This window comes from Paenibacillus mellifer (genome assembly GCF_023195895.1).
GTDB classification, from domain to species: Bacteria; Bacillota; Bacilli; order Paenibacillales; family Paenibacillaceae; genus Fontibacillus; species Fontibacillus mellifer.
This window is the reverse complement of sequence record NZ_JALPRK010000019.1, coordinates 1-57,671: the sequence shown is the minus strand read 5'-3', so window position 1 is coordinate 57,671 and position 57,671 is coordinate 1. Positions and strand designations below refer to the sequence as shown.

The window sequence follows — 57,671 nt, the reverse complement described above, 5'->3', positions numbered from 1 at the left end:
TTAAGCTATGAACTGAGGCAGTTCATAGCTTTTTTAGTACTAGGAGGTTCAAAATATGATTAATCATTCGGATAATGAAATTGTTGTAAACACAGGTGTTTTTTTTACTTTTAAGAGGGGGATTCCAGGATTTGAGGAGTACACTAAATTTTCAATACAACAACATGATGAACATTTCTCGTTTCTGCAATCAATTGAAAATGAGAATTTGGCGTTTATTATTGTAAATCCTTTTTTGTTTTTTAAAGAATATGAGTTTGAATTGAGCGCGATTGATCTTGAGGAACTAAAAATCACAGACCAGACAGAGGTGGCAATTCGGAGCATTGTTACGTGGGGAAAGGAATTGTCACAAGTAACAGCAAACCTTTTAGCGCCACTAGTATTTAATGTAAAGGAACATATTGGGAAACAAATAGTTTTGAATAAAACGGAATATACTTCTAAACACTCACTATTGCCAAACAATAAAACCACAGGCGGTGGGGCGTCATGCTAGTACTTAGCCGTAAAAAAGGGGAATCAATCATAATTTCAGATACGATAGAGGTTGTTATCCTGGAGACGGAAGGCGATACTGTTAAAATTGGAATTCAGGCCCCCTGTGATGTTGAGATTCATCGTAAGGAGATATTTGACGCTATTTTGAATAGCAATAGGGAAGCCTCTAGTGATCGCAAAGCGCTCATACAGAAATTAAACAATTGGAAAAACAGCTAACGAAGGGGTAAAAATATGAAAATTGCTTATTTTATCATGGCACATCAGAAACCTAATATGCTTTTAAGATTACTTAATGCAATTTATTCGGCGGAAAATATATACCTAATTCATATTGATTCTGGAGCAAATGATGAATTGCTTGAATTAGCCGAAAATCTAACTCGCAGTAATGACAATATAAGAACACTCCCTTCAAGGTTTTTATCATGGGGAGGTTGGTCCTTGGTTCAGGCCGAACTTGATGCAATAAATTATTTGTTGAATTGGGATCAAGAATGGGAATATTACATTAATTTAAGCGGACAAGACTTCCCATTAGTAAAGCAAGAACAAGTAAGAGATTTCTTGGCCGGCAAGGACTTGAATTATATAGATGCTAGATTAATGAGCGAAATCCCGAATCAAAAACAAGTGACACAGGGACATTATCATATTGAGGATGGCGGAAAATTATTAAACTTAGGAGAAAGAAAACCTTTTGAGAGTTATTTTCAACCTCAAGTTAAACCTTACTATGGTTCCCAATGGAAGATGATTACTCGAGCTTTTGCAGAATATGCGGCGACTTCCTATTTATCCTTTGAAATGCAGGATTATTTTCGATATACATTGATCCCAGACGAAGCATTTTTTCAAACTTTGCTCTTGAATAGTCAATTTAAGGCTACGCATATAAACAAGTGCTATAGGTATTTTGATATGGAACTCCACCATAGTGCGATTCAACGACCAGCAACATTAACGGTTGCTTATTTAACATATTTATTCAGTAGTGATGCTTTATTTGCCAGAAAGTTCGATGAAGATGTTGATTCAGTCGCGTTGCAAATTATCGAGAAGGCGCTAGATTTATAGAAAAATTATTAAAATTATTATTTTGCTCTAAATAATTTCAAATGGACTACCGATAAACAATTTAGAACGGTTAAATGGGCGGCCGACCTTATAACCGATCACCACATGGATGTGGGATAAACCAATTTCAGGGAGGAAAAATAAAATGATTATCAACCACAATATTAATGCTTTGAACACACACCGCAACATGGGCTTGAACAACGTAAATGCTGGTAAGAGCATGGAAAAATTGTCTTCCGGTCTGCGTATTAACCGTGCAGCTGACGATGCAGCGGGATTATCGATTTCCGAAAAAATGCGTGGTCAAATCCGTGGCTTGGAACAAGCGCAACGTAATACACAAGACGGTATTTCTTTCGTACAAACGGCTGAGGGTGCTTTGAACGAAGTAAGTGCTATGCTCGTTCGTATGAAAGAATTGAACGTTCAAAAATCTAACGGTACTTATCAAGCTGCTGACAAAACAAATATTGACTCCGAGTTGAACGATCTTAAGGCACAAATTACTTCCATCGTTGACAATACGAAGTTCAACGGCAACTTGATTAAGAGTGGTGTTAATATCACTACCGACGACAATGGCGGATCGATCTCTATTGCTGCATTGACATTTACTGGCTTGGCTGATACAGCACAGGCTACTGTAAGCACGGCAATTCAAACTGTTGCAACAGATCGTGGTACTCTGGGTGCGAAACAAAACCGTCTTGAGTACACTTCCAACAACTTGGGAACTACTATTGAAAACTTGACAGCTTCCGAATCCCGTATTCGCGATACGGATATGGCTAAGGAAATGGTTGCTCTTACTAAGAACAACATCCTTCTTCAAGCTTCTCAAGCAATGTTGTCTCAAGCGAACTCCCAGCCACAAGGTGTATTGTCCTTGCTTCGTTAATCCTTTATATTTCTTCAAGGAGCTGCCACTTAGCGGCTCTTTTTTTGTTTTTTCTATAACATTCGATTTGAACTTTTCCGATATAAACATTATTATCACTAATTATTTTGATCGGGAGGTTGTATTGATGAATGTATCGGGATCTGCTGGGAATTCGACGGTATCGATTCTTAAAAACACTAACTCCGTTGAGCAAGCCCCAACAGCAGCTGTTCATGCATTGAATACATCCGAGATGAGCAGAAAAGAAGTGCAAACGGTTATGAATCAGGGCGGAAAGGTGTCAATCGGCGAGGAACAATTGATACGTGCAATTGATAGGGCACTTAAAGCTATGGAAGGGCCTTTCACAACATTAGAAGTTTCAGTGCATGAGAAGACACATGCAATTATGGTAAAAGTCCTAAATAAAGAAACAGGGGAAGTAATCCGGGAAGTACCCCAAGAGAAGGCATTGGATATTGCTGCAAAAATGATGGAGATTGCTGGATTGCTTATTGACGAAAGAGTGTAGGAGGGATAACTTTGAGAATTAGTGGTTTCGCTTCAGGGATGGACATTGACAGCATGGTCAAAGAACTCATGCAGGCCAAAAGAGAACCGTTAAATAAGCTGAATCAACAGAAACAATTGCTGGATTGGAAACGTGAAAACTATAGAGAAATGAGCACCAAGATTGTTAGTTTTCGTAATGATAAATTATTAGGTTATAATAACACTTTCTCGATGCAGGCAAAACGGGCAGAACTAGGCGGATCAAATCCTAATGCTGTAAGTGTAACTGCATCCAATAGTTCAACAAGTTTGCCCGTTTCTATTGACGTAACCAATGTAGCTAAAGCTTCTCAAGTTAAAATTGATTTGTCTGTAACAGGATCATCTACGCTGACTACAAGAGAAACTACGCTAGATAAGGTAATAACAGGAGACCTCTCTAACATCAAAATAAATGGAAAGCAAATTGAAGGATTAACATCTACGGATACGGTATCCACTCTTATTAATAAAATTAATTCTGCTGATGCAGGGGTAACGGCTGCATTTGACACGGCTACTCAGACATTGTTCATAACTGCCAGAGAGACAGGAGAGGCGGCAATTACAACTGAAGGCTCATTGTTTTCAGATACGAGTAAAGTAACTAGCTTTGATGGAGAAGACGCAGTTTTCAGTATTAATGGAGTAGCTCAGACTCCTCAAAAGTCCAACATTGTTGACTATGATGGGCTGAAAATTACTTTGAAAGAAACAGGGTCTGCAACGATTCAAACAAAAGCAGATACAGATAAGTTAGTAGAAGCTGTTAAATCATTTGTTAGTGACTATAATAATTTAATTGATTCTCTGAATAGCAAAATTAGTGAAGAGAGATATAGGAAGTATGCTCCTTTAACTGAAGATCAGAAAAAGGAAATGAAGGAAGATGAAATAAAACTTTGGCAGGATAAGGCTAAGAGTGGCCTGCTAAGGAATGATGAAATTATCGAAAGAGCTTTGAGTGAGATGAGGTCAGCGGTTACTGGATATGTTGAAACGGGAACCGGCTCTATAAATATCAACTCAATAGGTCTGGCAACAGGAAAGTGGAATGAAGGCGGGAAGTTAGTTATTGAAGATGAGGCCAAACTGGTTCAAGCCCTGGAACAAAATCCGGATCAGGTGTTAGAATTTTTTAAAGCCACTGGGAATACAACGGATACAACTGAGACAGGGATCTTTAATCGTGTATCAAAGATTCTTAACACTAGCCTGAATGATCTTGCAGAAAAAGCAGGTACTTCCAGAGTAAGCAGTGATTTAAAGAGCTCCTTTTTACCAAATAGTTTGATGGGTGAAGAAGCAAGAAACCTAGATATTCGGATTACTAATATGCTGAGCAAATTGACAACTATGGAAACAAACTACTACAAACAGTTTACTGCAATGGAAACAGCGATCAATAAATATAACGCTCAATCCGGCAGTTTGTCGAGCTTCCTAAACTAGAGGAGTGAGTTAATTGTTAACATCCCCCTATGACAAATATAGAGAGACCCAGACTCAAACAGCCAATTCATCCAAACTGTTACTGATGCTGTATGAAGGAGCAATCCGTTTTGTAAAACTGGGTATTGAGGGTATTGATCATAGAGATATGGAAAAGGCTAATAATAACTTGATTAAAGCGCAGGCTATTATTAATGAATTAATCGCTTCGCTTAATTTTGATTATGCGATAGCCAAGGATTTAATAAAAGTTTATGACTATTTACTTCATAAACTGATTCAGGCTAACCTTTCAAAGGATAAAGGATACGCTGAAGAGGTCTTAGGTTATTTAGTGGACTTGAAAGAAACATGGGTAGAGGCAAGTCGTTTGGCAAACATGTAATTGAAGGGAATTCCCAAATGATAGATGAGTGTTTAAAGGAGCTTGTAGAAATTACCGAGAATTTTGTATCACATTTAGCAGAAGTTAATCAAGAGGAAGTAGAGCTACTCATAGAGAGACGTCAACATATATGTGACAAGCTTTTTTCAGAGAGTAATCACATTGAAGGATTAAATGATATCCAAAAAAGTTTGTTGTCCAACATTTTGTCTGCTGACAAATTAATTTTGCCTAAAATGTATGAACTGCGAAATGATGCTAGTGAGTGGCTTGAACGAAATAATCAGATAAAACGACAAAAAGCAGCATACCTCTCATCCTATGCAGTTGACAGCTTTTTTATAGATAAAAAAAACTGATTATAAGAATGCCGGGAAACACTCTGTGGAGATGTTTCCTAGGCTTTTTTATTATATTCCATCTATTGGTTATCAATGATCAAATGAAACTAACCGATATAATAAATAGAGTCAAAGGAAAACGAACGGAGATACTAAATGGATTACTTAAACTCAAACTTGAAATTACTTAGTGAAAAATACGGCCATATTTATCATTTATTACAAAGCCAGGTTGATATGAGATTAGAGAAAAGATTGGTTATGGACAATGGGCTTGGGAATGTTGTTCTTTTTCCTGGAACATCTGAGGAATATTATTTATATGAAAAGGAGGATACACTTCTCAATTTCGCCTCATGGATTCAGTCCTTGGAGCCGCAGTTGCTTCAACATGACCATGTATTGTTATTTGGTCTTGGCTTAGGATATCATTTAAGACTACTCCTTGAACACTATCCTAATAAGTGGATTTATGTTTATGAGCCAAATATCAATATGTTTAAAACATCTTTAAAGTCAGAGAATTTCATAGGATTACTAGATCACCCTAACGTAAAGGCTCTTGCAGTAGGTTCATCATTAGAGCAAAAACGTCAATTGATTTACCCGATTTGTTCATTAGCTCAAGGTAGTTGCGCTTTTACTGGGATACCTTCGTATACAAAGCATCAAGCAAGGGAAATTCAATACTTTAAAGATGACATTCCTTCACTAGTTGAGGAATATAGGGTGAATCAGAATACGTTGATACAGTTTAAAGACGTATGGATGCGAAACAGACTGAATCATTTGGCAACTAATCTAATTACTCCTTCACTTTCAAAAATGAAAGGATTATTTTCTGGATTTTCAGCAGTAATTGTTGGTTCTGGCCCATCTCTACAATTGGATATAGATTCAATAGCTAAATTAAAAGATAAATGTCTAATCATTGCTGCTGGTTCTAGTGTTCAAGCTCTCCTACATCAAGGAATAAGCCCACATATAGTTGTCACTGTAGATGGAGGAGATGTTATGGAGAATATCTTTCTTACTCCCGAATCTTTGAGTATCCCTATGATATATACTCCGACAACGAATTATAAAGTAACAGATAAAGTCGATGCACTGAAAGTTCATGCATTTACGGACACAGATCCAATAACTAATTATTTCATGGTAGAAGAGGATGATACACCTGTATTTCGGTCACTTGCATCTGTAACTGGTGTTGCTATACAAGCAGCCATTTACTTGGGATGTGAGCTTATCATTTTTGCCGGTCAAGACTTTTCTTTCCCTCAAGAGAAACATTATTCAGAAGGTGTAGAGCACATTGAATCGCAACATACTCAAGCTACAGTAGCTAGTGCAAGTTTGTTGGTTGAAAACGTGAGTGAAGGTTGGAATCGAACGACTCTTCCTTATAAAGTTCTGCAAAAAAAGGTGGAAGAAGTAATATCATGGTATCCGAATACTCGTTTTATTAATACTTCGAAGATAGGAGCCAAAATTGTTGGTACTGAATGGGCGACAGTTGAACAACTGGATATGATTTTGGTCCCTAGCTTGAAGACTTCCTCCGAATTCATACTAAACAAGCTGAACAACGTGAGTTTTCCAAATAACTCATTACGAACCAAGCAAGTAACTGCAAGAATATCAAATATGTCCGAGGATTTGCGATCGATCTCAAAGGGGCTTAAAGACATAAAGAATCAGTTAAGGAAGCTTCCTGAATTAAGTCGAAGGAATCCTATAAGGTGTTCGAATAGCATGGCAACAATTGAAGAGATGTGGTCTTCTATTGTAAATGGTAAATCGTTTAATACACTAATCGAGCCATTGATCCCGGCTGAACTGCAGTTTTTTGACAACCACTTATCGCTTATTGTTGAGGAACAAAATATGATTCAGAAGTCAAAGTATTTTGAAATGTATCTGGGGAAGTTAGTAGAAGAAATCATTGCTGCAATTCAAAAACTTGAAATCCTTCTTATTGATGCGATTCATCGGCTTAATAGAGTTTTGACTGCTGCTGAGGTGTAACATTAATATATGTTGAAGAGATAAGGTGATTAGTGTGAGCTTTTACAAAGATAAGAAAATTCTTATTACTGGTGGAACCGGTACCATCGGCTTTCACCTGACAAAACGTTTGCTGGCGGACAACCCCAAAGTTATCCGAATCTTCAGTCGAGATGAATTTAAACAGTTTGAAATGGCTCAAGAATTTCAAGAATATGCGACCCAATTGCGGTTTTTAATAGGTGACGTGAGGGACCAAGGACGTTTGATTCGTGCCATGGAAGGCATTGATTATGTATTCCATTGTGCTGCAATGAAACATGTGCCGGCTTGTGAGTACAACCCGTTTGAGGCGGTTCAAACCAATGTAGTAGGAACGCAGAACGTTATTCAGGCGGCCATTACAAATGGTGTTAAGAAAGTGCTTTTTACAAGCACGGATAAGGCAATATCGCCAACAAACACGTATGGTGCAACTAAGCTTACTGCTGAACGGCTTATCTCTGCTGCAGAATATCAGAAAGGGCCTAAATCCACGACATTTTCTTCCGTAAGATTTGGAAATGTGATGGGATCACGGGGATCTGTGATTCCGCTTTTTAAGAAGCAGATCTTGGAGAAGGGTATGATCACGATAACTGATCCAGATATGTTAAGGTATATGATGACACCTAAACAGGCTATAGAACTTATCTTGAAAGCTAATGAACTGGCCCAAGGTGGGGAAGTATTCGTTCTTAAAATGCCGGTAGTCCGTCTAGGAGACTTGGCTAATGTAATAATTGAGCTGGTTGCTCAAGAAGATAGGCCAAAAGTACAGGTGGTAAGTATAGGTGTTCGACCCGGTGAAAAGAGGTTTGAGGAATTGATGACAATAGAAGAAACCTTAGTTGCCATAGAGACAGATAGTATGTTTGTTATTCCTTCAGCTTTTAAGAGCAATAATCAACTGTATGTAAGTCAAACTAGAAACAAAGATACAGTTCACCATAAACAGCCTATAGATATATCAACTTTATGCCAATGGATAGTTGAAGAAAAAATAATATTATAGAGTAGTAGTTACTTTAATACAAAGATGGGGGATTATAATGGATTTCACAGGAGAAAGGCATATCCCAGACATGTCTGACAAACTTACTGAGTTCGAACATCTATCCAGATATCAGGCTGTTAAGGATATGGTAAACGGAAAGAAAGTATTGGATGCTGCATGTGGAGAAGGTTATGGGTCTTTTTTACTTTCAACAAGTGCAACTGAAGTTATAGGTATTGATATTAGTAAAGAGTCGATTGACCATGCTAAGAAAAAGTACCGTGCTGATAATTTGTTGTTTCTTCAGGCTTCAGTAGATGATATGCCAATTGCTAATGAATCTCTAGATATCGTTGTTTCATTTGAAACCATTGAGCATGTCGAGGAGGAAATACAAAGGAAGTTTTTACAAGAGGTTGTACGTATTTTAAATAGAACGGGAAGATTTGTTATTTCTACACCTGATAAGTCCTTCTATTCAGATGAAAGAAATTATCAAAATCCATTTCATAAGAAGGAATTCTATAAGGAGGAGTTTATAGGGTTATTGAAGGAGTATTTTGGAGTTGTTGAGTTATTTTATCAGAGACAAGAGGTGTCAATGGTAATAGCAAACGAATCAAAAGAGGTTGTAAATCATATATATTCTGATAATTTTAAACAGAATGAAATGGGTATGTATCTGATAGCAGTGTGTAGTGAAGTTTCTAGCTCTGATGATAATATTTCCCTTATTTCAACTGGTAATCCTAATAGCCAACTTTTAAACTACTTTGGTATGTTGGATGAAATTAATTTGTACAAAAAAGAGCTAGGGAAATTACTATCCCTTAGTCGCTCAATACAGATCGATTATTTGTTACAGTTTCTTAAGTATATAAGTGAGGATAAAGGAATTTATATATGGGGAACAGGAAGTTCATCCAATAACACTTATTATTCTCTTGAAGAAGAAGGATATAAAATACATGGTTTCATTGATAGCAATCAAAAGACATGGGGGACATTGTTTTTTGATCGCAAGGTTTACTCGCCTGACAGCATAAAAAAATTAGACAAAAAGTGTTTTATTATTATTGGCACCTCTTATTACCAAGATGTTGAATTGTATTTAAAATCAATTGGATATATTAAGGGAGAAGATTACATCTTAGGATTGGTTATGTAGTTTGGAGGCGAGTGAATGTTTAAAGTTTTCATTTTTGGTACAGGTCAGGGAGCGGAAAAGGTTCTAGATACTATTAATTTTGATCATGTTGAAGTAATTGGTTACCTGGATAATAACGAAACTAAGGTAGGATTAAAGCATAACGGCGCAATGGTTCTATCGCCGTTTGAAGGAATCAAAAAAGAATATGACTATATTATAATTGGTAGCCAGTATATCACAGAAATTTACACTCAACTAAGAGAAATAGGTGTGAAGGAAGATAGGATTATTGGCTTTTTTAACCTTTATTCAGATGGTAATTTAGATGATATTTTAGGAAAAGGCATATTTATTAATGAAAAATTAATGGAATTGGATCAGACGAGAATGTTAGACCTTTCCTTTTTAGATATATCTGTCGACAACTTGATAAACGGTGAAGAAAAAATTATTTATGTAACACACGATATGAATTTTAATGGAGCTCAACTTCTTTCACTAAATATAATAACTGTACTTAGGGAACATTTTAGAATGAATGTGGAAATCATCAGTCAATCAGGTGGAATTTTACACGATCAATTCAAGAAACTTGGGAATATTTACAATGTTGAAGACTTTAAAGGTAACATTGCAAGTTTAAATCAACATATAGTTGCTCTTAAAAATGCGGGTTATGAAAAGGCAATTTGTAACACTGTAATAAGTGGGAACCTTTCCAAATATCTTAAATCATCCGGAATTGAGGTCATTACGTTAATCCATGAATTACCAGGTGTTATTAAAAAATATAAAGCAGAATCAAGACTGGCTGATGCGGTTCAATATTCGGATAAGATTGTATTTCCCTCGAGGTACGTCTATGACAAATTGAAATCTTTAGTTAACCTAAATGAGCAAAAAGTTATCATTAGACCTCAGGGTTTATATAAACTTAATAAATATAAAGGAAATAAATTAGAAGCGAGAAAAGAACTTAGAGGTCGGCTTGGCTTAGCCCCGGATTCAGAAATTGTTTTAGGAGTAGGTTATGGAGACGAAAGAAAGGGAGTTGACCTTTTTTCTCAAGTAGCAACTTATGTTAAGCAAAAACGTGATAATATTCATTTTATTTGGGTTGGTGGATTAGACGAACAGTTTATATCCGAGATACCTGACACTTTGCTGGGAAATGTGATGTTTATAGGTCAGACGGACCCGAATATTTTTTATGCCGGAGCAGATACATATTTATTAACCTCGCGTGAGGATCCGTTCCCTTCGGTAGTAATTGAATCGATGAATGTGGGGTTACCGGTAATTTCTTTTGAAGGTACAGGTGGATTTGAAGATATTTTGAATGAAAAAACAGGAATTATCGTTAGGTCCTTCGATATTAAAGAGATGGGTGAAAAAACTATCGAGCTACTCAAAAACCCATGTGAGTTATTATCTAAATCTAATGCATCGATGACTTTAATTGAAAGAGACTTTATGTTCCTAGACTATATATATGATTTGTTGGGTTTACTAAGTTTAAATTATAAAAAAGTTAGCGTAGTCGTGCCGAATTATAATTATGCTCACTATCTTGAAGCTAGAATCAATTCGATTCTGAAACAGACCTATCCAATATATGAATTGATATGTCTTGATGATTGTTCTGTAGATGACAGCGTTGGTGTGTTAAATAGATTATTAATGCAAAACAATTCTAGATATCTTAATATGAAAATGATTCAAAGTGAGGAAAACTCTGGTTCCGTTTTCAAACAATGGTTGAAAGGTTTGGAGGCTGTCCGAGGTGATTTTGTCTGGATCGCGGAAGCAGATGATCTAAGTAAAGAAATTTTCTTGGAAAAGGTCCTTCAAGGGTTTGAGAGAGATGATGAGGTAGTCTTAGCGTATTCACAATCTTATCAAATTGACGAAAATAGTTACATTTTGGCGGATGATTATTGTGAATATACATTGGATATAAGCCAGGACAAGTGGAGAAAAGACTATATTAGAGTTGGAGTGGAAGAGATTAAAGATACTCTTGTTGTTAAAAATACAATTCCTAATGTTTCAGCGGTTGTTTTTAAAAATTCGACAGATATAGTAAGCATTTCGAATAACTTGATTCAATACAAGATTGCCGGAGATTGGTATTTCTATATTAATCTATTAATGCGTGGGAAAATATATTATTGCTCCGAATCTTTAAATTACCATCGTAGACACACTGATAGTGTTACAAGAAGAGAAAACAGCTTGATTCATTTTGATGAAATTATCCACATTCAACAATATATTCTAAGTCTTTATGATGTTAATAAGGATATTTTAAAAAAAGTGTTTGCATATAGGGAGTATGTCAGATCTTATTTGAAAATATAAAGAATTGGGGCCGTTTCGATGAAGACCATTGCATTTTATCTTCCGCAGTATCATCCAATTCAACAGAATAATGAGTGGTGGGGTAAAGGATTTACAGAGTGGACTAATGTCTCTAAAGCAAGACCATTATATAGTGGACATTATCAACCCCACATTCCAGCGGATTTGGGGTTTTACGACCTGAGATTACCTGAAACGAGAACTGCTCAAGCGGAACTTGCTAAGACATATGGAATAGATGCTTTTTGTTATTACCATTATTGGTTTAATGGTAGAATGCTTCTAGAACGTCCATTTAATGAGGTATTATCGAGTGGGGAACCAGATCTCCCATTCTGCCTTTGTTGGGCCAATGAAAATTGGACTAGGCGTTGGGATGGCAGAGAATTAAATGTGTTAATGGAACAAGATTATCAGAGTTATGATCCTAAAGAGCATATAAAATGGCTGGCCCAAGCCTTTCTGGATGATCGATATTTAAAGATCGACGGGAAACCACTTTTCTTAATTTATAAAGCCAGTGAGATTCCAAACCTCAAAGATCTTATTTGTACATGGAGGCGGGAAATTAGAGAGTTCGGTTTGGAAGATATACATTTATGTTGTGCCGATAACTCGCAACATATGACACGGAAGGAGTATTTTAATCTTGGCTTTGATTCGGTATATGAATTTACACCTAACTTTAGTGATTTACCTAAGGGGGTAGCAAATTCAAGTGTACCAGGATTAAATGTTTATGATTACAAAAAAATAGTTCAAAGGGAACTAGAAAAAGAAATAAACGAAAACGAACTTGTTTTTCCCTGTGTATTCCCAAGCTGGGATAACACTGCCCGTCGCAAAAACAATGCAACAGTTATTCAGAATGAAGATCCTAATGTCTATGGTAATTGGCTAAAACACTGTATTAACCGGGTCTCTAAGTACAAACCTTCTGAGCAGATTGTCTTTATAAACGCTTGGAATGAATGGGGAGAGGGATGTCATTTAGAACCTGATTTAGAAAACGGACATGTGTTTTTAGAAGTGACAAGGCAAGTACTACAAAATGAGTTTGATGAAACTCAGCTAATAGAAAACGACAAACTAAAACTCATAGAATCAGACTTGCTATGGGATGATGAACCTCCTTTAATTTATTTTAATATTCAACGTCCTGTATATTTATGGGGTGCTGGAAGCTATGGGATAAAAATTTTACAGATGTTAAGTGGGAGTAGCATAAAAATAAAGGGATTTGTTGATAGTCAGGCAAAGAATCACACGAAATTAGTTGAGTCATTACCCGTCATATCTCCTAATGAATTAATAAATAGAAGGCAACTTGGCGAAAATCCTTTTATTTTAATTACATCTAGTTATTACGAACAGATTGCTCCCATTTTAAATGATTTCGGTTTTACATTTAATGAGGACTATTCCTTAGCATTACCCAATATGATAATAAATTATGATTATATTGGAGGCAGCGCTAATGTTGTATTGGAACAAGGGCTTCGTCAAGTTTGCAATGTTTGCGGATATGATCAATTTATACCCGAAGGAGATAATAAAGTATCGTATACTTGTGCGAACTGTAATTCAACCTCCAATGAACGGATGATTGTCGAGTTATTGGCGGAAGAGATAGGTATAAGTAGCAAACCGCTTGCCGAATGGGTTCCAAGAAAAAATCAAAAGATAACATGTTTGTATCCTGTTAGTCCTAGGTTAAAAACTATCCTCGAACTGAATTTCCAAATGCAGTACATTACAGAGGAGAATATTTCGAATTATTTAGATTTTTCGATGAGGAGCCATTTTATCATACATTCAGTTAAGTCACCGATTCATCATAAGTTTGTTGAAGAGATATACAGGCACATGCGTAATAAGGGGAAATTGCTATTATTGTTGGACCAGTTAGTTGACCAGATAGAATTAAAAAAAGAAACAAAGCAACTGTTAGAAAGTCATAAATTTAAAGTATATACAGTTCAACGTGATTATAAAAGGTATAAGACGGGAGAACAACTAGTTCTAATCGGCGAGAAATTGATTGATATTTTCTAATTAGGAGAAGTCTACTTATGGAGAATATGAAGCCTCGGAATTATGGGTATTGTGTTATTTGCGAAAAAGATACCGAATTTATTGAAGAAAATCCTTGGTTAAGAGATCATTATTTATGTACTTCTTGTAAATCCATACCTAGGCAAAGAGCCCTTATAAATACCTTGAACGAGTTTTATCCAGAGTGGAAAACCATGGATATTTATGAGTCGTCTCCATGCGGACCAGCTTCAAAGTTTCTGAAAACTAAAAATGACCAATACGTATCTTCGCATTTATTTTCTGAAGACTTACCTTCTGGCAGTTATGTTAAAGGGATACGAAATGAGAATTTGGAAAGAATGTCGTTTGGTGATGTGTCTTTTGATCTTGTCATCACTCAAGATGTATTTGAGCACGTAATGGAACCGGACAAAGCATTTAATGAAATCTCAAGAATATTGAGACCTGGAGGGGCTCACGTTTTCACTATGCCTTGGTATTCTGATTTGGAGAAAACGAGAAGAAGAGCGAAGAAAATGAATGGGGAAATTATTTATTTAGAAGAACCCCAATATCACGGTAATCCTGTCGATGCAAAAGGCTCTCTAGTAACTTTTGATTGGGGGAGAGATTTTACAGATTTTATATTTGAACATTCTAATATGCAGACATTGATTTACCTTGTGAAGGATAAATACCTTGGTCTGGATGCTGAATTTTTGCATGTTTTTGTCAGTCGAAAAAAAGAGACTTAGACCAATAACCTTTAATGTGAGGAGTATATTAATGGCAGACATAAGACAAAATCTTGAATGGTGGAAAGGTTATGATTGGACGTCTCAAGGAGAAAGTTGGAGTGCTGCTTGGGGGGGATCCGATGCACAGTTTTTCGCGTCGATATTACCTCGGATAAGAATGTATATTCCTTCAAAGAATATTTTAGAAATTGCTCCTGGTTTCGGAAGGTGGACTCAATACTTAATTAATTTCTCTGATGAATATACAGGGATAGATTTAAATGAAGAGTGTGTAACCCATTGTAAAAATAGGTTTTCAAATTCTGGATCTGATGTTAATTTTTATGCGAATGATGGAAAGAGCCTAGCTAATATTAAGGATGACTCTGTAGATTTTGTTTTTTCATTCGATTCACTAGTCCATGCCAATGCTGAGGTATTAGAGGCGTATTTGGAACAGTTAAAGAATAAGTTCACGACAGAAGGGGTTGGATTTTTTCATCACTCTAATTTAGGCTCCTTTCCTGAAAGAGGTGACTCCACATCTAATCATTATAGGGATGAAGTTGTAACCTCAGATCTATTTAAAACGATTTGTGAGAGACATGGTCTTGTGTGCATTTCACAAGAAGTTATTAATTGGGGTGGAGACAAACTGATTGATTGCTTATCTGTATTCACAATGCCAAGTTCTTCTTATAAAAAAGATTATGCGTATATAGAAAACAACAAGTTTATGGAGGAAGCAAGTTATATTAGGGAACTCTCATCAATTTATAGGAGATAATAATTGAAAAGGGGAAGCGGGCCGAGGCTCCCCTTATTTGGTTTAATGGAACTAATCTATAATGATCTTACTTTTTTTGACGCAAAAACTATAGAATTGTAACGATAATAATAAATTGCCTCAGTTTTCAAGTATTCTTCATATGATTCATCAACATTAGTTATTTCGCTTGGTGAATAAAAGTTATGAACCATGAATTTCTCTGTTTCCATTCCATATTGGTCAATAAACTTGCAGATGTCGTTTCCCCAATCAGTACAAACAAGGGCACCATCTTGCCTTAATGGATCCCCATGAAAGACTTTAGGCAAATTACTTCTTGATATTGTTGGCTTTTGTTCATGGATAGGGACAGTAAAAATGTGATAACCACCCATCATCAAAACGCGATTGATTTCAGAGAACGCTTTTGTTGGATTGTTTACGTGTTCTAAAACATCCTGTGAAATAACAAGATCGAAGCTATTGCTTTTATATGTTAAGTTTTCCAAATCGTTACTCATTACTCCATATTCGTTTGAATATCCAGGTGCTACACTGTCTATATATTCGAAACAGCTATATCCCGGTAATTCACATAGAACTCTGTTTATAGGTCCTAAAGATTGTGCCTCTAGTATATTAACACTATTGAGTGTGCCCAGTGATTCGGATAAAGAACATGACTTGCCAGTAATTTTATTAACAATAATTTTCGCTGTATCAGAATTTCTAATAGATGCACCACATTTACTGCAAGTAGCTTCTCTTAGGAGGGTTGCACCCTCTGGAATGCTAAAGTTAGAATGGTTGCCACAAATGTAGCAATTTTCTTGTAGAATAATCATTTCAAGCCCTTCCTCCATGTAAAAGTCTTCTTTATAGTTATTTTAATAGTATAACTAAATTTGAAGTGGACTTATATTAAAAAAATAATAATTATCCAGAAAAACTATTTTGATAAAATGTTTTAAGTTGTTAAGGGGATAACTCAATGAAAATAAGCACAATAACACCAGTTTACAATAATGAGTCCTTTTTGGATGAATGTATACTAAGTTTATTGAACCAAACATATTTGGACAGTGAGTTTATTTTTATAGATGATGGAAGCAGTGATCGTTCATCAGAAATATTAAGGAAATATGAACACAATTCAAACATAAAAGTGATTTATAAACAAGAAAATAAAGGGATTGCGGCCGCATATCAGGATGCTATTAGAATTGCATCGGGGGATGTACTCGCATTATTAGATGCAGATGATGTATCAATGCCCGATAGACTAGCTTTAACTGTAGAAGAGTTTATTAGGGATGAAGATTTAGGTATTGTTTATTCTAAAATGGATTTAATTGATGGTAAAGGAAAGTCATTCGATTTATCTCTTTGCCTCCCTAGGTATTTAAATAATAAAAACCTGTTCATGCAACTATTTCGTAGAGGTTTTTTTACTGGGTCGGGTATGTCCATTCGGAATGTTCCTGCTCTAAAAACAAATCTAGATATAATATGTTGTGATTACTATTTTTCATTGCAATTAGCCGACCAAGGGTTTCATTTTTCTTATATTGATAAGTCTCTCACTAAATATAGAATTCATAAAGGCAATACCTCTAGTCAATCCACGCGCTTACTTAGTGATCTGGTAAAAGCACAAAGCCCATATTCATATTCTTACTTGTTTGATAAGTGGCAAACGTTGGGCCATTCTTTAATTGAAATTTATACTACTTTCGGAATCAACTCATACTATTTTCATAAGGATTTGGAGTTGGCGGAGCAATACTTTGATAGGGTTATTGGCCTTGGAGGGAATTTAGAGTCGTATTTTTACTTAGGGAATATCTCTTTTTCACTAGGGAAGGTAGAAAAGGCATATAAATATTTTAAATTTGCTTACGAAATAGCTCCCGAGCATTTTCAAACAGTTCATAATTTTGGAATATTAAAGGAGGTTTATGATAGAAAAAATAATGAAGCTACAGATTTACTTCAAAAGGCAAAAAAGATGCAGCCTTACTATAATTTGATTTCTAAAAATATTCACTACCTCAATTCCGGTGAAATAAGTGCTCTCAAATTAATACATTTTCTTTCTGACGAGGATGCTGTTATAAATAGTTATTGTCGGATGATTGTAAATTAAAGGTAGGTACATCTGAGTGAGGAGGATTGGGATGAATTATTCCGTCGCGGTAGTGGTACCTGTCTATAATGCAGAGGAATTCATTATTGATACATTAGAAAGTTTATCAAATCAAACACACGGTTTTAAAGAAATTATCGTTGTAGATGATCATAGCACGGATTCTACCCTTCAATTAATTAAAGACTATGTAAAGCAGAGTAAAAGGTCTGATATTTTTTTGATCGAAAACAAACAAAATAGAGGGGTTTCATATTCCAGAAATAAAGGAACTGAAATGATTACATCTGATTGGATTATGTTTTTTGATGCAGATGATATAGCTGAGCCCGATTTGGTTCGAACCATGATTCAACAGTATGTAGACTACACATGTTCTCGCTCGGAGAAATATGTGTTGATTCATAGTGCATATAGACAAATGAATGATAAAGGTATAGTGTCTGAACTTGTAACAAGATTTAAGCAAGTTGATCCCAGCGAAATATTAGGTTATGAGTTGGTTAGAAACTATGTTTATTTGTCTGGAACTATGGTCAAACGAGAGGCGTTTTTGGAATGTGGCGGCTTTAATGAAAAAATGAGATACTGCGAGGATTGGGACTTGTGGATAAAATTAGCGGCATTTGGCGGCTTTGTATATATCGATGAGCCATTGGTTCGAATACGGCGCCATAGCAAAAATGTGTCAAAAAATATTGAAGTAATATTAAAAAGTGAAAAAGAAGTTATTTCAAAGTATTCATTAGGTTACATTGAAAAGGCGATTAATAATAGAAAACTTCCATCCGAAAGAAACGTTATGGATTATGTAAATATGTTATATAGATTTGATTATTGGGATGAAGGTCTTAAGAAAATTTTAAAATTCACAGAACAAAACAGAACTTACTCACCGGCTTTCTTTCTGAAAGGACTCTATTATATTCATCACCATCTAATTGATGAGGCTCTAGAGTGTTTTAAAGAAGCTATTCGATTAAATTCGGCTGATGCAGCTAGTTATAATAACCTGGGAGTCTGCCTGTGCTTAAAAGGACATCATTCAGAAGCGATGGAGTATTTTCGATGTGCTTTAAACCTTGTAGAAGGGTATATGGATTGTGCACATAATCTAAGATTATTGGATAAGTTTGCTGAGAGTGAGCTATTATTAGGTGATTTCAAAATTACCTGGAGAGAATTGAGGCCTGTATTGTTGAGGTACGAAAATTGAAATAGGGGTTTTCTATTATGTTGAAGTTTATTAGGATGCAGGAGAAGCATCTAGAATTAATTCTTAAGTGGAGGACACAACCTGAGATAACAAAATATATGTTTTCAGATATTGAGTATAATTACTATAGACAGTTGGAGTGGTATAAAACAATAAAGAATGATGCTAATGAAAGATATTGGCTTATTGAGATGGATAGTCGATTGATTGGTTTAGTATCTTTGAATAGCATAAACTGGAAGGACCGTAGGTGTTATTGGGGCTTCTATATAGGTGAAGAGAGCGCAAGAATTTATGGTGGGTTAATCGTGCCTTATATTTTCAGATTTGTCTTTGAGGAATTAAGATTCAAAAAAATTATGGGTGAAATAATGGAGGGGAATGAAAAGGTTAAGCAGATGCAATTGATTCAGGGATGTAGACAGGTTGGAGTGTTGAAAGAACATGTATATAAATATAATAAGTTTCATGATGTATATTTGTTAGAGATGCTGGATTCTGATTGGATAAATTTAAAGAATAGATACGGCAATTGTATAGCAGAGTTTGAATAGATAATGAAAACTGTTATTTACAAGTTGAAATAATAGCAATTAATTCGAAGCTATAAGGTATGACTTTGGAAAACTAATTTTAGGAGGTCTTCTGATGACAAACGCAAACGACAAACTCAAATTATTACTAACCGACATTTTCATGATGGAAGAAGAACTGTATCTTGATGAGAACGGACCGGAGCAAATTGAAGGCTGGGATAGCTTGGCTACCGTCTCGATGGCGGTTGCGCTGCAGCAAGAGTTTGGGCACCACATGACAATTGAAGAGGTTTCCGAGATCCATACGATCGGTGATATTAAAGAGTATCTTCGTTCTAAAGGTGTTGAACTGTAATGTTAATTATAGATGAACTGGAACGGCGTGCCTCAGATTCGCCAGAACGCCCATTTATCTTCACCGATGAGCGGGAATGGAAGTACGCCGATTTTGTTCATGAGGTACGCTGCTACGCCTCCTATTTGAAAAGTAAATATGATATGCACGCTGGCGATCGGGTGATCCTTTGTTTTCCAAATGAGGTCGAATACTTGATTGCCTATTTTGCTTGCTGGTATCTGGGAGCAGCTGTACTGCCCGTAGATTTTGACGTCCGGGAACAAAGCTTGGAGTCGATCAGTAAGGATGCAAGCCCTAAGTTAATTGTCTATAGCCGGAAAAGAGCTTCAGTAATCAGCATTCATGGTGTAGCGAGTGAAGTTTTCCCTACATGCGACAAGTATCAGGATCAATCACCGTTAAATCGTGAGAAAGTTCCAGGGGACGCTGTTGCTCTTATTATGTACACGAGTGGTACTACGGGGAGCCCAAAAGGGGTTATATTAAATCATTCAACGGTTTCGTATACGGCTAGAATGATTGTCGGGTGGGCGGAGATGAAGTCGGACAATTGCGAGGCTACGGTACTCCGTTTGACGCACTCTTTCGGCTTGGGGCATGTTCATTGCGCTATCCTGCTTGGTTCGAGCTTATATCTTCTGGATTCGCTTCGCGAACCGCAGAAATTAATAAAAACGATTGAGGAATACAGCATCACTAGTATACCAGCGACCCCGGCGATGATTCATTTATTGCTTACTTATCATAAACAACAATTTCAACATGCAGCTCGTAAACTGCAATTTATCATTATTAATACGAATCCGATCTCAAGTGATCTCGTCCAAGAGTTGCTGAATTTACTCCCTGAGACGCGGATTTATATGTATTATGGTCTTACGGAAGCCAGCCGCACAACCTATATTGCTTATCGAGAATGTCCGGATAAGCTGGAGAGTGTAGGTAAACCGCCGGTTGGCGTGGAAATCAGGCTTGCTTCGCATTCTAATGAAGTTCAAATCAAAGGTAAAAATGTGATGAGCGGTTATTTGGGTGATCCGAATAGTTTTACTAAAGACGGTTGGTTTGCTACTGGAGATATCGGAAACTTAGATGAAGATGGATTTCTCTACATCACAGGTCGTATTAAAGAACAAATCAATATGGATGGGCTGAAAATTAATGCTATTGAAGTAGAGCGTGTTATAAACAGACATCCTCAAGTAAAAGAGTGCATTGTTTTTGGCGTATCGGACCCCGTTACATTTGAGAAAGTGGTCGCGGCAATTATCGTGGAGAAGGTTCCAGATCAACCGCGCGCCTTGTATTCAGATATCAAGAGATGGTGCAAACAACATCTTGAACTGCATCAAATTCCACGGGACTTTCAAATATGGAGTGAACTTCCGAAAACGGATAGCGGTAAGCCAAAACGGCTGGAGGCTAGAAGACGTTGGGAGAACGGAGGTGGAGCATGAACGAATTAGTGTGGCCAACCATTATAGAGGGCACTGGGATTCTGAAGGATGCAATAAATAGATACTCTGATGCCGTATGGTGTGTTTCTCCATCGCTGATGGAGTACTTTAAGGAAAGTGACATTTCTTCTGACCAGATCGTTACGGCTAAAGAAGCAGACCTTGTGAGATTAAATGAGTTACATGAGTTGATATCGAAGTCTGCACCGTCTACTATTGTAGCCTTGGGTGGCGGTAAAGCGATAGACCTGGCAAAACTGGCGGCAAGATACGAAAAAGTGGAAGACCCTTCACTTTGGGGGAATAAGGTTGGTTTGCTTCAATATCAGCGTACTCGCTCTGTGACACTTATTGCTATTCCCTCCACGGCAGGATCAGGAAGCGAAACCAGCGAGACAGCAGTGATAACCGTAAATGGCCGTAAAACCCCGATTCACTCCGATAATTTGAGGCCTGATCTTGTATTGCTGGATCCTAACCTCATTTATCATGCTCCTCCCCGTGTGCTTTGGAACGGCCTATGGGACACTTTCGTACATGCGCTGGAGAGTTCGTTGTCTCCGATTTCTAGTGCCGATACTTTAGCGCATTCATTGGAGGTTTTTCGCAGTTCAAAGGAAATGATCGATCACTCGATGCGGAAAAGCTCAATCAAGGAGCAATTTCCCGCTTCTGCAGCTCAATGGAATAGTCTTCGTGCAGGTAAAGCACAGAGTAAGGCTTCGGTTGGTTTGGCTCATGCCTTGGCCCATCAATCGGAGCATTCCAATCAATGGCATGGGGAGGCTTGTGCCCGCGTTCTAGCGAATGTATTGGCCAAAAACGCGGAGAAGGCAGAAGCCAAAATAACCAAGTTGGCCGCAACAGCCGGGTTTGCGTCCGTTGAACAGCTAATGGATTGGACTGGAAGCGCAGTCGATCAAAGCGTGGGTGCGTTTATACCTAATCGTTTCTCAGAGGATGAGATGGGGCAGGTTCTTTCGCGGATTATGAAGGATCCTTGCTTCAGAACCAACCCCGTCTTTTGGACAAAGTCGGAGCTTTCGATTTGGTTAGAGGAGTGGTTTTATGAGTAAACAGGCGCCGAGCCCTTTTACAAATCATCATGATGCCTATTCTATGGGACAAGAAGGAAAGGAAGTATGGCTTTTGAATGGAATGCGGCAACTTACCGAATGGCATCGGGAGAGATGTATGGAATATGACCGTTTTTTGCTTAGTAGCGGAGCGGATAATAACCATATTCAGCGGTTGGACCAATTGCCTTACTTGCCGACTTCGATCTTCAAAAAATTCGATTTACTAAGTGTCGACCCGGAGCAACATCCAAAGCTAAAAACAGTTCAGTCGAGCAGTACTTCTTCAGGAGTACCTTCCCGGATCTTTCAGGATGAAGCGACTTCTTACCGTCAAAAGAAATCGGTCCAGTCCATTTTCGACAGTTTTCTTGGAACGGAACGGCGGCCGTATATCATTTTTGATGCTATGGAAACAGCTAGAGGGAAGAACAGCATGTCCGCTCGCGGAGCGGCAATTATGTCCCTTATGGGGTATGCCAGCCGATTTTACTTCGTTATGGATCTCTGTGATGGACAACTAGTTCTTAATGAGGAACGATTAATTGAAGCTGTAGAGGCTGCAAAAGAATCTGGGGATTTCATCGCTTACGGATTTACTTATATTTTGTATCAGGCTCATGAAATGCTGCAACGTCAAGGACATTCCTTTGAGGGATTTGGGAATCAAACTTTCCTAATTCATAGCGGGGGATGGAAAACACTTCAAAATATTGCAGTGGATAAGGGCTCTTTTAATGATGCCGTATCTTCTGTATGGAATATATCTCCCGAACAAGTTATTGATTTTTACGGTTTGGTTGAACAGACAGGCGTCATTTATCCGGATTGTCCTTATGGGAACAAACATGTTCCTTATTATGCGGATGTCATTATTCGTGACCCGCATACCTTACAAGCCTTGCCGACCGGCGAGGTTGGTCTGATTCAACTGATGAACCTGTTGCCTTTAGCTAGCCCGAATCATTCCGTCATCACGGATGATATGGGGAAGATCGTGGGTGTGGATGATTGCCCTTGCGGCCGAAAAGGAAAGGCATTTCAATTTGCGGGACGCGCGCCTAAAGCGGAGGTTCGTGGCTGTGGTGATGTTTATGCGGAGGAACAAGGGAAATGAAGATTCGTTCTTACGCATCCGGAGATTTGATAGGAATCGAAAGATTGTTTGCGGATAGAGAATTGCCGTTTGATAAAGAACTATTTTTGTGGAAAAAGAAGGCTCCTAACGTGTTCTCTTGGGTTGGAGAACAAGACGGTACGCTGGCAGCTCATTATAGCATTATCGAAATGCCAATGTTTCCGGGGTTTCGAACAGGCTTTGCAGTGGACGGCATTTTTGCAAAGGAGACCTCTCAGGTTCCTAATATTGCTAAGATGCTAAATCATGCATTGCAAGAGACTCGAGGGGCTGGAATTGATATAGTCATTGGAGTTCCCAATAAAAGAATGGGACCCGTAAAGAGATTGTTGGGTTGGTCTACGGCGCCGACTTACAGATGGGAGATTTCGTGCGGAGCGCAACTCGTCACTAAGGCAGCGTCACGATTTCAAGATTCACTTTCCGGTTATGATGATTGGCGTTTGACGAAAGGGCCAAGGAAATACGGAATGGATCCGGAAGGAAATCTAATCGTGTCTGAAGAGATGCGGTATGAAGGAGCTCCTTATCTTATAAGATATAATCTATCGAAATGGCCGGTAATAGGAGAGCGATATTCCTTCTCCTATCTTCGTAAACAACCAGGTAATAGTTCCCCTGATATAGAACCGTTGTATGTTCTTCAGAACAAGGCATCCAGCGACACGTCATTGGAATGGCCTGATATATGGCCCCTGGAAACGTTGGAAGGAGTGGTACTGGGATGGTAATCCGCTATCACAGTTGTACTAGTAGTGTCGTGCAAGAGCTTTCACTCGAACAGTTCACCGCGAAACTAACTGATATTGCAGAACAAGCGAGGCCTATCCGGAATCTGTCTATGGATGAAATGATTCAAGCGTTATACGGCGTATATCAAGCATGGGCTATGCCCTCGCATCCTATGTACCATAAATATAAGAATGCCGGTTTAGCTTATCTATTGGCGTTTCTTCATCCCGAATCCATAAAAAAGCTGTTATCTAGGGGCCTTCGTAGCGAATTTGTATTGGATCGGACTTCGGAAGCAGGGGGATTTAAAGGGATTGCTGTTCCGAAGGGCATTGTTGGTCATTGGGTTGCGGGTAATGTTCCGCTATTAAGTTTGATTTCGGTTCTACAAGCGCTATTAACGAAAAATGTTTCTATCGTGAAGTTAAGTTCGAAGCAGGAGGACTGGATTTCTCCGTTTCTGCATTCACTTGCGGGCACGGGGGAAGCAGGACGCGTAATGGCGGAAGCCGTCTCTGTATTTTCCTTTCCGGGAGAATGGGATGAACCGAATGCCGCTATGGGCGCGCATTGCGATGTCCGAATTGCTTGGGGAGGGCAAGAAGCAGTGCGGTCCGTAGCGGGTTTGAAAGGGAAGGATGAATCAAACACGCTCATTTTTGGACCTAAATATAGTTGCTCTGTCATTGATCCGCTACTGATGTCAGAACAGGATTGGATCAGTTTAGCTAGAGACACCGTGTTGTTTCAGCAACTGGCGTGTTCATCGCCGCATGCCGTTATAGTAAAGGGCAGAGCAAATGAGATAAGGGAAATAGCATCGCAGCTGGAGAATGCTTTCAACAAAATTACGCACCTTCCGTATTATGAGCCTTTAGAAGCGGGAGAATCCGTAAAATTGCTTGAATATAGAGCAGCTGCTTTGATGAACGGAGAGAAAATAAAGTCATCCGGGGGCACCGAATGGACGATTCATTCGCATGAACGGCTTCAGCCGTTAAGCGGGCAGGGAATGCGTATCATACATGTTTACCCTTGTGATCATTGGAATGAACTGGTGAAGTATTTACCTTCATCGATTCAGACGATTTCGCATCGTTTGGATGCTGACTCTTTGGAGGCGTTGGTCCATGCCTCGAAGTATAGTGGAGTATCCAGGTTTGTTTCTGTGGGGAATGCGCACACTTATGACATTCCTTGGGACGGTATGCTTGTCCTTGATCAGTTGGTTCGCTGGATAAGAGTATATGGATAGCATTTTGAAAGGGGAGAGTACATTGAACATCATAGTCATCATTCAGGCAAGAATGGGTTCCACCCGTTTGCCGGGAAAAGTATTGATGCCGCTTGGCGACAGTTGCGTGCTGGATTATGTTGTTGAACGATGTAAATTAATTCATCCGATCGCGCAAGTGATCGTCGCTACTTCAACTCGTCGTGAGGATGATCCCATTGCTTCCTGGTGTTCCTCCCATGACATTAACTGTTTTCGGGGGGAAGAGGACAACGTACTCTCTCGTTACTATGAATGTGCCAAGTTATATCAACCCGAATATATCATTCGAGTAACCGCCGACTGTCCGTTTGTGGACTATCATTTCGCTAATCTGACTGTTGAAGCCATGAGAAATCATCCCTCGGATATTGTAATTAATCGGCAGCAAAGCGAACTTACGCGCGGCCTGTCGGTTGAACTAATTTCATTTTCGGCGCTAGAGCGGATTTACCAGGCTTCAACTGAAGAGCGCCATCGTGAGCATGTTACATATTATGCTTACGAGTATCCTGATCAATTCGAACAAACCGTGATTGATGTTCCGGATTCCATTTTGCATCCTGATTTGAGAATGACGATAGATACGGAAGAGGATTACCGATTATGTAGTCTGCTGGCCGAGAGTTGGAAAGGACGCAAGGATATGAAATCCGATGAATTAATCACTTATTTACTGGATCATCCTGAGATTGCCCAAATCAATGCTCATATCATACAAAAACCGGTGATGTGAATGGATAACTATGTCCTTATTCGTGCGGATGCCTCAAACAAAATCGGTACAGGCCATATTATGCGTTGCCTGGCTTTGGCAGATGATCTAAAACATTATCAAATCGATGCGGTATTCATTTGCAGGACTCTTCGGGGGGATATGTCGGATTATATCAAACAGAGGGGTTATCGAGTTTATCTCAGAGACTCGCAAGTTGATCTTTCTGAAGCTGAAGTTGAAAGCGATGCTCTATTTACAGTGAACATTGTCAAAAAACTGGGAAGTATGCCGATGTGGATCATTGTTGATCACTACAGCCTGGATGAAATATGGGAATCCCAAGTGCGTTCATATACACAAAAACTACTTGTTATTGATGACTTGGCTAACCGTAAACACCAGGCAGATATCCTGCTTGACCAAAACCTCGCTGAAAATGCTGCTTTGAGATATAAAAATCTGGTTCCCGAGCATTGCGGATTATTATTAGGACCGTCTTATCTTTTATTAAGACCGGCGTTTCGGTTGGAGCGGCACCGATTGAGACAAAGGACGGGAACCCTGCATCGTCTGCTTGTTTTTTTTGGCGGCAGCGATCCTACAAATGAGACTGAAAAAGCGGTTGATGCTTTAATGAAACTGAATTCAGATAATTTGGAAACGGATGTTATTGTTGGAAATTCATATGAGCATAAAGCAATTATTCAAAAAAAATGCGATCTTCTCAGCCATACGAACTTTCATGTCCAGGTTGAGGATATGGCCAACTACATTGCAACGGCTGACTTTGCCTTAGGTGCTGGAGGAGTTGCTATGTGGGAACGCTGTTACTTAGGTTTACCTTCATCCGTTACCATTGTGGCCGAGAACCAGGAAAATTCGGTTTCTTTAGCAGAGCGTTTAGGTGCAGTGTGGAATTTAGGGAATCATAATGAAATAAATTCGGCCCATTATGCCGATATGATAAATAGAGCGATGAATTCGCCTGAAGAACTTAAAGAAATTAGTACTTGTTCACTAGAATTAATGAACAGTGATAGTAAATCAATTATTGGGCGGGTAGCAGAGGTTTTACTAGGGAATTTATAATTGCACTTCTGAACTAACCAATACAGGAGAGTAAAATGGAACAAGACTTGAAAATACTGAATGAAATAAAACGGTTATATTCTAATCATGGGAATATCATTGAGTACTTTAAAAAAAACAGTTCGAGCCAAGCAAACTCAACCTCCCAAATTATGATCAGCTACGATTTTCAGGCGGGCAGCTATATTCAGCATTATAGGGATAACAAGGAATTGCGGGACTCGTTTTCCGCTAAGCTTGCTGACGTTTTGAATGATCTGGGAAGCTTTGATTCCCTCCTTGAGGCAGGTGTGGGAGAGGCGGTAACGTTAGGCAACACCGTTTCTCGTCTGAACTTCAGACCGCAAAATATTTATGGATTTGACTTGTCCTGGTCCCGAATCAAATATGCTCAACAATTCCTTAGAGAATTTGGTATTTCAAATGCAAGCCTGTTTACTGGGGATCTGTTTTGCAGTCCGCTCCGGGACAACTCCGTTGATGTAGTATACACTGTACATTCGATTGAACCGAATGGGGGAAGAGAACGGGAAGGATTGACCGAGCTATATAGAGTTGCCCGAAAATATCTGGTTTTGGTGGAGCCTGCCTATGAGTTTGCGGACGAACCTTCAAAACAACGCATGCTTGCTCATGGATATATTACAAATTTATATGAAACAGCCTTACAACTGGGTTACGAAATCATTGAACACCGGCAGTTTGAAGTATCCTTAAACCCGCTGAACCCAACAGGCCTGATCATTATTAGAAAAGAAGCAAGTGAGGAATCGGATCCAAAAACGGACGAGAAAAGTCCTATATGCTGTCCCATCACCAAAGCATCGATTCAACGGATAAAAGCAGCTTTTTATTCGCCTGAAAGCATGTTGGCGTATCCGATTCTTGACGGTATTCCCTGCTTGCTACCCCAAAATGCAATAGTCGCGACACACTTTATGGACTTTGAACAAGAAGAAGGAGAGTAACATGATGGAATTCGCTATCGGCGGCCGTTTGATCGGGAAAAAGCATAAACCTTTTGTTATCGCGGAGATGTCCGGAAATCATAATCATTCGCTTGAACGTGCGTTAGCAATTGTTGAAGCTGCTGCCAAGGCGGGAGCGGATGCCGTCAAGCTGCAGACGTATACGGCCGATACAATGACATTGGATATTGATGAAGGGGATTTTTTTATTGAAGATCCAAATAGTCTATGGAAAGGAACCTCCCTGTACAAGCTTTACCAAGAAGCATATACTCCTTGGGAATGGCATGAATCGATTTTTAGAAAGTGCGCGGAGCTTGGACTGCTCGCCTTTAGTACCCCGTTTGATGAAACGGCCGTAGATTTCCTGGAATCGTTGGATGTACCGGCCTATAAAATAGCCTCGTTTGAAAATACAGATATTCAACTGATACGTAAAGTAGCGTCCACCGGAAAACCATTGATTATTTCAACCGGCATGGCTTCGATTGCCGAACTTGACGAGACGGTCAGAGCCGCTCGGGAAGCGGGAGCGGAGCATATTGTACTGTTAAAATGCACAAGTACCTATCCGGCGACGCCAGCCAACACCAACCTGTTGACGCTTCCTCATATGGAGCATTTGTTCAATTGTCAGGTCGGAATATCCGATCATACGATAGGCATTGGCGTATCCGTGGCCAGCATTGCGCTTGGAGCGACAGTCATCGAAAAACACTTTACATTGAGCCGGGCCGACGGGGGAGTCGATTCTGCCTTTTCCATGGAACCATCAGAGCTTGCAGCACTAGTAAACGAGTCGGAACGGGCGTGGCAAGCCATGGGGGCTATTACCTATGGGGCTACAGAAAGAGAGAAGGAATCGCTCAAGCACCGCCGATCATTATACATTTCTAAAGACATGAGAGCCGGCGAAGTATTTACAAAAGAAAATGTGAAGTCTATCCGCCCTGGATTGGGGCTTCCTACTAAATATTTGGATGATCTGTTGGGGAAAAGAATCGGCAAGGACACCCCGAAAGGTACTCCTGTGACCTGGGATTTGCTGTGAAGAGATACAACCAACTCTATTTGGAGGAAATGCAAGGATGAACATTCTACTTACAGGCGGGGCTGGCTTTATTGGTCGATGGGTCGCCAAAAGATTGCTTAATGACGGCCATCAATTGTGGATTTTGGATGACTTGTCGAATGGTCGGGAAGATAACTTGAAGGAATTCCGAGATCACCCGGGCTTCATGTCCTTCATTAAAGGGTCGATATTGGATGAGACCCTGCTTAAGACTTTGTTCTATGATCATAAATTCGAACTTTGCTACCACCTCGGAGCCTCCATCAACGTACAAGATTCGATCGATGATCCTAGAACCACGTTCTATAATGATACGATAGGAACCTTTTACATCCTCGAGCAGTGCCGGGAACACAATACAAAGGTGGTTTTCATGAGCACCTGCATGGTGTATGACCGTTGCTTGGATGAAACGGGGATCTCCGAGATTCATCCGACAAAGCCGGCTTCTCCGTATGCGGGAGCAAAGATTGCAGCCGAAAACATGGTGCTTTCTTATTACCATGCCTATGGATTGCCGACCGCGGTGATTCGCCCCTTTAATACGTACGGCCCTTTTCAGAAGACCGGAGGAGAAGGCGGCGTCGTGGCGATATTTATCAATAACCACCTGAGCGGAAAAGAACTGAACATTTACGGTGAAGGCACGCAAACCAGGGATCTTCTTTATGTGGAAGACTGTGCCCGATTTGTTGTAGCTGCAGGTTTCTCCGATGAGATAAACGGCGAAATAGTAAATGCCGGGCTTGGCCAAGATATTTCCATCAATGACCTGGCTGTTCTGATTACTGGTGATGAAGCAAGAATAAAACATGTGGAACATATCCACCCGCAAAGCGAGATCCAGAAGTTACTGTGTAATTCCGCTAAAGCAAAATCGCTTTTGCAATGGGAACCTGAAGTCAGTTTAGAAGAGGGAATTTCGAGAACAGCCGAGTGGATTCGAAATGGCGGTTTGAATTGATTGTTCCGAAAGAGGGGAGAACTCTAGATATGGAGAAGAATCCTGAACAAACTATACGTACATCCATGCTTCCCTACGGACAGCAATGGCTTGATGAACAAGATATCGAAGCTGTAGTCAAGGTATTGCGAGGAGATTTTATTACCCAAGGCCCGGCTATAGAGGCATTTGAAACCAAGGTCGCCTCTTATGTGGGGGCCAAATACGCCTTGGCATTTGCTAACGGAACGGCTGCGCTTCATGCGGCTTGCTTTGCGGCAGGTATTGGGGAAGGGGATCAAGTAATCACGACTCCCATTACTTTTCTGGCTAGTAGCAATTGCGTTCTCTATCAAGGGGGGACCCCTGTATTTGCGGATATTGACATGGAAACGTACAATATCGACCCCGCCCAAATTGAATTGAAAATTACGAATAAAACAAAAGCGATTATAGCGGTTGATTTTACGGGACAGCCGGTGGAAATTGACCGTATTTCTATGTTGGCCCGGGATCGCGGCCTGGTGCTTATCCAAGATGCAGCCCATTCGCTCGGGGCTAGTTATGCCGGGAGAAAGATCGGTTCACGGGCCGACATGACGATGTTCAGCTTTCATCCGGTAAAGCATGTTACGACGGGCGAAGGTGGCATGATAGTGACGGATAACGAAGATTATTATCGAAAACTGTTGCTGTTCCGGAACCACGGTATGACGAGAAATCCGGAAGAACTATTAAAGAATGACGGTCCATGGTATTACGAAATGCAAGAGCTTGGGTACAATTATCGGATGACAGATATGCAGGCGGCCTTGGGCATAAGCCAGATGGACAAACTGGACTCTTTTGTGTCCCGAAGGAGAGATATTGCAGCCCGATATAACGAAGCCTTTTCTAAATTAGAAGGGTTAGTAATACCGAAGCAGCTTCCTTTAGCGGAATCGTCATGGCATTTATATGTTCTAAGGTGGGATCTTCAACATTTCGAAGTAGATAGAAAAACAATATTCAATGAACTTCGCTCCATGAATATAGGCGTTCATGTTCATTACATTCCGGTTTACCTCCAGCCATATTATCAAAACTTGGGATATCGGGGCGGGTTATGTCCGAATGCAGAGACTTATTACCAAACTTCTATAACCCTCCCTATGTTTCCTAAAATGACTGATCAGGATGTTGAACAAGTGATTGATTCAATTGAAAGAGTACACGGTCGGCATTGTAATGCCTAATGATAAACTTATTTTCATAAAATTATCAACCATATAAGGAGAAAATATGACTGCAAAAGTTGCCTTAATTCCAGAGTATATGCAAAACTTTCAATGTATCGGTCCTACATGTGAGGATAGCTGTTGTATCGGCTGGGGAGTTACTGTAAAAAAAGATGAGCATAAAAAGTTGGTAAATATTTCCTGGACATCCCTTCGAAATAAATTGAAGTCTAGCATGAGGTTAGAGGAGGATAAAAAGAAGTCTAATTCTTCCTATGCTTATATGAACATGGATCAAAAAAGTGGGCATTGTTTTATGTTAAACGATCAAAAATTATGTACCATTCATGCACAACTTGGAGAATCATATCTACCGTCAGTGTGCGCAACTTATCCCAAAATAGTACATCTAGTTGATGGTGAGCAAGAGTGTTCGGCGGTTCTTTCTTGCCCTGAAGCCGCCAGACAGGCTTTATTGAATCCGGACGGTATACAGTTCTATCAAATGGATGCTATAAACAATAGAAACTTGATGACCAAATCAAATCTATCTACTGGGGTTGGCCAAACTCACCCACTGTATAAGTTTTTTTGGGATATACGGATAACATCAATTGAGATCTTGCAGGATCGAAGTATTTCCTTTACACATCGCCTCATTATCCTAGGGCTTTTTTGCGATGAATTACAGCAAATGATTAATGCAGGTAGTGGAGAGAGCATTCCAGAATTCATTAGTAAGTTTAAGGAATCGCTTATTACTAATGAAGAATTGAGGGATTACGAAGCATTCCCGACGAATCCAGAGTTTCAGCTAGGGACTTTAAGTACTATATTGGTGGGTAATTTAAAGTTATCGGGGTCTCATCAAAGATTTAGTGACGTATTATCTGATTATTTAGAGGGTATTGGCCTGAATCAACCTAATGAGGATATTTTAACTAATTTTATTAGTGCCTATAATAATTTTTTTGCTCCATATGCAAAAGAACGGGAATATATATTTGAAAATTATGCCGTTAATTATGTATATTCACAATTATTCCCTTGTGATAAAGGCATGAAGATATTCGATTCTTATATGTTGCTTGTTATTAATTTTGTGTTAATAAAAATGCTATTAATTGGAGTTTCGTCAAAATATAAAGGATTAACAGATGAGATGACAATTAAGGTAATACAATCATATGTGAAAATTCATCAGCATTCCGGAACCTTCGCAAATAATACTTTTGAATTACTTAAAAAAGAGAATTATGATACACTTGGCCATATGTCTCTATTAATAAAAAATTAAATTTTTATATGATAGAGTTTCATTTGTTCCTTCCTTGGTTAATTATTAATGGGATCCTAATCTGCCTCTTGCTTACTAACTCCCCGCCAGTTTCATTCGACAAGAATTTACAATATTTTTACAGTAAAACCTTTTCCTTGGTAATTGACACTGGATAAGTTCGGGTGGTATAGTCAGACATGTGAGGCTTGGTTACAAGGATCACACTCTTATTTGATAACGAAGGGAATGTTAGTGCATGCAAGGTAAAGTAAAATGGTTCAACGCAGAAAAAGGCTACGGTTTCATCGAAACTGAAGAAGGCGGCGACGTATTCGTACACTTCTCCGCGATCCAAACTGAAGGCTTCAAAACGCTGGAAGAAGGCCAATCCGTCGAGTTCGAAATCGTTGAAGGCGCTCGTGGTCCACAAGCCGCTAACGTAATCAAACTGTAATCATCCGGCACAGCCGACCTACATATGAACGGTACGATGGTTAACAATTGAAGATTCGCTAGCAAACACCCCGGGGGAACCCGGGGTTTTATTTTTATATAAAATCCGGTAACAATTATTCATTTTCGACCGATATACATAGTATTCTGCAGGCGAGAGGGATAAACACATGAATCGCTTTGATGATAATGAGAACAATGAATTGAAATTGCTGATTAGTGAAATGATCAACAATCCCAATAATTATGACTTGTTAAATGATTGTGTTCGAGTTGCCTTAGCAATAGAGATATCGGCAGAGGCATTTTCCGAAACCATTAGCTTGATGGCGGGTGGTTTTATGACTGAAGAAATACTGAATAACTTAGGAATTACCTTTTGGCAACAAAATCAGTTTGATTATGTGATTCCGTTATTACAAAAATCGTTAGACATAAACCCTTCATATACGGATGCTTTGTTTAATTTGGGTTACGTTTTGAATCAAGTGGGAGAAAATCAACTTGCTATGGATTATTTACAGAAAATAAATCCTCCTACGCCGGAGGCAGTGGAGCTTATCGGTAAAATCAGACAATTAACTCAACCTTCATTTTTTGCCGAGTATGAAGTTGAGGTAACTCAAGCGCCAGGTATTCAATTTCCGTTATATGTTAGAATGAACACTTCCGATCCAGCCGTATTTAGACAAATCTTCGAAAGAAAGGATTATGCCTTTGGGTTGCCAATTACGCCGAAACTCATTATTGATGGCGGGGCAAACGTGGGCTATGGTAGCGTTTTTTTCGCAAATATGTATCCCGCAGCGCAAGTCATTGCGATTGAACCGGAGAAGTCGAACTTTGAAGTTCTGTCTTACAATGTGGCTCCGTATAAACAAATAAAAACCGTACAGTCGGGCTTATGGCACACGGATACCTATTTGAAAGTAATGGATGTGGGTCTAGATAAATGGGGGGCAATGGTGGAAGAAGTGGAAACAGCCGGCCCAGAGACTATTCAGGCCGTTACGATAGGCTCGTTGCTGAAGAATTCGGATTTTGATGAGATCGACATATTAAAGCTGGATATCGAAGGAGCGGAGAGAGAAGTTTTCTCTCTAGGGTATGAAGAATGGCTCGATAAAGTAAACGTGCTGATCATCGAGTTACATGATGTTATGAAGAGAGGTTGTAGTAAAGCATTCTTCAAAGCCGTAAGTCAATATGACTTCGCGACATTTGCCAGAGGGGAAAACCTTGTTTTGGTAAAGGAGACTCTCTTGTACAAATAATTACAATCAACAACATGGTTGATGGAGAGCCCCCTGGATTGCTTCCGGGGGGTTATTTTCTTCTTTATGAAGAGGAATGGGTTATAATTCTAGAAGACTAACAAACAAACGAGGTGACCCCCATGCACAACCTACGACCCTGGCTGCGCTGGCTGCCGGCGATCGCGATGATGGCGATTCTGTTCGCGTTCTCTTCGCAGTCCTATCAGGAGCAGTCCCTAGTGCCCGATATCGAAAAGAACACCTCTGACCAATCGATCGCCGACTGGTTCGGCGGGATCCGGTTTAGCTACGGCGGGCATGAGATCAGCGTGGAGAGCGTGGGCGGGGCGAGCTTCATCGAGTTCTTTATCCGTAAAGCCGCACACTTTGGCAGTTATGCTCTGCTGGCGGCTTTACTCGTGTACGCCCTGAGCGGGAACACATGGGCCAACGGCGGGCGGCGCTATTTCTACGCGGTTCTGATCGCATTTCTCTACGCCTGTACGGATGAGCTGCACCAGAGCTTTACTCCGGGGCGGACGGCGATGGTGCAGGATGTGGTGCTGGATACGATCGGGGCGGCGTGCGGCGCCTCGTTCACGATTTTGTTGAATCGCTGGCGGGGAGCCGGGAGGCGCCGCCGTGCCTGACAGCGCGGGACAATTGCTGGACTACAAGCATTTTTTATCGTAGCGGGGGTGCTTTACGACCGCTTAACACTTTTTACTTTGCTTTTACGCCATGGTATAATGAAGGTGCAAAGCAAAGGAGGAGTGCCCTATGAATTTTAGTATTCGAGGACAGCAGATTGAAGTGACTGAGGCCTTGCGTGACTACGTAGACAAGAAGCTCAGCCGGCTTGACAAGTACTTTGATGCACCCCCCACCTCAGACGGTACTGTCACATTAAGTGTGGTACGAGGTTTGCACGCGGTCGAGGTTACGATTCCTCTGATCGGCGTTGTGCTTCGCGCGGAGGACCGCAGCGACGATATGTACGCATCCATGGATGCCGTTGTGGACAAGCTTGAACGTCAAATCCGCAAGCACAAAACCAAAATCAACCGTAAGCTGCGCCAGAAAGGCGCCAAGGACAGCCTTTTTGTAGAGGGCGCGACCGCAGGCTCTATGGCGCTGGATGAAAGCGACGATGAGCTGGAAGTGGTCCGTACGAAACGCTTCACATTGAAGCCGATGGACGTCGAGGAAGCGATTTTGCAAATGAATATGGTAGGACACAACTTCTTCGTCTTCTCGAACATCGACACCAAGGAAGTTAACGTCGTCTACAAACGGAATGACGGCAAATACGGGTTGATTGAGCAGGATTAACTCCTAACGGATCGTACAGTTATGACGATTGGTTGAACCAGGTGGTAATTCCTGTGATCCTAACACAAAGGAAACGAGCCTTATCCGCCCGCGGATAGGGCTCTTTATTCGTATACAAAGGCGCTTTACCGCAGTGCAGACGTGACGGGGCGTGTTGCGGCGTGCCTTACAAACTGTTACAATTTAGGCAAATCATCTGTTTATGCGTGAAAGGGGTAAATCATGCTGGGAATAGTAAAGAAGATTTTTGGCGACACGAACGAACGTGATGTCAAACGTCTGATGAAGACGGTAGATTATATTAATTCATTGGAGCCGCAATTTGAGGCACTTTCGGACGAGCAGTTGCAGGCGAAAACCGCCGAGTTCCGGGAACGGATCGAGAAAGGCGAAACGCTGGATGATCTGCTGCCGGAAGCTTTTGCCACGGTACGGGAAGCTTCCAAGCGTACGCTGGGCATGCGTCACTTCGACGTGCAGTTGGTCGGGGGGATGGCGCTTCATGAAGGCCGAATTGCTGAGATGAAAACCGGTGAAGGGAAAACGCTGGTCGGAACCCTGCCGGTTTATTTGAATGCGCTCCTGGGGAAAGGCGTGCATGTCGTTACCGTCAACGACTATTTGGCACAACGCGACAGCCAGCAGATGGGGCAGATTTACAACTTCCTCGGCATGACGGTTGGGGTGAACCTGAACGGCATGGAGCATGAGCAGAAGCAAGAAGCTTATGCTTGCGACATCACGTACGGGACGAACAACGAATTTGGGTTCGACTATCTGCGTGATAACATGGTGCTTTACAAAGAACAGATGGTACAGCGGCCGCTCTATTTTTGTATCATTGACGAAGTGGACTCCATTCTCATCGATGAAGCGCGGACACCGCTCATTATTTCCGGCCAAGCTCAGAAATCGACCGAGCTGTATTATGCAGCGGACCGGTTCGTGAAGACCCTAACGCCGGAAGAAGACTATACCGTAGACATTAAAGTCAAGGCCGTTTCGCTGACCGAAAAAGGGGTCGCCAAAGCGGAGCGCGTCTTCGGCATTGATAACCTGTATGACCATAAACACGTTACGCTGAACCACCACGTGGTGCAGGCGCTCAAAGCGAATGTCATCATGCGCCGCGACGTCGATTACGTTGTGACGGAAGACGAAGTGCTGATCGTCGACGAATTTACGGGCCGGATCATGCAAGGCCGCCGATACAGCGACGGTTTGCACCAGGCCATCGAAGCCAAAGAAGGCATCGAGGTTCAGAACGAAAGCATGACACTGGCAACGATCACATTCCAGAACTACTTCCGGATGTACCGCAAGCTGGCCGGGATGACCGGTACGGCGAAGACGGAGGAAGAGGAGTTTAAGAAAATTTACGGCCTCGAAGTGCTGCAAGTGCCGACCAACCGGCCGAACCAGCGCCAGGATATGCCGGACGTCGTCTATAAGAGCGTCGACGGTAAGTTCAAGGCGGTCGTAGAAGAAATCGTAGAACGCTATAAGAAAAATCAACCGGTGCTCGTCGGTACGATCTCCATCGAGAACTCCGAACGCGTATCGGAGATGCTGAAACGCAAAGGCGTTCAACATAAAGTGCTGAACGCGAAATATCACGCGGAAGAGGCCGAAATCATCTCCCGCGCCGGGGAACCAGGCTCCGTGACCATCGCCACCAACATGGCGGGCCGCGGTACCGACATTTTGCTGGGGGACGGCGTCGCCGATTTGGGTGGCCTGCATATCATAGGTACCGAACGCCACGAATCGCGCCGGATCGATAACCAGCTGCGCGGCCGTGCCGGACGTCAGGGCGACCCAGGTTCCACGCAGTTCTACTTGTCGCTGGGCGATGAATTGATGAAGCGGTTTGGTGCGGATAACGTGCTGAACATGATGGACCGACTTGGCTTTGAGGAAGACCAACCGATCGAGAGCAAGATGATCACCCGTGCGATCGAATCCGCGCAAAAACGTGTTGAAGGCAACAACTTCGACGTACGTAAAGTCGTCTTGCAATATGACGACGTGATGAACCAACAGCGCGAGATCATCTACAAACAGCGCCGCGAGCTGCTGGAATCGGATAACATCAAGCAGATCATTCTCGATATGATCAAGCCGGTTATCGAGCGAGTCGTTGAAGCGCATACCGCTGACGAGCTGCCGGAGAACTGGGAGCTGCAAGAGGTTGCAGATTACGTGAACAGCAAGCTGCTGGACGAAGGCGCGGTAACCAAAGACGATCTGTGGGGTAAAGAACCTAACGAGATGGTCGAGTTTGTTTTTGAACGTGTCCTGGCCAAATACGATACCCGTGAAGAAGCCATCGGTCCCGAAATGGTACGTGAATTCGAGAAGGTGATCGCCCTTCGTTCCGTGGACAGCAAGTGGATGGACCATATCGACGCGATGGATCAACTGCGTCAAGGGATTCATCTTCGGGCTTACGGCGGTACGGATCCGCTGCGCGAATATCAATTTGAAGGCTACGAAATGTTTAACGCGATGATCGCCAGCATCCAGGAAGAGGTTGCGACCTACATCATGAAAGCACAGGTCGAATCGAACCAGGAGCGTCAAGCGGTTGTGGACGAGGATAAGATCTCCACAAGCGGCGAACCGGCTGAGAAACGTCCGGTCAAACGCGGCGACACTATCGGACGTAACGACCTTTGTCCTTGCGGAAGCGGGAAGAAGTATAAACACTGCCACGGCCAAAACGCTTAAAAGTCATGTCATCTTTTGATCACGAAGTAAATTGCAAGGCCTGAAGTCAGCAGATACAGCGGGTGGCCTGGGAATCCCCGGGTCGCCCGTTTTTGCCCGTTTGGGCTGTGAATTCGAAGAACGAAAGGGGATCCAACGTATGATCGATCCGAACGTGAAACAGGACATGCGCGAAATCGCGAAGAAATTAACCAACCTTAGGGGGTCTCTTTGACTTAGATCTGAAGCAAGAGATGATCGCCAACTATGAGGAGAAAATGGCGGCGCCCGACTTCTGGGACGATAACGATAAAGCCCAGGGCATTATCGCCGAGATGAATGCGGTGAAGTCCTCCGTGGACCAGTACACGGCGCTGCAGAACGAATACGACGAGCTGGAAATGATGGCCGAGCTCGCCGACGAGGAAGGCGACGAATCGTTGGCTGCGGAGATCGGCAGCTCCGTCACCTCGCTTGTGAAGAAGCTGGAGGAGTTTGAGCTCCAGCTGCTGCTCAACCAGCCTTACGACAAAATGAACGCGATTCTTGAGCTGCATCCCGGCGCAGGCGGCACCGAGTCCCAGGACTGGGGCCAAATGCTGCTGCGGATGTACACCCGCTGGGCGGAGAAACGCGGCTTCAAAGTCGAAACGCTGGACTATCTGCCGGGCGACGAAGCCGGGATCAAGAGCGTTACGCTCTTGATCAAGGGCTATAACGCCTACGGCTACCTGAAGGCGGAGAAAGGCGTGCACCGGTTGGTGCGGATCTCGCCGTTCGACGCTTCCGGACGCCGGCATACGTCCTTCGTCTCCTGCGACGTTGTGCCGGAGATTAGCGATGACGTGGAGATTGACATCCGTACCGAGGATTTGAAGATCGACACGTACCGTGCCAGTGGCGCGGGCGGCCAGCACATCAACACGACCGACTCGGCGGTGCGCATCACCCATATCCCGACAGGGATCGTGGTGACGTGCCAGAACGAACGCTCGCAGATCAAGAACCGCGAACGGGCGATGACGATGCTCCGCTCCAAGTTGTACGAACGCAAGATCGAGGAGCAGCAGCGCGAGCTGGACGAGATCCGCGGCGAGCAATCGGATATCGCCTGGGGAAGCCAGATCCGCTCGTACGTGTTCCACCCGTATAGCATGGTCAAGGATCACCGGACTTCCGTGGAGACGGGCAACGTCGGCGCGGTGATGGACGGGGATCTGGACGCTTTTATCGACGGCTATCTGCGCAGCCAAATTAAGACAGAGAGCTAATCGGCGGGAGCGCCTAATGCAAGTAAGGAGGGGCAGGAATGCCGCCGAAAGTTCGTAAACGCCGATTACAAGAATACATCCCGGTCACCGGTCCGATTCGCCACACGCTGGACACGGTGATGATTATCGTAGGTTCGTTAATTACTGCCTTGGCATTCAATCTGTTTCTGGTGCCCAGCAATATCGCCTCGGGCGGGGTATCGGGGATTTCGATCATCGTTCAGTCGCTGTTAAGCATCGAGCCGGCTTACACCCAGTGGGCGCTGAACATCCCGCTCTTTATCGCAGGTTACCTGCTGCTTGGGCGCGATTATTCCATCCGTTCCTTGCTCGGCACCGTGGTGTTGCCTTTCTTCGTCTTTTTGACTCGAGATATGCCCGTGCCGACGACAGACCCGCTGCTGGCTTCCTTATATGGAGGCATCGGCGTAGGGCTTGGGCTGGGGATCGTGTTCCGGGGCCGGGGATCCACCGGCGGGTTGTCCACCTTGGCGCAAATTATCCAAAGATACAGCGGCCTCAGCCTCTCCGTCTGCGTCGTGATGATGGACGGAATCGTGATCGCGTTGGCAGGGTTTCTGCTGTCCCCGGAAAAAGCGCTGTACGCCCTGATTGGCCTGTACATCACGGGCAAAATCATCGATGCCATTGAGATGGGCTTTAATTATACGAAGGTCGCTTACATCATTGCGGAGCGGACGGAGGAGATTTCGCAGGCGGTGCTGACCCACCTGGACCGGGGGCTCACCAAACTGGACGGTCGCGGCGGTTACACCGGCGATGCGCGGACCGTGCTGATGGTTGTCGTAGGGCAAAGCGAGGTGACCCGGCTGAAGACGTTGGTGCAGACGCTGGATCCGACCGCTTTTGTGATCATAACGAATGCTCACGAGGTGCTAGGAGAAGGGTTCAAAAAAGTGCAGGGCGAGTGACATCACCCCGCCTGGGTGAGTCTCTTTATCGCTCCTTTGCACCATTATCCCTTTTGTTAAGGGGAACTGGACGGACTGCACTTAGTCTAAACAAGCCGAGTTTGTCGGTTGCACTGAGATCTGAGCGAAAGGGATAATCATGCAAAGCTCCCGCACAGTAGGCCTTTTATTTCTCAGAAAATGGAAAAAACCGTCCGAAGAAGTTCGGACGGTTTTTTGTTATAGCAAGCCGTCGTAGATGGAGGTCTCGTTCCCTTGCGGATACCGCAGGCCTCGTTCCCAGACCAACTCAAACGACTCGAATTGGTGGCCGGGCGGCAACTCCGGACCCAAAACGCCGAAAACGCGTTCAACGCTCCAGATTTGCGATTCATGGGCGGCCAGCGCTTGGCGTTTGGCTTCCCAACGATCGCCGGCTTCCACGCGCAACACGCTGGAATGATCCGAAGTATACGAGCCAAATTGGTTATAGTACAGCTTCTGTACGGAAGGCGTTTGGCCGCCAAACACCACCTCATTCACGGCATGATGGATCACGATATGATCCGAATGTCCGGATAGGCCATCCTCCGGGAACGTGACCACCACCTCGGCCTGATGCCGCTGCAGAAAGTCGGCGATCTTCGCTTGCAGCATAGCCGGGTCTGCCTCCTTCAGCTTACCGTCAGGCAGTCCCAACTGCTCAACGACGGAGATGCCCAGGATCGCGGCGGCTTTGTCCAATTCCTTATCCCTTCGGGCAGCCAGCTGCTCGCGTGTCATCTCCCCCAAATGTCCGGTTTTGCCAGCGTCTCCCCGGGTCGCCGTCAGCAGGACGGCGGTGCCCCCCTCATCGGCGATTTGCCGGATCAGATATGAACAACCAAATGTCTCATCATCGGGATGAGCGTATACGAATGCGATAGTTCTACCGGTCGTCATGTTGCCTCTCCTCCTTCATCTGCGGTCGAAATGGACTCCTTCTTACTATACTTGATTCGGGACCTGCAATAAAAGTCAGCTGAGGGAAGCCTGACATGGAAGGGGAAATTTTTTGCGAGAGTTGTTGTATTTATATAAGTTCGGCCGTATAATAATACATATTTACTTCGGAATAATGCATATTGTTGATTTCATAGGCTTATACATCGGGAGAGGAAGCGAGGTTAACGTCGTGAATGGGGAAAAAGTAAAAGTAGCCATCGTCGGTTCCACGGGGTATGGGGGCGTGGAGCTGATTCGTTTTTTATGGGGACATCCGCATGCTGAGATCGTATCGGTCATATCCGTCTCCAGCGCCGGAGAGCCATTGACAGACGGCTTCCCGCATTTGTCGGAAATTATTGTTCAACCACTGGACGGTTTGAATCCGGAGGAGCTCGCGGCCAAGGTCGATGTGGTATTTACCGCAACGCCGTCCGGAGTCAGTGCCAAGCTGGTGCCGCAGTTGCTTGAAGCGGGGCTGAAGGTGATCGACTTGTCTGGCGATTTTCGGCTCAAGGACGGTAGTGAATACGAGGCTTGGTATAAGCATGAGGCTCCGGCGGCAGGATTCCTTGAGGAGGCCGTGTACGGCCTAGCCGAAATTTATGGTGACGAGGTGAAAGGCAAGGAGCTGGTCTCCAACCCGGGCTGTTATCCAACCGCAACGCTGCTTGGCCTGATCCCGGCGCTGAGCGCGGGCTGGATTGATCCGGCGAGCATCATCATCGATGCCAAGTCAGGCGTGTCCGGTGCGGGCCGGGGCATGAACTTGACGAACCACTACGCGGAAATCAATGAAAATATGAAAGTGTATAAAGTGAACAAACACCAGCATATCCCCGAGATCGAGCAAACCTTGGGCCATATCGCCGGTGAGCCGGTGACGGTGACGTTTACGACGCATTTGGTGCCGATGACGCGGGGGATTATGTGCACGATGTACGCCCAGCTTAAGGGCGCATATACTGAGGAAGATTTAATCCAGCTGTACCGCCAGTATTATGAAGGGCGTCCGTTCGTCCGGATCCGGGACAACGGGAAATGGCCGGCGACGAAGGAAGTGTTCGGCTCGAATTATTGCGACATCGGTTTTGCGGCAGATGAGCGTACCGGCCGGCTGACGATCGTATCCGTCATTGACAACTTGGTCAAAGGCGCGGCCGGGCAAGCGATTCAGAATCTGAATCTGATGATGGGCTGGGAGGAGACGACCGGTTTGAAGCTGACGCCGGTTTACCCATAGGTTTTTATCTACTTACTTAGGTTGTGAAAGGAGTACGTCATGGGAGTGGTTAGTTTATTCAGTGTAGCGCCGGAGGGGAGCATAACCTCGCCGAAGGGATTTCGGGCCGGCGGGCTGCATTGCGGTCTGAAGAAGACGACGCGCAACGATCTCGGCGCGATCCTCTGCGAGGTGCCGGCGGTGGCCGCGGCCGTATATACGACGAACGTATTCCAGGCCGCGCCTTTGAAAGTGACGCGCGAGAGCGTCGCGTCGGGGGGGCGGCGGCTGCGGGCCGTCGTCGTGAACAGCGGCAACGCCAACGCGTGCACGGGCGCGCAAGGCGAAGCCGATGCGTATGCGATGCGTGCCGCGGCGGCGGAAGCTTTTGGGCTCGGCGAAGACGAAGTCGCCGTAGCCTCCACCGGCGTCATCGGCGAGTTGTTGCCGATGGAACGCGTTCACGCCGGCATTGTTGGACTGCCGGCGGCTTTGGCGGCGAACGGCGAGGGGGCCGAGCTGTTCTGCCAGGCGATTCTGACCACGGACCTCGTGAAGAAAGAGGTGTGCGTGAAGCTTGACGTGGACGGCCGCGAGGTGACGATCGCCGGGGCCGCCAAAGGTTCGGGGATGATTCACCCGAACATGGCTACGATGCTGGCGTTCGTCACGACTGACGCCGCCATTGAGCCGCAGGCGCTGCAAAGCCTGCTCGGGCAGACGACCGACGTGACATTTAACATGATCACGGTCGACGGCGATACGAGCACAAACGACATGCTGCTGGCGATGGCCAGCGGACTGGCCGGCAACCGGGAGTTGTCGACCGGGCATGCCGACTGGGACGCGTTTGCTGCCGCATTCCGCCACGTGTGCGAGACGCTGGCGAAGGCGATCGCCCGCGACGGCGAAGGCGCAACGCGCCTTGTGGAAGTGACGGTCCGCGGCGCTGTGACCGACAACTCCGCTCGCGCGATCGCCAAGACTATCGTCGGCTCCAGCCTGGTGAAGTCGGCGGTGTTTGGCGCCGACGCCAACTGGGGCCGCATCATTGCCGCGGTCGGCCGTGCCGGCGAGCCGGTCAACCCGGAAACGGTGGACATCCAGCTGGGCGACATCGTCGTACTGGAGGGCTCACGCCCGATTCCTTTCAATGAGGAAGAGGCGCTCGCCTATCTGAAAGGCGACACCGTGGCTATCTCCGTTGATTTGCATAACGGTAAAGGTGAAGCCACCGCCTGGGGCTGCGACTTGACCTATGACTACGTCCGCATCAACGCGGCGTATCGAACCTAGTTAAACTCCGGAAAGGAGCCAACCAACAATGTTTGTGATGAAATGTGGCGGCAGCACGCTCGCGGAGCTGCCGGATTCTTTTTTTGCCGACCTGGTGCAACTGCAGAAGGACGGAGTAAAGCCAGTGATTGTGCACGGCGGTGGGCCTGCGATTTCGGAGAACCTCGGCAAGTTGGGGATCGAAAGCAAGTTTGTTGGCGGGCTGCGATATACGACAGAAGAAGTGCTGGATGTCGTGGAAATGGTTCTGGGGGGCAGCATTAACAAAATGATCGTGCGCCGCATTACCCAGAATGGCGGGAAAGCGATCGGCTTGTCTGGCGCGGACGGCAGTCTGCTGCAGGCAAAACACGTCGCGAACCACAAAGAGGTTGGGCTCGTCGGCGACGTAACTGACGTTAATGCCGAATTGATCGGCGGTGTGCTTGACCTCGGCTACATCCCGGTCATTGCCCCCGTCGGCATCGATGCCAACGGCGCGCAGCGCTATAATATTAACGCGGATACGGCCGCGGGCGCCGTTGCCTCCGCACTTGGCGTTTCGCGGATGATCGTTGTGACGGATGTGCCGGGGATTTTGAAGATGACAGGCAACGAAAAGAAAGTGCTGGAGACGATCACGGTCCAGCAAATTGAGGATATGATCTCCACCGGAGAAATTTACGGCGGTATGATCCCGAAGGTGCGCGCCGCAGTGGCTTGCATCAGCGGCAGTGTGAAGGAAGCCGTCATCGTGGGCGGCAGCGAGCCTGGCGTGCTCGGTAAAGTGCTGTCCGGCGAACGCATCGGGACCCGAATCGTACGCATGGCGTAGCGAATTGGTGGGTACAGGTTATGTTATATTAATTATTAATCATGAAGAAGATGGGAGTGGAAGATACGATGGCGCAAAGTGATCTGAAGGAAGCCGCAACGGCTTCGGCAGCCGCAGCGGAAGAGAGTAAACCCAGCGCGTTGTTCCCAAGTTACGCTCGGTACCCGATTCATTTGGTGAAAGGGAAAGGCAGCTGGCTGTGGGACGATAAGGGCAACCGCTACCTCGATTTCATGAGCGGCCTTGCGGTCGCCAACCTGGGCCATGCGCCGGATAAGGTGGCGGCTAAAGTGAAGGTGCAACTGGATGAGCTGTGGCATGTGAGCAACCTGTTTCATATTCCGCAGCAAGAGACTGCAGCGCGGAAGCTAACGGAGATCAGCTGTGCGGACGTCGTCTTCTTCTGCAACAGCGGTGCCGAAGCCAACGAAGCGGCGATCAAGCTGGCGCGGCGCTACCATCAGAAGGTTAAAGGGACGAACCGCTACGAGATGATTACGTTCGAGCAATCCTTCCATGGCCGGACGCTGGCTACGCTGACCGCCACCGGCCAGCAGAAGGTGAAGGACGGCTTCCTGCCGCTTCCGGAGGGCTTCAAGACCGTGCCCCTGCATGATATCCCCGCGCTCAAAGCGGCGATTGGTCCGCAAACGGCGGCGGTCATGCTGGAGATGGTGCAGGCTGAAGGCGGCGTGTATCCGGTCGAGCCGGCGTTCGTGCAGGAGCTGGCCGAGCTGTGTAAGGCACAAGGCCTGCTGCTGATCATCGACGAGGTGCAAACCGGCATGGGACGTACGGGAGCTTGGTTTGCGCATCAGCATTACGGCATCAAGCCGGATATTTTCACATCGGCCAAAGGGATTGCCAGCGGCTTACCGGCCGGGGCGATGTTGGCTAAAGAATACTTACGCGAAGCTTTTCCTCCAGGCAGCCACGCTTCTACGTTTGGCGGGAACCCCGTCGTAACGTCGGCGATCATCGCGACACTGGAGACGATGCAGGAGGAGCGCATTCCGGAGCATGCCGCGGAGATGGGCGACTACTTGGTGGGTCTCCTGAAGGAGACGTTTAAGGATCAGCCATTCATCAAAGAGGTACGCGGTAAAGGTTTGCTGATCGGCATCGGGTGCGCAGGCCCGGTTGGCGATATTGTTCTGCTCGGGCAGAAACACGGGTTACTGTTCGTCACCGCCGGCCCTGACGTGATTCGTTTGCTGCCAAACCTTAAGGTGTCGAAGGAAGAGATCGACCAGGCCGTGGCGATTTTGGCCGAGGTTGTTGCCGCCTATTTAGCCAAGGAGGGAAACTAAACCCATGACATTGCTGGAACCATCGAAACGCAGCAGCATGAATCTTAGCGGCCGCGATTTTATAGAACTCACCGATTACACAACCGAAGAGATCCACTATTTGATCGATTTGGCTATCGAGCTGAAGCGAAAGCAGAAGAATGGCGAGGAGTACCAGCCGTTGAAAGGGAAAACCGTCGGATTGATTTTTGAAAAATCGTCGACGCGGACGCGAGTGTCTTTTGAAGTGGGGACGTATCAGTTGGGAGGCCACGCTCTTTTTCTCAGCAAAAACGATATCCAGCTCGGACGCGGCGAGACGATCGCCGATACGGCGGGAGTGATGTCGCGTTACCTGGACGGCATCATGATCCGAACCTTCGGTCATGAAAAAGTGGTTGATCTGGCCCGCTACGCAACTGTGCCGGTGATCAATGGTCTTAGCGACTTGGCGCATCCGTGCCAGGTGCTGGCTGACTATCAGACGCTATACGAGTATAAAGGTACGCTGCAAGGACTGAAGCTGGCCTACATCGGGGACGGCAATAACATGGCCCACTCGCTGATGATCGGCGGAGCGAAGCTTGGCGTACATGTATCGGTTGCCAGCCCGGAAGGGTATGAACCGGATCCGCAAATCGTGGCGGACGCGCAGGAAATTGCCAAAGCAACGGGGGCAGTTATTGAAGTGGTCCGCGATCCGAAAGCGGCGCTTCAAGACGCTGACGCCATTTACACGGATGTTTGGGCGAGCATGGGCTTCGAGGAGGAACAGAAGGCACGCGAAGTTGCCTTCCGGGATTACCAGGTCGACGAACAGCTGGCGCGGTACGCGAAGCCGGATTATGTCTTTATGCACTGTCTGCCAGCCCACCGGGGCGAGGAAGTGAGTGAAGGCGTGATTGACGGCGAGCATTCGATTATTTTTGACCAGGCAGAGAACCGGCTGCACGCGCAAAAAGCGCTGATGGCCGCTTTGATAGGATAATTATTCGGGGAGGACTAGGAATCATGGCAAAGGAAAAAATCGTACTGGCGTACTCCGGAGGCTTGGATACGTCGGTGATCCTGAAGTGGTTAAAAGAGACTTATGATGCGGAAATTATCGCGTTTACGGCGGACATTGGTCAGAAGGAGGAACTTGATGGACTCGAAGCGAAGGCGCTCGCGACCGGGGCTTCCAAAGTCTATATCGACGACCTGCGCGACGAATTCGCTAAGGACTTCATCTATCCGATGTTCCAATCGGGCGCTTTGTATGAAGGTCAATACCTGCTCGGCACCAGTATCGCCCGCCCGCTGATTGCGAAGCGGATGGTGGAGATCGCCCGCGCGGAAGGCGCGACGGCCATCGCCCACGGTGCGACCGGCAAAGGCAACGACCAGGTGCGCTTTGAGCTGGCTGCTGCTGCTTTGGCGCCTGAGATCCGCGTCATCGCGCCTTGGCGGCTGAGCGAGTTCCGCGATCGGTTCCCGGGACGGGCGGAGATGATCGCTTATGCTGAAGCGAACGGGATTCCGGTCACGGCATCGGCGGCGAAGCCGTATTCGATGGACCGCAACCTGCTGCATATCAGCTATGAAAGCGGCGTGTTGGAGGATCCGTGGTTCGACGCGTCAGCACCTGAGAACAAGGACATGTTCCTGCTCAGCGCTTCGCCGGAGGATGCGCCGGATCAGCCGGAATACCTGGAGCTGGAGTTCGAGCAGGGCAACTGTGTAGCGCTGAACGGCGATCGGTTGAATCCGCTCGCGGTGATGGAGAAGCTGAACGAGCTGGGCGGTAAACACGGTATCGGCCGCGTCGACATGGTCGAGAACCGCTTCGTTGGCATGAAGAGCCGCGGGGTCTATGAGACGCCGGGCGGGACGATCCTGTTCACGGCCCACCGCAAAATGGAGTCGCTGACGATGGACCGCGAGGTCATGAACCTGCGCGACAGCCTGATCACCCGCTACAGCACGCTCGTTTACAACGGCTTCTGGTTTGCGCCGGAACGCCTCGCGCTGCAAGCGCTGGTGACGGAAAGCCAGAAGAACGTCACGGGCACGGTGCGCGTGAAGCTGTACAAAGGCAACATCATCGCCGCCGGCGTGAAGAGTCCGGTGAGCTTGTACAATCCGGACATTGCTACAATGGAGGCCGATCCGTCGCAGGCGTATGACCAAGGCGACGCAACGGGCTTCATCAATCTGAACGCATTGCGGTTGAAAGTCGGCACGGGTGTGGCGCAAAATAGCGGCAAGTAAAGGTACTTTCAAGTCTATTCGGTTCGGAAAATCTATTCGAAAAACCGAATACAATTTGCCGATTTCCGGCGATTCGACCCCAATGTGTATGAAATTTCGTATATAATGGTGCATTATGCGGGACTTAGGCGAGAATCTGTATGATTTTTCGAATAGAATCGGCAATTTCGGACATATGCGAGGAAATATACTCGAAAAATCGAATACATTTCTTCTTCTGATTAATGTTGGTAAGGAGTGGGTCAGGTGAGCAAGCTGTGGGGTGGCCGCTTTACGAAGCAGACCAACCGTTTAGTTGAGGAATATACCGCCTCCATCGGGTTTGATAAAGCGCTGGCGGAGGAAGATGTGCAGGGGAGTCTCGCGCATGTCACCATGCTGGGCAAATGCGGCATCTTGCCGGAAGAGGACGTCGAGAAGATCAAGGAAGGCCTGCATCAGGTCCTGCTCAAAATCCGCCGCGGCGAGCTGGAATATTCCGTGTCGGACGAAGACATCCATATGAACATCGAGAAGCAGCTAATCGACGAGGTTGGTTCGGTCGGCGGGAAGCTGCACACCGGGCGCAGCCGCAACGACCAGGTGGCCACGGATATGCATCTCTACCTGCGCAAGCGGGTGGTGGAATTCGTTGGCCTGCTGCAAGAGCTGCAGGAGGCGCTGTTGGGACAAGCAAAAGCCAATCTCGACACGATTGTGCCGGGGTATACCCATCTGCAGCGGGCGCAGCCGATCCTGTTCGCTCATCATCTGCTGGCGTATGTGTCCATGTTTCAGCGCGACATCGAGCGCCTGCAGGACAGTTACAAGCGAATCAATGTTCTTCCGCTGGGCGCGGGGGCACTGGCTGGGACGACGTTCCCGATCGATCGCCATTTCGTGGCCGAACAGCTGCATTTTGACGGCGTATATGAGAACAGCCTCGATGCGGTGAGCGACCGTGACTTTATCGTCGAGTTTCTCGCCGACGCTTCTATTCTGATGATGCATCTCTCGCGGCTCAGTGAGGAGTTGGTCCTTTGGAGCAGCACGGAATTCCGCTTCATTGAGCTGGATGACGCGTTCTGCACCGGCAGCAGCATTATGCCACAGAAGAAAAACCCGGACGTGCCAGAGTTGGTTCGCGGCAAAACGGGGCGCGTCTATGGCAATCTGATGGGGTTGTTGACCGTGCTGAAGTCGCTGCCGCTGGCGTACAACAAAGACATGCAGGAAGACAAGGAAGGCATGTTCGATACGGTTGCTACCCTGCAAGGCGCGCTGCAGCTGTTTGCGCCGATGATTGCCACGATGAAGGTGAACAAGGAGCGGATGCGCGAGGCAGTGAACCAGGACTTCTCCAACGCGACCGACATCGCCGACTTCCTGGCGAACAAGGGCCTACCGTTCCGCCAGGCGCATGAGGTCATCGGCAAAACCGTGCTGTATTGCATCCAGAACGGCAAATATTTGCTGGACCTGACGCTGGAGGAGTTCAAGCAGTTTTCGCCGCTGTTCGACGACAGTATTTATGATGTGCTGCAGCCGGAGAGTGTCGTGAATGCCCGTAATGTGTACGGCGGGACGGCGACTCCTCAAGTCACTGCGGCGATCGAACGCGCGGAGAGTATGCTGAAAGCGGGACGTACGTGGACACAAGAGTACGCGGAAAAAAGTAAATAAGCGAAGACCTCCACTTTAGTGGTCCTACGCACATTTCGGAAACAGCCATCGTCCTCGGACGAACGGCTGTTTTTTTGTGTTCGGCCGACATGGATCGGTCCAGTTGGATGAATATTTTCAATATTTGAAATTATCAGGAATTTGCAAGAAATTTATCGAAAGTTGAAGAAACTTTCTGAAAAAACACTAAAGAAATGGTCGTAATTTGTCGAAATAGATGTTAGATCCATCACTGCCAACGCGGTAAATCTATGTATGAACTCTAACAAAATCAGAATTGGTCGACATCCGGTACCGTTTTTGCAGTTGATCGACCCCTGGCACACAGCAAGAGACGACAGGATGCCCATAAAATAAAAGGAGAAAACAAAGCATGAAGCAACTATTTACAAGGATTCGGAATTTGGTGGAAGTCAGGACATTGCGTAACCGGCTATTGATTATTTTTGCTGTACTGCTGATCGTACCCAACCTGGTGGTCTCTTACACGAGCTTCAACCGGGCCAGTGAGCAATTGCATGAGAAAATGGATGCCAGCACACAATCGAACGTGAACCTGCTCAACGACTCAATCACGCAGATCGTGGAGGCAGAAGTTCGAAATGTAGAGCAGTTGGTCCAGGAAATCGATTCGGCTCAAGTGGATACATATTCCCCCGAGCTTCGGACATTAATCGATTTGTTCGTGGAGAAACACCCGGAACTGGAAAACATGGTCGTCGGGAATCAAAACGGTGCCTGGATGAAAGCTCCTGATCCCGGCAAGCAGGATTACGATCCTCGGGAACGGGATTGGTACAAAGCCTCGTTAGGAAGCCCGGAGCAAACGGTCATTATCGATCCGTTCAAATCAGCAACGACGGGGAATTACAACTTGTATATCAGCCGTGCGCTGAAGGACCATCAAGGAGCGATCACGGTCGCCCTGGACCTTGCGGATCTTAACCAGGATGTTAGCGCCATTCGCTTGGGAGAACGTGGATTTGTCTATATTGTGGACCGCACGAACAAGTTTGTCACGCACCCAACAAGCGCGGTCGGCGAAGAGGCCGTTGGAAACCATTTATCTCAAATCAATGCGGCGGAATCGGGCTATATGAAATATACCGATCCGGTATCCGGGACGGAGCAAAGTGCGTTTTTTACAACAAATCAGCTGACGGGTTTTAAAATCGTAGGGGTTCTGGATGTGAAGGAATTCAGCGACGCTTCGCTACCGATTATGTGGACGTCTCTAATTGTCCTGGCGATCTCGTTGGTCGTTGCCGGCGTCTTGCTGTTATTGGTCATTCTAAACATCACGCGTCCGATCGAGCAGTTGAACCAATCAGCTAAACGCGTCAGCGAAGGTTACTTGAACGAGGATGTAGCCACGAAACGTAAGGACGAAATCGGACAATTGGCCGCGAACTATAACGGGATGCTGGCTTCCTTGCGGCAAATGGTTCGGGAGATGTCCGAGACGGCAAGTCAGCTTGCCGCCTCGAGTGAAGAGTTAACCGCAGGGACGGAACAGAACGCCAAGGCGGTGGAATATGTCGCCGAGTTGGTTCAGACCGCTTCGGATCAGGCGGAGAAACAAGCTTCCACCTCGGCGGAAAGTGCCGATACGATGGACGAAATGTCCCAAGGTATCCGGAAAATCGCCGAAGCATCCGGTACGATCGTCGAGTCGTCGATGCAGACGGTAGGGGATGTCCGGGATGGAAGCGAGAAGGTCAACCTCGTTGGCTTGCAGATGGAGGAAATCCGCAGATCGACGCTGGAATCGGCGGAGTTGATGCAGCAGATGAACGAGCTCAGCGGACAAGTAGCCGGGATGAGCAGCGCAATAACCGAGATCGCGAACCAAACCAATCTACTCGCGTTAAATGCGGCGATCGAAGCGGCGCGTGCTGGAGAAGAGGGACGCGGCTTCGCGGTTGTTGCGGGCGAGGTGCGTAAACTAGCGGAACAGTCTGGATCGACGGCGGAAATGATTCAACAGAACATCGGGCGGATGACCGAGCTCACGGGCAAGGCTTATGAAATGATGAATCACAAAGTGAATGCCAATGTGGAGCGAGGGATGTCGGTGACTGAGGAGGCGCAAACGGCGTTCCAGGCGATCGAGCGTTCCACGCAGCGCATCTCGGAGCAGATTCATGAGGTGTCGGCCATAACACAGCAAATGTCGGCTAGTGCCGATGAAATTGCCCACTCTGTCGAACAGATCGCAGCGACCTCGGCCAGCAGCATGGAGAGCTTCCAAGGCGTAACGGCTGCGACCGAAGAACAACTGGCTTCCATGGAGGAAATCTCCTCCGCTTCGGAAGGATTGGCACGAATGGCAGCGGATATGCATGCCCAGATCGATCGGTTTAAGTTATAACCTATAGAGGCAGTTTTAGCCCCCTGAGCCATAATCATTGGCGAAGGGGGTTATTTGATTTCCTCAATTTCCACCTTGGGCCGGGCGCAGAAATCCGCCCCGAGACGGATGGAGGTCGTAGGGAAGTCGATTAAGATGAATAGCAGCAACGCTCTTGTTCGGTATCCGCTCACGCCCGCTTTACAACGTAACAATGTTATGTTACGTTATTGGAGCAAGAAAGGAGCATGAACATGAGTGAGGAATTGATCTCCAAGAAGGAATTGCTTGATCTGACAGGGATTTCGTATGGGCAGCTATACCGCTGGAAGCGCAAAAACCTGATCCCGGAGCCATGGTTTATCCGCAAGTCGTCTTTTACGGGACAGGAGACGTTTTTTCCAAGGGAGAAAATCCTGCAGCGCATCGACCGAATTCTGGGTATGAAAGATGATTTGTCGCTGGATGCATTGGCGGATGTCTTTTCACCGAGCCCAGGGGATATCCGTCTTAGTGCAGGAGAACTTTTGGAGAGAAACATTGTTACATCTACATCCTTGAACTTATATATCGAGACTGCGGGGAAGTCTGAAGGGATGTCGCTATTGGGTTTCGATCAGATGCTTACCGTTTACGTGCTCGACAAGCTGCTGCAAAGCGGGGATATTTCACTGGAGGAAGGCCGGTTACTGGTTCAAGCACTGGAAGAATATTTGCCGGGCTTGGCCGGACAGGAATGCGGCGTGCGTCTCACCCGTAAAATGGGGGTGGCCGCTTTTATTCTGGTACCGGGGGATATCGAGATTTATATGGACCGCAGCGTCAGGACAGTCGTCCGTCTATCGCTGGCACGTTGTACGGAGGAATTGAAATTATTGGTGAGCGGGAGTGAAGGGTAATGGCGGATCGAAGCCTGAAGGATTTGAAGATCAACGGGGTGGGTCTGGCGTCCGGCGGCACGTATCGTAAAATTCAGGCTGAAGGGATAGCTACGCTAAACGGAGATATCACCTGCGAAATGCTGGGGGCTAACGGGACCCTAAAGATCCGAGGTACGGTCGACGCGGTCGAGTTCCACCTGAACGGCACCGGTTCATCGGAAGAATCATTGCGAGGCGGAAGGTTCGAGCTGGACGGGATGTTTAAAATCGGCCGGGATGTACGATTCTCTCGGTTACATGTCCGCGGGATCCTCAAGGTTGGGGGTTCCGTTACCGGGGAGTCGGCCAAGGTGGATGGCGCCTTGAAGTTGGAAGGCAACGCCGAGTTCGAGGAAGCCGAAGTGTACGGTCAGCTTCAAGTTGGCGGCATGTTGAATGCTGGACGCTTAACGATTGATCTGGAAGGCCCTAGTCACGCCAAAGAGATCGGTGGGGAGTCCATTGTCGTGCGGCAGCGAAAGAGCAAACGGCTGTTAGACTATCTGTCCTCGCTGCGGGCTTCCCGGTTAACGGCAGGCGTGATCGAAGGGGACGACATTCAGTTGGAAGGCACGAAGGCGGATGTAGTGCGCGGCAACTCGGTCGTAATCGGACCGGGCTGCGAGATTGGCCGCGTGGAATATAAGGAACGTTATGAGGTTTCGCCGCAGGCTTCGGTCGGACGCGCGGAACAGAAATAAATCGACAATGAAATAGGAGGGAATGGGGATGGCCGTACAAGTACGGGATGACCGTGATCGCAGTACCGATTTAAAAATCGTCGGCAACGGGACGTCAAACGGCGGGATGTTCAATAAGGTTAAGATCGTTGGCGAAGGCGATATCAACGGGGATGTGGATTGCCGTACCCTGACCTGTACGGGAACGCTGGAGGTTGACGGTGGATTGCGTACCGGGACAATGAAGGCAACGGGCACGATTGCTGTGTCCGGCCCGATGAGCGGCGAGGAGTTGAGCTTGACCGGCAACCTTAGTGTCCGGCGAGGCTTGAAAGTCGGCAAAGCCCGGCTTAACGGGGAGCTCCGCATCGATGGCGGCATCTCCGGTGTGGACATCGGGTTGTATGGGAGCTGCGAGCTGTCAGGCGACTGCCAAGCCGAGCGGTTGCGCCTTAAAGGAGCGATACAATCTCAAGGGACGATCAACGCGGAGCGTGTGGAAATTGCAATGTTCGGTCGCAGCCAAGCCGCCGAAATCGTCGGCGGACAGATCCGCATCGCCCCGCATCCGACATGGAAGTGGGTATCGTTGTTCAAGTCCTGGGGGACACCGGGTCTGCAGGCAAACCTCATCGAAGGCGATGTCATTCGTTTGGAAAATACCGTAGCCGACGTCGTGCGCGGCGGGGATGTCTCGATTGGTCCCGGCTGCCGGATCCGGCTCGTGGAATATACAAAACATTATCATCAGGACCCGCACGCGGAAGTGGGGGAACACCTGAACGTTTGGAGGAACGAAGGATGAACGCGCAATCAAACAGCCGTCTCGGTTTCGTCGTCGCCGGCCTGCTGCTCGGCATTTTGATGGCGGCAATGGACAATACCATCGTGTCCACCGCAATGGCAACCATCGTATCCGAGCTGGGCGGCCTGGATAAATACGTCTGGGTCACCTCGGCGTATATGGTCGCCGAAATGGCGGCAATGCCGATCTTCGGTAAACTGTCCGATATGTATGGACGCAAACGATTTTTTGTCTTTGGCATCGCTATGTTTTTGCTGGGATCCGTGTTATGCGGTACGGCCGACACCATCGTGCAGCTTAGCGTCTACCGCGCGATCCAGGGGATCGGGGGCGGGGCGTTGATGCCGATCGCTTTTGCCATCGTGTTTGACGTATTTCCGGTGGAAAAACGCGGCGCCATGGGTGGTTTGTTCGGCGCAGTATTTGGGATCTCCAGTCTTGCCGGCCCGCTGCTTGGCGCCTTTATCACCGATCATTTGAATTGGCGCTGGAATTTCTACATCAATATCCCGCTAGGCATCCTCGCGTTGTTCCTGATCCTGGCCTTTTATAAGGAATCGGCCGTCCATGCGAAGCAGCGGATCGATTGGTGGGGCGCGTTGACCTTAATCGGCTCGATCGTCGCTCTGATGTTTGCGCTGGAGCTGGGCGGGCAGTTGTACGCCTGGGATTCCGGGAAAATCCTTGGGCTGTTCGCGGCATTTGCTGTGTTATTCACCACGTTCCTGCTGGTCGAGCGTAAGGCGGAGGAGCCGATTATTTCCTTCGGGATGTTCCGTAAGCGCCTATTTGCCAGCAGTAATCTGGCCGGGCTGTTCTATGGCGCCGCGTTTATCGCTGCTTCCGTGTATATCCCCTTGTTTGTGCAAGGGGTAACAGGCGGTACGGCAACTAATTCCGGCTTAATCCTGCTGCCGATGACATTGAGTTCCGTGGTCGCTTCCCAGGTCGGGGGCTTCCTCGTGCAGCGTACCAGCTTCCGCAACGTCATGGTGCTGTCGGCCGTCATCTTTATGGCAGGGATTGCTTTGCTCGCGACGATCACGCCGGACACATCCAAAACACTGCTGTCCATCTACATGGCGATTGCGGGATTTGGCGTCGGGTTCTCGTTCTCCGTGCTGGGGATGTCCGCGATTCAAGATTTCGGCCCATCGCAGCGGGGAGCCGCCAGCTCAACTATGTCCTTCATTCGTTCGCTGGGGATGACGGTGGGGATTACCGTGTTCGGGATCGTGCAACGTAACCTGTTTGCGAATCGGTTAAGCGAATCGCTGTCCGCCACGGGCGGCGGGGCGGAAGGGCTGCCATCCATGGACGATCCGCGGACGCTGCTCGCCTCCGAAGCGCGCAAGGCGATTCCGGCTCCAGTTCTGGAGCAGATTGTGGGCGGCCTGTCGAAGTCGATCACAACGATGTTCTGGTGGACGCTCGTACCGGCAGTGCTGGCGTTGATCACGGTGTGCTTTATGGGCAACGCCAAAATGATGGGGCACGGACCGGGAGCCCCGAGTCGACAGGAAGTTAAGACGGCGGCTTCGGAGTGATTTTTACCTGAAACGAGGGTATAAAAGAAACATTTGACATCCCTCTATGAAATATGGATAATCTATAGTTCATCCTAGCAAGTTATGAGGTAATGAGGTGTTTATTAGATGAGTCAAGATTCACAGGCAATGCCCGCTTCCGGCAGTTTGTTCCGGAACCGGTTCTACCAAACGATCCTGATCTCCAACCTGTTTTTGCAGATCGGGATCTGGGTTCGCAACTTTGCGATTCTGATGTTCGTAACAGACCAGACCAACAACGATCCGCTCGCGATCTCGCTGATTTCTGTCGTGGAGTTTGCGCCCATCTTTGTGTTCTCCTTCATCGGGGGAGCGTTCGCTGACCGGTGGAAGCCGAAACGGACGATGATCTGGTGCGACTTCTTGTCCGCAGTCTCGGTATTTGCCGTTCTGCTGACCTTGTTGTATGAGTCGTGGGAAGCTGTTTATTTTGCCACCTTTATCTCGGCGATTCTATCGCAGTTCTCGCAGCCTTCGGTGATGAAGCTGTTCAAGCAGCATGTTCATCCGGAGAAGGTGCAGCAGGGAATGGCGTTATTCCAGTCGCTGGTGGCGATTTTCATGGTCATTGGGCCATCGCTGGGGATTTTCTCCTATCATCAGTTTGGGATCTATGTATCGATTGGTGTCATGGGCGTGGCGTTCCTGATCTCCGCTGTGGTGCTGTTCCGGCTTCCGGCGGATGAGGAGCAGGAGACGAAACGGGAGCAAAGCGGCAATATCCGCAAAGAATTGGCGGATGGCTTCCGTTATGTATGGCGCAGCCCGGTGCTGAAAGTGCTGGGCGCGACGTTTGCGATCGCCGGCTTCTCCGTCGGGATCATTCAGACGCTGGGGTTATTCGTCGTCACCGAACGGTTGGGTCAGCCTAAGGAATTCCTGCAATTCCTGCTGGCGGTTAACGGTGTAGCGATGTTGATTGGCGGCGGTGCGATCATGGGTTTGGCCAAAAAAGTTCCGCCCCAAATCCTGCTTGCTTTCGGGATGGCGATTAGCGCCGTTTGTATCGTGGGCATGGGGCTGTCGACCAGTGTTCCGTTAACCCTGGTGCTGCAGTTTCTGAACGGCCTGACGTTCCCTTGCATCCAGATCGGGATCAACACGATGATCCTGCAATGGACGGAACAGTCTTATGTCGGCCGCGTCAACGGCGTGCTTAGTCCGATGTTCATGGGGATGATGGTTATCATGATGTCGTTGTCCGGCGTGCTGAAAACGGTCTTCCCGCTCGTCGGGATTTATGCCGTATCCGGCATCATAATGCTGCTCGGCGCGATGATCCTGGTGCCGATCTTCAAGCATAAGCCAGCGCCGCAGCCACAGCCGCAGTTGGGCGAACAGCCGACGAGCTGAGGTTTGGAAGTAAAAAGAAGCTGCCCCAAGGGGCAGCTTC

General features: G+C 45.7%; 53 protein-coding genes. 51 read left to right on the top strand and 2 right to left on the bottom strand.

Annotated features, from left to right (window positions below; translation table 11 throughout):
* Positions 1-55: 55 nt before the first annotated feature.
* The 15 genes from M0651_RS17915 (at position 56) to M0651_RS17845 (ending at position 15,306) form a co-directional block, all read left to right on the top strand.
* A complete protein-coding gene (locus M0651_RS17915) occupies positions 56-499 on the top strand; it encodes a flagellar assembly protein FliW (RefSeq protein ID WP_248553100.1) in 444 nt (147 codons plus the stop codon).
* Positions 493-720 (top strand): carbon storage regulator CsrA, encoded by a 228-nt coding sequence (gene csrA / locus M0651_RS17910; RefSeq protein WP_248553099.1) that lies wholly within the window; start codon positions 493-495, stop codon positions 718-720. Before M0651_RS17915 ends, csrA begins: the two co-directional genes overlap by 7 nt.
* A gap of 15 nt (positions 721-735) precedes the next feature.
* Entirely contained in the window at positions 736-1,578 is an 843-nt protein-coding gene (locus tag M0651_RS17905; protein ID WP_248553098.1) for a beta-1,6-N-acetylglucosaminyltransferase, read from the top strand.
* A 145-nt stretch (positions 1,579-1,723) separates the two neighbouring features.
* Positions 1,724-2,479, top strand: coding sequence for a flagellin N-terminal helical domain-containing protein (locus M0651_RS17900; RefSeq protein WP_248553097.1), 756 nt, complete (start codon positions 1,724-1,726; stop codon positions 2,477-2,479).
* Between the two features lie 127 nt (positions 2,480-2,606).
* Positions 2,607-2,993, top strand: coding sequence for a flagellar protein FlaG (locus tag M0651_RS17895; RefSeq protein WP_248553096.1), 387 nt, complete (start codon positions 2,607-2,609; stop codon positions 2,991-2,993).
* A gap of 11 nt (positions 2,994-3,004) precedes the next feature.
* Positions 3,005-4,465: a flagellar filament capping protein FliD gene (gene fliD, locus M0651_RS17890; protein ID WP_248553095.1), complete on the top strand. Its 1,461-nt coding sequence runs from the start codon at positions 3,005-3,007 to the stop codon at positions 4,463-4,465.
* Positions 4,466-4,478: 13 nt separating this feature from the next.
* The gene (gene fliS / locus M0651_RS17885) at positions 4,479-4,850 is read left to right on the top strand and encodes a flagellar export chaperone FliS (protein ID WP_248553094.1); all 372 of its coding nucleotides are present in this window, start codon (positions 4,479-4,481) and stop codon (positions 4,848-4,850) included.
* A 17-nt stretch (positions 4,851-4,867) separates the two neighbouring features.
* Positions 4,868-5,209 carry a hypothetical protein gene (locus tag M0651_RS17880; protein WP_248553093.1) on the top strand — a complete coding sequence of 114 codons (342 nt, stop codon included), beginning with the start codon at positions 4,868-4,870 and terminating at the stop codon, positions 5,207-5,209.
* Between the two features lie 138 nt (positions 5,210-5,347).
* Positions 5,348-7,219: a motility associated factor glycosyltransferase family protein gene (locus M0651_RS17875; protein ID WP_248553092.1), complete on the top strand. Its 1,872-nt coding sequence runs from the start codon at positions 5,348-5,350 to the stop codon at positions 7,217-7,219.
* A 34-nt stretch (positions 7,220-7,253) separates the two neighbouring features.
* Entirely contained in the window at positions 7,254-8,252 is a 999-nt protein-coding gene (locus tag M0651_RS17870) for a UDP-N-acetylglucosamine 4,6-dehydratase family protein (RefSeq protein ID WP_248553091.1), read from the top strand.
* A gap of 37 nt (positions 8,253-8,289) precedes the next feature.
* Positions 8,290-9,402, top strand: coding sequence for a class I SAM-dependent methyltransferase (locus M0651_RS17865; RefSeq protein ID WP_248553090.1), 1,113 nt, complete (start codon positions 8,290-8,292; stop codon positions 9,400-9,402).
* 15 nt (positions 9,403-9,417) lie between these two features.
* Positions 9,418-11,745, top strand: coding sequence for a glycosyltransferase (locus tag M0651_RS17860; RefSeq protein WP_248553089.1), 2,328 nt, complete (start codon positions 9,418-9,420; stop codon positions 11,743-11,745).
* An 18-nt stretch (positions 11,746-11,763) separates the two neighbouring features.
* Positions 11,764-13,800, top strand: coding sequence for a glycoside hydrolase family 99-like domain-containing protein (locus tag M0651_RS17855; protein ID WP_248553088.1), 2,037 nt, complete (start codon positions 11,764-11,766; stop codon positions 13,798-13,800).
* 17 nt (positions 13,801-13,817) lie between these two features.
* Complete coding sequence (locus M0651_RS17850; protein ID WP_248553087.1) at positions 13,818-14,537, top strand: class I SAM-dependent methyltransferase; 720 nt, start codon at positions 13,818-13,820, stop codon at positions 14,535-14,537.
* A 31-nt stretch (positions 14,538-14,568) separates the two neighbouring features.
* Complete coding sequence (locus M0651_RS17845; protein ID WP_248553086.1) at positions 14,569-15,306, top strand: class I SAM-dependent methyltransferase; 738 nt, start codon at positions 14,569-14,571, stop codon at positions 15,304-15,306.
* A 56-nt stretch (positions 15,307-15,362) separates the two neighbouring features.
* Here M0651_RS17845 and M0651_RS17840 read toward each other — a convergent pair whose 3' ends face one another.
* Positions 15,363-16,151: a class I SAM-dependent methyltransferase gene (locus M0651_RS17840; protein WP_248553085.1), complete on the bottom strand. Its 789-nt coding sequence runs from the start codon at positions 16,149-16,151 to the stop codon at positions 15,363-15,365.
* 128 nt (positions 16,152-16,279) lie between these two features.
* On the opposite strand from M0651_RS17840, the gene M0651_RS17835 reads away from it, so the two are divergent.
* The 23 genes from M0651_RS17835 (at position 16,280) to M0651_RS17725 (ending at position 40,459) form a co-directional block, all read left to right on the top strand.
* Entirely contained in the window at positions 16,280-17,434 is a 1,155-nt protein-coding gene (locus M0651_RS17835; RefSeq protein ID WP_248553084.1) for a glycosyltransferase, read from the top strand.
* A 31-nt stretch (positions 17,435-17,465) separates the two neighbouring features.
* Positions 17,466-18,650 (top strand): glycosyltransferase, encoded by a 1,185-nt coding sequence (locus M0651_RS17830; RefSeq protein ID WP_248553083.1) that lies wholly within the window; start codon positions 17,466-17,468, stop codon positions 18,648-18,650.
* A 17-nt stretch (positions 18,651-18,667) separates the two neighbouring features.
* On the top strand, positions 18,668-19,204 hold the full coding sequence (gene pseH / locus M0651_RS17825; RefSeq protein ID WP_248553082.1) for a UDP-4-amino-4,6-dideoxy-N-acetyl-beta-L-altrosamine N-acetyltransferase: 537 nt from the start codon (positions 18,668-18,670) through the stop codon (positions 19,202-19,204).
* 94 nt (positions 19,205-19,298) lie between these two features.
* Complete coding sequence (locus M0651_RS17820; RefSeq protein WP_248553081.1) at positions 19,299-19,541, top strand: acyl carrier protein; 243 nt, start codon at positions 19,299-19,301, stop codon at positions 19,539-19,541.
* Positions 19,541-21,001: a class I adenylate-forming enzyme family protein gene (locus M0651_RS17815; protein ID WP_248553080.1), complete on the top strand. Its 1,461-nt coding sequence runs from the start codon at positions 19,541-19,543 to the stop codon at positions 20,999-21,001. Before M0651_RS17820 ends, M0651_RS17815 begins: the two co-directional genes overlap by 1 nt.
* A complete protein-coding gene (locus M0651_RS17810) occupies positions 20,998-22,077 on the top strand; it encodes an iron-containing alcohol dehydrogenase (protein ID WP_248553079.1) in 1,080 nt (359 codons plus the stop codon). Before M0651_RS17815 ends, M0651_RS17810 begins: the two co-directional genes overlap by 4 nt.
* A complete protein-coding gene (locus M0651_RS17805; protein WP_248553078.1) occupies positions 22,070-23,194 on the top strand; it encodes a LuxE/PaaK family acyltransferase in 1,125 nt (374 codons plus the stop codon). The genes M0651_RS17810 and M0651_RS17805 overlap by 8 nt, the downstream gene beginning before the upstream one ends.
* Positions 23,191-23,946 carry a GNAT family N-acetyltransferase gene (locus M0651_RS17800; protein ID WP_248553077.1) on the top strand — a complete coding sequence of 252 codons (756 nt, stop codon included), beginning with the start codon at positions 23,191-23,193 and terminating at the stop codon, positions 23,944-23,946. The genes M0651_RS17805 and M0651_RS17800 overlap by 4 nt, the downstream gene beginning before the upstream one ends.
* Complete coding sequence (locus tag M0651_RS17795) at positions 23,940-25,202, top strand: acyl-CoA reductase (RefSeq protein ID WP_248553076.1); 1,263 nt, start codon at positions 23,940-23,942, stop codon at positions 25,200-25,202. Before M0651_RS17800 ends, M0651_RS17795 begins: the two co-directional genes overlap by 7 nt.
* 22 nt (positions 25,203-25,224) lie before the next feature.
* Positions 25,225-25,956 (top strand): cytidylyltransferase domain-containing protein, encoded by a 732-nt coding sequence (locus M0651_RS17790; RefSeq protein WP_248553075.1) that lies wholly within the window; start codon positions 25,225-25,227, stop codon positions 25,954-25,956.
* Positions 25,957-27,027, top strand: coding sequence for a UDP-2,4-diacetamido-2,4,6-trideoxy-beta-L-altropyranose hydrolase (gene pseG / locus M0651_RS17785; protein WP_248553074.1), 1,071 nt, complete (start codon positions 25,957-25,959; stop codon positions 27,025-27,027).
* Between the two features lie 35 nt (positions 27,028-27,062).
* Entirely contained in the window at positions 27,063-27,995 is a 933-nt protein-coding gene (locus M0651_RS17780; protein WP_248553073.1) for a methyltransferase domain-containing protein, read from the top strand.
* A gap of 1 nt (position 27,996) precedes the next feature.
* Positions 27,997-29,046, top strand: a complete 1,050-nt coding sequence (pseI, locus tag M0651_RS17775; protein ID WP_248553072.1) for a pseudaminic acid synthase — start codon at positions 27,997-27,999, stop codon at positions 29,044-29,046.
* Between the two features lie 37 nt (positions 29,047-29,083).
* A complete protein-coding gene (locus tag M0651_RS17770) occupies positions 29,084-30,031 on the top strand; it encodes a dTDP-glucose 4,6-dehydratase (protein WP_248553071.1) in 948 nt (315 codons plus the stop codon).
* Between the two features lie 29 nt (positions 30,032-30,060).
* Positions 30,061-31,245 (top strand): UDP-4-amino-4,6-dideoxy-N-acetyl-beta-L-altrosamine transaminase, encoded by a 1,185-nt coding sequence (pseC, locus tag M0651_RS17765; protein ID WP_248553070.1) that lies wholly within the window; start codon positions 30,061-30,063, stop codon positions 31,243-31,245.
* Between the two features lie 46 nt (positions 31,246-31,291).
* The gene (fliB, locus tag M0651_RS17760) at positions 31,292-32,524 is read left to right on the top strand and encodes a flagellin lysine-N-methylase (protein WP_248553069.1); all 1,233 of its coding nucleotides are present in this window, start codon (positions 31,292-31,294) and stop codon (positions 32,522-32,524) included.
* Between the two features lie 238 nt (positions 32,525-32,762).
* Entirely contained in the window at positions 32,763-32,960 is a 198-nt protein-coding gene (locus tag M0651_RS17755; protein WP_114497214.1) for a cold-shock protein, read from the top strand.
* 169 nt (positions 32,961-33,129) lie between these two features.
* Complete coding sequence (locus M0651_RS17750) at positions 33,130-34,233, top strand: FkbM family methyltransferase (RefSeq protein WP_248553068.1); 1,104 nt, start codon at positions 33,130-33,132, stop codon at positions 34,231-34,233.
* Positions 34,234-34,355: 122 nt separating this feature from the next.
* The gene (locus M0651_RS17745) at positions 34,356-34,865 is read left to right on the top strand and encodes a VanZ family protein (protein WP_248553067.1); all 510 of its coding nucleotides are present in this window, start codon (positions 34,356-34,358) and stop codon (positions 34,863-34,865) included.
* A gap of 130 nt (positions 34,866-34,995) precedes the next feature.
* On the top strand, positions 34,996-35,547 hold the full coding sequence (hpf, locus tag M0651_RS17740) for a ribosome hibernation-promoting factor, HPF/YfiA family (protein ID WP_248553066.1): 552 nt from the start codon (positions 34,996-34,998) through the stop codon (positions 35,545-35,547).
* Between the two features lie 222 nt (positions 35,548-35,769).
* On the top strand, positions 35,770-38,277 hold the full coding sequence (gene secA, locus M0651_RS17735; protein ID WP_248553065.1) for a preprotein translocase subunit SecA: 2,508 nt from the start codon (positions 35,770-35,772) through the stop codon (positions 38,275-38,277).
* A gap of 139 nt (positions 38,278-38,416) precedes the next feature.
* A protein-coding gene (prfB, locus tag M0651_RS17730; RefSeq protein ID WP_248553064.1) for a peptide chain release factor 2 occupies positions 38,417-39,527 on the top strand; the annotation gives its coding sequence in 2 pieces (ribosomal slippage) (positions 38,417-38,488 and positions 38,490-39,527; 1,110 coding nt in all).
* A 38-nt stretch (positions 39,528-39,565) separates the two neighbouring features.
* Entirely contained in the window at positions 39,566-40,459 is an 894-nt protein-coding gene (locus M0651_RS17725) for a YitT family protein (protein WP_248553063.1), read from the top strand.
* Positions 40,460-40,678: 219 nt separating this feature from the next.
* Here M0651_RS17725 and M0651_RS17720 read toward each other — a convergent pair whose 3' ends face one another.
* On the bottom strand, positions 40,679-41,380 hold the full coding sequence (locus tag M0651_RS17720; RefSeq protein ID WP_248553062.1) for a PIG-L deacetylase family protein: 702 nt from the start codon (positions 41,378-41,380) through the stop codon (positions 40,679-40,681).
* A gap of 232 nt (positions 41,381-41,612) precedes the next feature.
* Between M0651_RS17720 and argC the strand changes: the two genes are divergently transcribed.
* The 13 genes from argC (at position 41,613) to M0651_RS17655 (ending at position 57,631) form a co-directional block, all read left to right on the top strand.
* Positions 41,613-42,665 carry an N-acetyl-gamma-glutamyl-phosphate reductase gene (argC, locus tag M0651_RS17715; RefSeq protein WP_248553061.1) on the top strand — a complete coding sequence of 351 codons (1,053 nt, stop codon included), beginning with the start codon at positions 41,613-41,615 and terminating at the stop codon, positions 42,663-42,665.
* A 39-nt stretch (positions 42,666-42,704) separates the two neighbouring features.
* Positions 42,705-43,940, top strand: a complete 1,236-nt coding sequence (gene argJ / locus M0651_RS17710; RefSeq protein ID WP_248553060.1) for a bifunctional glutamate N-acetyltransferase/amino-acid acetyltransferase ArgJ — start codon at positions 42,705-42,707, stop codon at positions 43,938-43,940.
* Between the two features lie 28 nt (positions 43,941-43,968).
* Positions 43,969-44,754 (top strand): acetylglutamate kinase, encoded by a 786-nt coding sequence (gene argB / locus M0651_RS17705; RefSeq protein WP_248553059.1) that lies wholly within the window; start codon positions 43,969-43,971, stop codon positions 44,752-44,754.
* A 68-nt stretch (positions 44,755-44,822) separates the two neighbouring features.
* Complete coding sequence (locus M0651_RS17700; protein WP_248553058.1) at positions 44,823-46,064, top strand: aspartate aminotransferase family protein; 1,242 nt, start codon at positions 44,823-44,825, stop codon at positions 46,062-46,064.
* A gap of 4 nt (positions 46,065-46,068) precedes the next feature.
* Positions 46,069-47,031: an ornithine carbamoyltransferase gene (argF, locus tag M0651_RS17695; RefSeq protein WP_248553057.1), complete on the top strand. Its 963-nt coding sequence runs from the start codon at positions 46,069-46,071 to the stop codon at positions 47,029-47,031.
* A 23-nt stretch (positions 47,032-47,054) separates the two neighbouring features.
* Positions 47,055-48,293 carry an argininosuccinate synthase gene (locus M0651_RS17690; RefSeq protein ID WP_248553056.1) on the top strand — a complete coding sequence of 413 codons (1,239 nt, stop codon included), beginning with the start codon at positions 47,055-47,057 and terminating at the stop codon, positions 48,291-48,293.
* Between the two features lie 246 nt (positions 48,294-48,539).
* A complete protein-coding gene (gene argH, locus M0651_RS17685) occupies positions 48,540-49,955 on the top strand; it encodes an argininosuccinate lyase (RefSeq protein WP_248553055.1) in 1,416 nt (471 codons plus the stop codon).
* A gap of 373 nt (positions 49,956-50,328) precedes the next feature.
* Entirely contained in the window at positions 50,329-52,326 is a 1,998-nt protein-coding gene (locus M0651_RS17680; protein WP_248553054.1) for a methyl-accepting chemotaxis protein, read from the top strand.
* 233 nt (positions 52,327-52,559) lie between these two features.
* Positions 52,560-53,204, top strand: a complete 645-nt coding sequence (locus tag M0651_RS17675) for a YhbD family protein (RefSeq protein WP_248553053.1) — start codon at positions 52,560-52,562, stop codon at positions 53,202-53,204.
* Positions 53,204-53,926 (top strand): hypothetical protein, encoded by a 723-nt coding sequence (locus M0651_RS17670; RefSeq protein WP_248553052.1) that lies wholly within the window; start codon positions 53,204-53,206, stop codon positions 53,924-53,926. The genes M0651_RS17675 and M0651_RS17670 overlap by 1 nt, the downstream gene beginning before the upstream one ends.
* Before the next feature lie 28 nt (positions 53,927-53,954).
* Positions 53,955-54,710, top strand: a complete 756-nt coding sequence (locus M0651_RS17665; protein ID WP_248553051.1) for a hypothetical protein — start codon at positions 53,955-53,957, stop codon at positions 54,708-54,710.
* Positions 54,707-56,257 (top strand): MDR family MFS transporter, encoded by a 1,551-nt coding sequence (locus M0651_RS17660; protein WP_248553050.1) that lies wholly within the window; start codon positions 54,707-54,709, stop codon positions 56,255-56,257. Before M0651_RS17665 ends, M0651_RS17660 begins: the two co-directional genes overlap by 4 nt.
* Positions 56,258-56,365: 108 nt before the next feature.
* The gene (locus tag M0651_RS17655; RefSeq protein WP_248553049.1) at positions 56,366-57,631 is read left to right on the top strand and encodes an MFS transporter; all 1,266 of its coding nucleotides are present in this window, start codon (positions 56,366-56,368) and stop codon (positions 57,629-57,631) included.
* The last annotated feature ends 40 nt before the right edge of the window (positions 57,632-57,671 follow it).

Coding starts and splice junctions, on each gene's coding strand:
- M0651_RS17840 (WP_248553085.1), bottom strand. CDS start 16,151: ATGGAGGAAGGGCTTGAAATGATTATTCTACAAGAAAATTGCTACATT.
- M0651_RS17700 (WP_248553058.1), top strand. CDS start 44,823: ATGGCGCAAAGTGATCTGAAGGAAGCCGCAACGGCTTCGGCAGCCGCA.
- csrA (WP_248553099.1), top strand. CDS start 493: ATGCTAGTACTTAGCCGTAAAAAAGGGGAATCAATCATAATTTCAGAT.
- argJ (WP_248553060.1), top strand. CDS start 42,705: ATGGGAGTGGTTAGTTTATTCAGTGTAGCGCCGGAGGGGAGCATAACC.
- M0651_RS17865 (WP_248553090.1), top strand. CDS start 8,290: ATGGATTTCACAGGAGAAAGGCATATCCCAGACATGTCTGACAAACTT.
- M0651_RS17900 (WP_248553097.1), top strand. CDS start 1,724: ATGATTATCAACCACAATATTAATGCTTTGAACACACACCGCAACATG.
- M0651_RS17805 (WP_248553078.1), top strand. CDS start 22,070: ATGAGTAAACAGGCGCCGAGCCCTTTTACAAATCATCATGATGCCTAT.
- M0651_RS17855 (WP_248553088.1), top strand. CDS start 11,764: ATGAAGACCATTGCATTTTATCTTCCGCAGTATCATCCAATTCAACAG.
- pseG (WP_248553074.1), top strand. CDS start 25,957: ATGGATAACTATGTCCTTATTCGTGCGGATGCCTCAAACAAAATCGGT.
- hpf (WP_248553066.1), top strand. CDS start 34,996: ATGAATTTTAGTATTCGAGGACAGCAGATTGAAGTGACTGAGGCCTTG.
- M0651_RS17660 (WP_248553050.1), top strand. CDS start 54,707: ATGAACGCGCAATCAAACAGCCGTCTCGGTTTCGTCGTCGCCGGCCTG.
- M0651_RS17675 (WP_248553053.1), top strand. CDS start 52,560: ATGAGTGAGGAATTGATCTCCAAGAAGGAATTGCTTGATCTGACAGGG.
- pseC (WP_248553070.1), top strand. CDS start 30,061: ATGGAGAAGAATCCTGAACAAACTATACGTACATCCATGCTTCCCTAC.
- M0651_RS17670 (WP_248553052.1), top strand. CDS start 53,204: ATGGCGGATCGAAGCCTGAAGGATTTGAAGATCAACGGGGTGGGTCTG.
- M0651_RS17880 (WP_248553093.1), top strand. CDS start 4,868: ATGATAGATGAGTGTTTAAAGGAGCTTGTAGAAATTACCGAGAATTTT.
- M0651_RS17770 (WP_248553071.1), top strand. CDS start 29,084: ATGAACATTCTACTTACAGGCGGGGCTGGCTTTATTGGTCGATGGGTC.
- M0651_RS17665 (WP_248553051.1), top strand. CDS start 53,955: ATGGCCGTACAAGTACGGGATGACCGTGATCGCAGTACCGATTTAAAA.
- M0651_RS17725 (WP_248553063.1), top strand. CDS start 39,566: ATGCCGCCGAAAGTTCGTAAACGCCGATTACAAGAATACATCCCGGTC.
- M0651_RS17820 (WP_248553081.1), top strand. CDS start 19,299: ATGACAAACGCAAACGACAAACTCAAATTATTACTAACCGACATTTTC.
- secA (WP_248553065.1), top strand. CDS start 35,770: ATGCTGGGAATAGTAAAGAAGATTTTTGGCGACACGAACGAACGTGAT.
- M0651_RS17780 (WP_248553073.1), top strand. CDS start 27,063: ATGGAACAAGACTTGAAAATACTGAATGAAATAAAACGGTTATATTCT.
- fliB (WP_248553069.1), top strand. CDS start 31,292: ATGACTGCAAAAGTTGCCTTAATTCCAGAGTATATGCAAAACTTTCAA.
- M0651_RS17800 (WP_248553077.1), top strand. CDS start 23,191: ATGAAGATTCGTTCTTACGCATCCGGAGATTTGATAGGAATCGAAAGA.
- M0651_RS17895 (WP_248553096.1), top strand. CDS start 2,607: ATGAATGTATCGGGATCTGCTGGGAATTCGACGGTATCGATTCTTAAA.
- argB (WP_248553059.1), top strand. CDS start 43,969: ATGTTTGTGATGAAATGTGGCGGCAGCACGCTCGCGGAGCTGCCGGAT.
- M0651_RS17750 (WP_248553068.1), top strand. CDS start 33,130: ATGAATCGCTTTGATGATAATGAGAACAATGAATTGAAATTGCTGATT.
- M0651_RS17745 (WP_248553067.1), top strand. CDS start 34,356: ATGCACAACCTACGACCCTGGCTGCGCTGGCTGCCGGCGATCGCGATG.
- M0651_RS17850 (WP_248553087.1), top strand. CDS start 13,818: ATGGAGAATATGAAGCCTCGGAATTATGGGTATTGTGTTATTTGCGAA.
- M0651_RS17860 (WP_248553089.1), top strand. CDS start 9,418: ATGTTTAAAGTTTTCATTTTTGGTACAGGTCAGGGAGCGGAAAAGGTT.
- M0651_RS17915 (WP_248553100.1), top strand. CDS start 56: ATGATTAATCATTCGGATAATGAAATTGTTGTAAACACAGGTGTTTTT.
- argF (WP_248553057.1), top strand. CDS start 46,069: ATGACATTGCTGGAACCATCGAAACGCAGCAGCATGAATCTTAGCGGC.
- M0651_RS17830 (WP_248553083.1), top strand. CDS start 17,466: ATGAATTATTCCGTCGCGGTAGTGGTACCTGTCTATAATGCAGAGGAA.
- M0651_RS17875 (WP_248553092.1), top strand. CDS start 5,348: ATGGATTACTTAAACTCAAACTTGAAATTACTTAGTGAAAAATACGGC.
- M0651_RS17815 (WP_248553080.1), top strand. CDS start 19,541: ATGTTAATTATAGATGAACTGGAACGGCGTGCCTCAGATTCGCCAGAA.
- M0651_RS17755 (WP_114497214.1), top strand. CDS start 32,763: ATGCAAGGTAAAGTAAAATGGTTCAACGCAGAAAAAGGCTACGGTTTC.
- M0651_RS17680 (WP_248553054.1), top strand. CDS start 50,329: ATGAAGCAACTATTTACAAGGATTCGGAATTTGGTGGAAGTCAGGACA.
- M0651_RS17655 (WP_248553049.1), top strand. CDS start 56,366: ATGAGTCAAGATTCACAGGCAATGCCCGCTTCCGGCAGTTTGTTCCGG.
- pseI (WP_248553072.1), top strand. CDS start 27,997: ATGATGGAATTCGCTATCGGCGGCCGTTTGATCGGGAAAAAGCATAAA.
- M0651_RS17720 (WP_248553062.1), bottom strand. CDS start 41,380: ATGACGACCGGTAGAACTATCGCATTCGTATACGCTCATCCCGATGAT.
- pseH (WP_248553082.1), top strand. CDS start 18,668: ATGTTGAAGTTTATTAGGATGCAGGAGAAGCATCTAGAATTAATTCTT.
- M0651_RS17905 (WP_248553098.1), top strand. CDS start 736: ATGAAAATTGCTTATTTTATCATGGCACATCAGAAACCTAATATGCTT.
- M0651_RS17835 (WP_248553084.1), top strand. CDS start 16,280: ATGAAAATAAGCACAATAACACCAGTTTACAATAATGAGTCCTTTTTG.
- M0651_RS17810 (WP_248553079.1), top strand. CDS start 20,998: ATGAACGAATTAGTGTGGCCAACCATTATAGAGGGCACTGGGATTCTG.
- M0651_RS17845 (WP_248553086.1), top strand. CDS start 14,569: ATGGCAGACATAAGACAAAATCTTGAATGGTGGAAAGGTTATGATTGG.
- M0651_RS17795 (WP_248553076.1), top strand. CDS start 23,940: ATGGTAATCCGCTATCACAGTTGTACTAGTAGTGTCGTGCAAGAGCTT.
- M0651_RS17690 (WP_248553056.1), top strand. CDS start 47,055: ATGGCAAAGGAAAAAATCGTACTGGCGTACTCCGGAGGCTTGGATACG.